The following is a 57,193-nucleotide window of genomic DNA, read 5'->3' as shown; positions in this document are numbered from 1 at the left end:
GAGACCTTCGGCACCGCCAAGATCGACCCCGAGAAGATCGAGAAGGCGATCGACCAGGTCTTCGACCTGCGCCCGGCCGCCATCATCCGCGACCTCGACCTGCTCCGCCCGATCTACGCCCAGACGGCGGCGTACGGCCACTTCGGCCGCGAGCTGCCCGACTTCACCTGGGAGCGCACCGACCGCGTCGACGTCCTGCGCGCGGCCGCGGGCCTGTAGGCGCCGCACTTCTTCTCGCCGGGGCCCGGCTTCCCTTCGGGAGCCGGGCTTCGGCGTGCGCGGCCCGCCTCGGCGAGTCCGCCGGCCGGCCGCTGCCCGGCGGACGCGGGCCGGTGTTGTCAGTGGCGTGCGGTAGAAATGCAAGCGTGAGCAGCGAGAACGGAGTGGGGGACGGCGGGGCGGAAGGCGCGCCGCCGGAGCAGCTCGCGCTCATCCGGGAGAGTGTGCGCAAGGCGAAGGCGCCGCGTGCCAAGCCGCGGACCTGGCGGGGGGCCGCGCTCGCCGAGGACCTGCCCGTCGCCCGGGTACTGGTCGACAAGGGTGTGCTGCACCTCGACCGGTACTTCGACTATGCGGTGCCCGCGGAGCTGGACGAGCAGGCGCAGCCCGGAGTGCGGGTACGGGTGCGGTTCGGGGCGGGGCGCGGCCGGGTGCGCGACGGGCGCCGGGAGGGCGGCGGTCTCATCGACGGCTTCCTGATCGAGCGGCGGTCCGAGTCCGACTACTCCGGACCGCTGGCCGCACTGGCCCAGGTCGTCTCGCCGGAGCCCGTGCTGAGCGAGGAGCTGCTCGGGCTCGCACGGGCCGTCGCCGACCGGTATGCGGGCAGCCTCGCCGACGTCCTCCAGCTCGCCGTGCCCCCGCGCAACGCGCGTGCCGAGCAGCGGCCGTCCCCCACGCCGCTGCCGCCACCGCGGGCGCCCGACACCGGGTCCTGGACGCGGTACGAGCACGGGGGCGCCTTCCTCGACGCGCTCGCCACCGGGGCGGCCCCCCGGGCCGTGTGGAACGCCCTGCCCGGCCCGCTGTGGAGCGAGGAACTCGCCCGGGCCGTCGCCGCCACCCTCGCCTCGGGACGCGGCGCCCTCGTCGTCGTACCCGACGGGCGGGCCGCCGCGCGGGTCGACGACGCGCTCACCGCGCTGCTCGGGGAGGGCCGGCACGCGCTGCTCACCGCCGACGCCGGACCCGAGAAGCGGTACGGGCAGTGGCTCGCCGTGCGGCGGGGGTCCGTACGGGCCGTCGTCGGGACGCGTGCGGCCATGTTCGCTCCCGTGCGGGACCTGGGGCTCGTCGCCATCTGGGACGACGGCGACGACAGCCACAGCGAGCAGCACGCCCCGCAGCCGCACGCGCGGGACGTACTGCTGCTGCGCGCCGCGCTGGACAGGTGCGCCTTCCTGCTGGGCGGGTTCGGCTGCACCGTGGAGGCGGCCCAGCTGGTCGAGAGCGGCTGGGCCCGGCCGCTGGTCCCCGGGCGGGAGCAGGTGCGGCGGGCCGCGCCCCTGGTGCGGACCGTCGGGGACGAGGACCTCGCGCGCGACGAGGCCGCCCGCGCCGCCCGGCTGCCCACGCTCGCCTGGCAGGTGGCCCGCGAGGGGCTGCGGCACGGACCGGTACTGGTGCAGGTGCCCCGGCGCGGCTACGCGCCCCGTATGGCCTGCGCCCAGTGCCGGGCACCCGCGCGGTGCCGGCACTGTTCCGGGCCGCTCGAAGGGCAGGACGGGGGTGTCCTGAGGTGCGGCTGGTGCGGGCGCGAGGAGAGCGCCTGGCACTGCCCGGAGTGCGGCGGCTTCCGGCTCCGCGCCCAGGTCGTGGGCGCGCGGCGGACCGCCGAGGAGCTGGGGCGGGCCTTTCCCGCCGTACCGGTGCGCACCTCGGGGCGGGAACACGTGCTGGACACCGTGCCGGGCACGCCCGCGCTGGTCGTGAGCACCCCGGGGGCCGAACCGGTCGCCGAGGGCGGCTACGCGGCGGCCCTGCTGCTGGACGGCTGGGCCATGCTCGTACGGCCCGACCTGCGGGCCGGTGAGGACGCACTGCGCCGGTGGATCGCGGCGGGAGCACTCGTACGGCCGCAGGAGCAAGGGGGGACGGTGGCCGTCGTGGCCGAGCCGACTCTGCGGCCCGTGCAGGCGCTCGTGCGGTGGGACCCCGTCGGGCACGCGGTGCGGGAGCTGTCCGAGCGGGCCGAGCTGGGCTTCCCGCCGGTCTCGCGGATGGCAGCCGTGTCCGGCACCCCCGCGGCCGTCGCCGAGTTCCTCGCGGCGGTCGAACTGCCGTCGGACGCCGAGGTGTTGGGGCCGGTGCCGGTGCCGCCCACGCTGCCCGGCCGGCCGCGCAGGCCCGGTGCGGCGCCGCCGGGGGAGCACTGGGAGCGGGCACTCGTACGCGTACCGCCGGGCAGCGGGGCCGCGTTGGCCGCCGCACTGAAGACCGCGCAGGCCGCTCGCATGGCGCGGGGGAGCGAGGAGGCGGTGCGGGTGCGCATCGATCCGCCGGACATCGGCTGACGGGGACTTTCCGTGCCGGGGGTGCGTGGTGATGCGAGTGCGTTGTGGTGCCGGGCGTGGTCCGACGGGGCGCTCCGCCGGTGTCGCCGGGTGTCCGTTCCGCCGGTGCCGGTGGGTGTCCCTTCCGCCGGCGTGACCAGGTGCGCGCTCCGTCGGCGTGACCAGGCGTCGTCACCCTGCCGTGGCACGGGACGTTCTGCCCTCCCGGAGGGCTCCGGCGAGCCTCCCGGAAGGGCGGGGTCAGGAGCCGTCAGCCGTTGCGCGGACCCGGGAAGGCCGTCGGCCGGGCGTCGTCGCGCAGGGCGGGGCTGCCCGCGGTCGGCTGGGTGGGCATGGAGCGGGCCGCGGGGACCGTCGGCACCGTGGGCAGGCCGGTGTTCACGTTGATCGTGCGGCCACCCGACGGCTCCGCCGTCAGCTCCGGCTCGGCGGCCGTCTGGGCCGCGGCACGGCGGGCGCCGTAACGGCGGTGCACCGCCTGCTTGGTGACTCCGAGCGCCGAGCCCACCGCGTCCCACGAGAAGCCGAGCGAACGGTCGAAGTCCACGGCGGCCGTGACCAGGGTTTCGACGCTGTCCCGGAGTTCCTGGGCGAGGCGCACCGTCGGGGCGGGGGCGCGTCCGTAGACGACGAAGCCCGTGGACGGGCCGGAGCGGCGCGGGCGGTAGACGTTGCCCAACTGGGCGGTGAGCGTGCGCAGCGCGTCCACCTGCCGGCGGACCCGCTCGATGTCCCGCACCAGCAAGTGCAGGCTGGCCCGGGCCTGGGCGTCGTGGATTGCGTGGTCGGCCATGAACAAGCCTCTCGAACCGGCGTTGAAAGGAATTGGGCCGCGAAGCGGCCCGATGTGGTCAACTCTTTCTTGACCAACGCGTTTGCGCTCCGCTGGTCACGGGCTGGGGGCGTACAGGCATATGCGTACGCCGCCGTCCGCCTCGCGCGCCGCCCGCCGGTGTGGAGCCGGGGCCGGGCCGGGGGCGGGACGAGGGGAGCGGACGGGGGAGGGATGGTGGGCCCGGGACGAATGAACCGACAGCGGTGTTGGCCGTCCGCGGCTTTCCGGTCGTGGTCATAGACTGGTGCGCTGCCCGTCCAACCCCCGCCCGAGAGGCCCGATCCCGCCCATGAAGCTTGTCTTCGCCGGTACCCCCGAGGTCGCCGTTCCCGCCCTGGACGCTCTGATCGCCTCCGGGCGGCACGAGGTGGCCGCCGTCGTCACGCGGCCCGACGCACCGGCCGGGCGCGGACGCAGGCTGGTCGCGTCACCCGTGGCCGAGCGGGCGGAGGAGGCCGGGATCGAGGTGCTGAAGCCGGTCAGGCCGCGGGACCCCGAGTTCCTGGAGCGGCTCAAGGAGATCGCGCCCGACTGCTGCCCCGTCGTCGCCTACGGCGCTCTGCTGCCCAGGGCGGCTCTCGACATCCCCGCCCACGGCTGGGTCAACCTGCACTTCTCCCTGCTGCCCGCCTGGCGCGGGGCCGCGCCGGTGCAGCACTCCATCATGGCGGGCGACGAGATCACCGGTGCCACCACCTTCCTCATCGAGGAGGGACTCGACTCCGGGCCCGTGTACGGCACCGTGACCGAGGAGATCCGGCCCACCGACACCAGCGGTGACCTGCTCACCCGGCTCGCCTTCGCCGGTGCCGGGCTGCTCGCCGCGACCATGGACGGCATCGAGGACGGCGCCCTGAAGGCCGTGCCGCAGCCGTCCGAGGGCATCACCCTCGCGCCGAAGATCACCGTCGAGGACGCCCAGGTGCACTGGCCGGCGCCCGCGCTGCGGGTCGACCGGGTCGTGCGCGGTTGCACTCCGGCGCCCGGCGCCTGGACCGTGTTCCGGGGGGAGCGGCTCAAGCTCATCCAGGTCGCGCCCGTGCCCGAGCGGACCGACCTCGCACCGGGACAGCTCGCGGTGGGCAAGAACAGCGTGCACGTGGGCACCGGCTCCTACGCCGTCGAGCTGGTCTGGGTGCAGGCCCAGGGCAAGAAGCCGATGCGCGCGGCCGACTGGGCGCGGGGCGTCCGTATCGCGGAGAGCGAGACACTCGGCGGCTGAGTCCGCGGCCCGGACAGTGCGACGCCCGCCCCCGTTCGGCGGGGCACCCGGACCCCGTACGGCGGGACCCCGTCCGGCCGGACACCCCGACCCCGTACGCCCGGACCCCGTACGGCCGGACACCCGGACCCCGCACGGCGGGACCCCGTACGGCGGGACCCCGAACGGCGGGGCGGCCGCACAACGGCCCGGTGTGGTGGACGAGCCCCGGTCGACCAGGGCCACGGACTGCCGACGTAGGCTGGAAACCGCAGCCCCTTCTTCACATCCGGAGCACCTTTTTCGTGAGCGAGCAGTCCCGGCGGCCCCGTAAGCCCGCCAAGCCCTACCGCCGTCCGCAGAAGGACCCCGTGCGCTTCCTCGCCTTCGAGGCCCTGCGCGCGGTCGACGAGCGGGACGCGTACGCCAACCTCGTGCTGCCCCCGTTGCTCAGGAAGGCGCGCGAGAAGGGCGACTTCGACGCGCGGGACGCCGCCCTCGCCACCGAGCTGGTGTACGGCACGCTGCGCCGGCAGGGGACGTACGACGCCGTCATCGCCGCCTGTGTCGACCGGCCGCTGCGTGAGGTCGACCCGCCGGTGCTCGATGTGCTGAGCCTGGGTGTGCACCAGCTGCTCGGGACGCGGATCCCCACGCATGCCGCCGTGTCCGCCTCCGTCGAACTGGCGCGGGTGGTGCTCGGGGACGGACGGGCCAAGTTCGTCAACGCCGTGCTGCGCAAGGTCGCGCAGGACGACCTCCGGGGATGGACCGAGAAGGTCGCGCCGCCCTATGACGACGACCCCGAGGAACACCTCGCCGTCGTGCACTCGCACCCCCGCTGGGTCGTCTCCGCGCTCTGGGACTCCCTCGGTGGCGGGCGCGCCGGTATGGAGGACCTGCTGGAGGCCGACAACGAGCGGCCCGAGGTGACGCTCGTCGCGCGGCCGGGCCGGGCCACCGCCGAGGAACTGCTGCGCGAGGAGTCCGCCGTCCCGGGGCGCTGGTCGCCGTACGCCGTGCGGCTCGCCGAGGGTGGAGAGCCGGGCGCGGTCGATGCCGTGCGCGAGGGGCGCGCCGGAGTGCAGGACGAGGGCAGCCAGCTGGTCGCCCTCGCGCTGGCGAACGCCCCGATCGACGGGCCCGACGAGAAGTGGCTCGACGGGTGCGCCGGGCCCGGCGGCAAGGCCGCGCTGCTGGCCGCCCTCGCCGCCGAGCGCGGGGCCGCGCTGCTCGCCTCGGAGAAGCAGCCGCACCGGGCCGGCCTGGTGGCCAGGGCACTGGCCGGGAACCCCGGGCCGTACCAGGTCATCGCGGCCGACGGGACCCGGCCGCCGTGGCGGTCCGGCGCCTTCGACCGCGTGCTGATGGACGTGCCGTGCACCGGGCTCGGCGCGCTGCGCCGGCGCCCCGAGGCCCGCTGGCGGCGGCGCCCCGAGGACCTGGACAACTTCGCCCCGCTCCAGCGTTCCCTGCTGCGCACCGCGCTCGACTCCGTGCGGGTGGGCGGGGTCGTCGGCTATGCCACCTGCTCGCCGCACCTCGCCGAGACCCGGGCGGTCGTCGCCGATGTGCTCAAGCAGCACCCGGACGCCGAGCTGATCGACGCCCGCCCGCTGCTGCCCGGCCTCCCCGCGCTCGGCGAGGGCCCGGACGTGCAGCTGTGGCCGCATCTGCACGGCACCGACGCGATGTACCTCGCGCTGATCCGCCGGACCGGCTGACCGCACCGCACCACCCGCTGAGCGTCGCAGGTGCGAGTCGGGTACGCCGGGTGTTGTCCACAGGCAGCCGCATACTGTCGTACAAGTGGAATGAACGGTCTCGCCTGTGGACCGGTGCGAACATCAGTGCCCCGGACATGGCAGGCTTGGGGCATGGCCGCGCAGATCAACCCCAGCATCCTGTCCGCCGACTTCGCCCGCCTCGCGGAGGAGGCCAAGGCGGTCCAAGGCGCCGACTGGCTCCATGTCGACGTGATGGACAACCATTTCGTCCCGAACCTCACCCTCGGCGTGCCGGTCGTGGAGTCCCTGGCCCGTGCGACGGACACCCCGCTGGACTGCCATCTGATGATCGAGGACCCCGACCGCTGGGCTCCCCGGTACGTGGAGGCGGGGGCCTCGTCCGTCACCTTCCATGTGGAGGCCGCGGCCGCCCCCGTGCGGCTCGCCCGGGAGATCCGCGCCAAGGGCGCCCGTGCCTCGATGGCGCTCAAGCCGGCGACCCCGATCGAGCCGTACGAGGACCTGCTGCCGGAACTCGACATGTTGCTGGTCATGACGGTCGAGCCGGGCTTCGGCGGCCAGGCGTTCCTCGACATCATGCTGCCGAAGATCCGCCGCACCCGGGAGCTGATCAGCAAGCACGGTCTGCAGCTGTGGTTGCAGGTCGACGGCGGTGTCTCGGCCTCGACGATCGAGCAGTGCGCGGACGCGGGAGCGGACGTGTTCGTCGCCGGCTCGGCCGTCTACGGGGCGAAGGACCCGGCAGAGGCGGTCCGTGCATTGCGCAGCCAGGCGGAGGCGGCCACCGCCAAGGCGTCGTGGGCATGCGACCACTGAGCCACAGATACATGAACGGTTAAGGGAACGGCGCCCATCAGGGCGGATCAGTTGCGCCGAATCTGCAAGGATGAACGGCGAATCCAGAGTGTGAACAGCAGTGAGGAGATCGCCGTGTCGGGTATGTCGGCGGGCCGGTCAGCCATGCGGATGGGACCCGCTGAGCTGGTGCAGGCGGCGGCCATGGCCCGCCGCTTCTACCTCGAGGGCAAGTCCAAGATCCAGATCGCGGAGGAGTTCGGCGTCAGCCGCTTCAAGGTGGCCCGGGTCCTGGAAACGGCCCTCGAACGGGATCTCGTACGCATCGAGATCCGCGTGCCGGCCGAGCTGGACGCCGAGCGCTCGGACGCGCTCCGCGCCCGCTACGGCCTGAGGCACGCCGTCGTGGTCGAGTCCCCGGCCGAGGCCGAGGAGACCCCCGATCCCGAGAACCTCGGCGAGGTCGCCGCCGACCTGCTCGGCGAACTCGTCAACGAGGGGGACGTGCTCGGGCTGGCCTGGGGCCGGTCCACCATCCACATGGCGGCGGCGCTCGACCGGCTGCCGCCGTGCACGGTGGTGCAGCTGACGGGCGTGTACGACGCCGGGACCGCCGAGCGCGGCTCCGTGGAGGCCGTGCGCCGTGCCGCCCAGGTGTCGGGGGGCGACGCGCACCCCATCTACGCGCCGATGCTGCTGCCGGACGCGGCGACCGCGGTGGCACTGCGCAACCAGACCGGGATCGCCCGGGCCTTCGAGTACTTCGACAAGGTCACGGTCGCCTGCGTCTCCATCGGCTCCTGGGAGCCGGGCATCTCGACGGTGCACGACATGCTCAGCGACGAGGAGCGCGCGCACTACGCCTCGCTCGGTGTCGCCGCCGAGATGTCCGCGCACCTCTTCGACGCCGAGGGGCGCCGGATCGGGCGCGACCTGGGGGAGCGGTGCATCACGGTCAAGACCGACCAGCTGCGCCGTATCCCGGAGGTCGTGGCGATCGCCGGCGGCCAGCGCAAGGCGGCCGCGATCGACGCGGTGCTGCGCTCGGGGCTGGTCACGAGCCTGGTGACCGACACCTCGGCCGCGGACTCTCTGATGACGGCGGGGCCGACGCCGAAGCCCGCGCTGAGCCGCGCGGACCCGGACGGTTCCTGACAGGCCCAGGTCCACAGGCCCAGGTCCAGGCCGATCTCCAGGTCGGGCTCCGTCCGGCGGGTCGTGGCGTCGTCGCGACGGGACGGCCGTGGCAGCATCGTCCGCATGCTGCTGCGGTCCGTCCCTCGTGCGTTCGCGGGACTGCTGGTCTGTCTCGCGGTCCTGCTGACCGGATGCTCGTCCCCCCACCCGGGCACCACCACCGCCTCGGGCACGTCCACCCCGGCGTGGGCGAAGGGCATGAGCACCGTCGAGGAGTCCCGGCTCCCCGCCGAGGCCCGCGGGACGCTCGCCCTCATCGACAGGGGCGGTCCCTACCCCTACACCAGGGACGGGGTCGTCTTCGGGAACTTCGAGGGGCATCTGCCCAGGCACCAGCGCGGCTACTACCACGAGTACACCGTGCGGACCCCCGGCTCCCGCGACCGAGGGGCCCGGCGCATCGTCACCGGACGGGGCGGGGAGATCTACTACACCGATGATCACTACAACTCGTTCCGGGCGGTACTGAGATGAGCCAAGACCTGGCGGCCCGCTTCGTGGTCGCGCTGGACCTCGACGGCGTCGAGGACAAGGCGGACCTGATGGACCGCGTCGCCCGGGCCCTCGCGCTGCCCGGCTGGTTCGGCCGCAACTGGGACGCGCTGGCCGATTCGCTGTCCGACCACACCGTCTGGCCCGAGGGCGCCGTCGAGCAGGGACTGCTGATCGTCGTCCGGGGCTGGCAGGCGTACGCGGAGGCGCGCCCCGAGGAGTGGCGCACCGCGCAGGACGTGTTCACCGAGGCGGTGGGCCGCACTCCGTCCCTCACCGTCGCGCTCGCCCTTGGAGGATCCTCCTAGGTGATCGGCGAGCACCCTGGATGTTCTGTCGGGGCCCGGCACCGGCCATGCCATGGGAGGATGAAGTACGTGCTCTTTCCCCCTGGCACACCTGTCCGGGGGTCACCTCTGATCGACTGGGATGTGCAGCACGTGCGTTTCCTCAATGACATCCAGCCCGCGTACGACCTGACGTACGACGACGTGTTCATGGTGCCGAGCCGCTCCGCGGTCGGCTCGCGTCAGGGCGTGGACCTCAGCTCGCCGGACGGCACGGGCACCACCATCCCGCTCGTCGTCGCCAACATGACCGCCATCGCCGGCCGCCGCATGGCCGAGACGGTGGCCCGCCGCGGTGGTCTGGTGGTCATCCCGCAGGACATCCCGATCGACGTGGTCACCGATGTCGTCTCCTGGGTGAAGAGCCGCCATCTGGTCCTGGACACCCCGATCGTGCTGGCCCCGCACCAGACCGTCGCCGACGCCCTGGCGCTGCTGCCCAAGCGCGCCCACAACGCCGGCGTGGTCGTGGACGAGAACCGACGGCCGATCGGTGTCGTCACCGACGCGGACCTGACCGGCGTCGACCGCTTCACCCAGCTCGAAGTGGTCATGTCCAAGGACCTGCTGCTCCTCGACGCGGACATCGACCCGCGCGAGGCCTTCAACCGTCTGGACGCCGCCAACCGCCGCTACGCCCCGGCCGTGGACGCCGACGGCAGGCTCGCCGGCATCCTCACCCGCAAGGGCGCCCTCCGGGCCACGCTGTACACCCCCGCCGTCGACGCGCAGGGCAGGCTGCGCATCGCCGCGGCCGTCGGCATCAACGGCGATGTGGCGGGCAAGGCCAAGCAGCTCCTCGACGCGGGCGTGGACACGCTCGTCATCGACACCGCGCACGGCCACCAGGAGTCGATGATCAGCGCCATCCAGGTGGTGCGCGCCCTTGACCCGCAGGTGCCGATCGCCGCGGGCAACATCGTCTCCGCCGAGGGCGTCAAGGACCTCATCGACGCCGGCGCGGACATCATCAAGGTCGGTGTGGGCCCCGGTGCCATGTGCACGACCCGCATGATGACCGGCGTGGGCCGGCCGCAGTTCTCCGCCGTGCTGGAGTGCGCCGCCGAGGCGAAGAAGTACGGCAAGCACGTGTGGGCCGACGGCGGTGTCCGCCACCCGCGCGACGTGGCCATGGCCCTCGCGGCCGGCGCCTCCAACGTGATGGTCGGCTCCTGGTTCGCGGGCACCTACGAGTCCCCGGGCGACCTGCAGCACGACGCGAACGGCCGTCCGTACAAGGAGTCCTTCGGCATGGCCTCCGCGCGCGCGGTGCGCAACCGTACGTCCGAGGAGTCCGCGTACGACCGCGCTCGCAAGGCGCTGTTCGAGGAGGGCATCTCCACCTCCCGGATGTTCCTCGACCAGGCCCGCCCCGGCGTCGAGGACCTGATCGACTCGATCATCGCGGGCGTCCGCTCCTCCTGCACCTACGCCGGTGCCGGCTCCCTGGAGGAGTTCACGGAGAAGGCCATCGTCGGCATCCAGAGCGCGGCCGGCTACGCCGAGGGCAAGGCCCTGCACGCCAGCTGGAACTGAGCCGACTCCCGCCCCCACGGCCCCCGTTCTCCCCTCGCCCGGGGGAGACGGGGGCCGTCGGCATGCCAGGGCCACCGTCCGCCCTGCTCGGCCGGTACGTCCGTTCACCGCGCCGCACGCCCTTCCACACCCGACGCCGCGCGCGGCATGAGACGGACCCCGGCCGGGGCGTGCGAGGCCGCTGTGCAACGGTCGACAGTCCGTACGCAACGATTTGGCATTCCGGTGCGATGAACGCAATGATCATGCGGGGACGCGCAAGGTTGCTGCATTACGCCCGTGAAGCGGTGCCCCGTAGGGTGCTGCGCTGTACGTGGTGTGGCGGGGACTCCGCTCGGCGGGTTCCTGCCCTGGGCAGAGCGTCGCCGGTCCCCGCCCGCAATCACCGGCAGCGATAAGGAGCCAGCGCGTGCTCGATCAAGGCGCACCCCCGCAGAACCAGACAACGGCCGCCCCCGCGTCCCCGGGCGTCGCCGCGCGCCTCATGCGTCGCAAGCCCGTGGAACGCCTGGTCGCGGAGGGCGGCCAGGGCGAGGGAGGGCAGCTTCGCCGCTCTCTCGGGCTGTGGCAGCTGACCATGATCAGCATCGGGGCCACCCTCGGCACCGGCATCTTCGTCGTCCTCGGCGAGGCCGTCCCCAAGGCGGGCCCGGCCGTCACCCTATCCTTCGTGATCGCCGGTCTCACCGCGCTCTTCTCGGCCCTGTCCTACGCCGAGCTGGCCGGCACCATCCCGGTCGCCGGGTCCTCGTACTCGTACGCATACGCAACGATGGGCGAGCTGATCGCCTGGGTCTGCGGCTGGTGTCTGCTGCTGGAGTACGGCGTCTCGGTCGCCGCCGTGGCCGTCGGCTGGGGTGAGTACCTGAACGAGCTGCTGGACGGCACCATCGGCGTGACGATCCCGAACGCCCTGGCCAACCCGCCCGGCGTCGACGGCGGTGTCTTCAACCTGCCCGCCCTGATCGTCGTCGTCCTCGCGATGGTGTTCCTGATCGGCGGCGCCAAGGAGTCCGCGCGCGCCAACACCGTCATGGTGTGCGTCAAGATCGCCGCGCTGGTGCTGTTCTGCACCATCGGCTTCATGGGCTTCAAGTCCGGCAACTACGCGCACTTCATGCCGTTCGGCATGGCGGGCGTCAGCGCGGCCGGTGCCACGCTGTTCTTCTCCTACATCGGCTTCGACGCCGCGTCCACCGCCGGTGAGGAGGCCAAGAACGCCCAGCGCGACCTGCCCCGCGCGATCATGCTGTCGCTGGTCATCGTGACGGCCCTGTACGTGCTGGTCGCCGCCGTCGCGGTCGGCGCCAAGCCGTGGCGGCAGTTCAACGACTCCGAGGCCGCCCTCGCCCAGATCATGAAGGACGTCACCGGGCAGAGCTTCTGGGGCACCCTGCTGGCCTTCTGCGCCGTCATCGCCATCGCCAGCGTCGTCCTGACCGTGCTCTACGGCCAGACCCGCATCCTCTTCGCGATGTCCCGCGACGGCCTGGTGCCCAAGGTCTTCGCCAAGGTCCACCCGAAGACAGGCGCGCCGCGCGCCAACACGATCATCGTGTCCCTGTTCTGCGGTGTCCTCGCCGCCGCGATCCCGCTGGGCCAGCTGGCGGACGCCACCAGCATCGGCACGCTGTTCGCCTTCGCTCTGGTCAACGTGGCCGTCGTGGTGCTGCGCCGGACCCGCCCGGACATGAAGCGCACCTTCCGCGTCCCGCTGTCGCCGGTGCTGCCCGCGCTGGGCTTCGCCTTCTGCGTATGGATGATGGGCAGCCTGTCCACCGTCACCTGGATCGTGTTCGGTGTCTGGATGGCCGTCGGGCTCGTGTTCTACTTCGTGTACGGCTACCGCCGTTCCCGTCTCGCGACCGCCGAGGACGTCGCGGTGACGGCAGAGAAGTGACCGGACCGAAGAAGTGAACCACCCCCTGTGCTGAACGATCTCGACGAACGCATCGTGCACGCCCTCGCCGAGGACGCCCGCCGCTCCTACGCGGACATCGGGCAGCTGGTCGGCCTGTCCGCGCCCGCCGTGAAGCGGCGCGTGGACCGGCTGCGCGCCACCGGAGCCATCACCGGGTTCACCGTCCGGGTGGACCCGGCGGCGCTCGGCTGGGAGACCGAGGGATTCATCGAGATCTACTGCCGGCGCAACACCTCGCCGGAGACCATCCAGCGGGGCCTGGAGCGCTACCAGGAGGTCGTGGCCGCATCGACCGTCACCGGCGACGCGGACGCGGTCGCCCAGGTCTTCGCCTCCGACATGCGCCACTTCGAGCGAGTGCTGGAGCGCATCGCCGGCGAGCCGTTCGTGGAACGCACCAAGTCGGTCCTGGTCCTCTCGCCACTGCTGCGGCGCTTCTCGTCGGGCGCGCCCGGATAGCCCTTCAGCCCGCCCGGCGGCCGATCGAAGCCGGCCCGTCCGGCGGCCGATCGACGCCGGCATGCGGCGCGGGACCGTCGCCGGTGAACACAGCCCGGGTAAGAGCGCGCATCCGTGCTCCGACCCGGGCTTTCCGGTCTCCTGACCGGTAGCACCGGCAGGTACCCATGGGCTGGTCCCTCGGCCGTCCGGCCACCGTCCGCGCGCGGATCGTGGCGCTCGTGCTCGGCCGCGCTGAACCGGCTCCAGGGGCCGTACCGCAGGCGCTCGGGCAAGCAGCGCCGTAGCGGCCGGGCCGTGGGCCCATGCGGCAGGCGATCCGCTCACCGACCGGCGGTACGACAGCATGACCGCGACGATCGTTCCTTTCCGCAGGTCAAGCACGTGCGCCGAGCGATCACCGCTCTTCTGGGACCGGGCGTTTCGCGCATCGCCGCGCGGGCAGCACCCCGTCCTCGCCACCCGGCGGGAACCCCCGTGTGACCTGCGCCCCGGGCAGAACGGGCACCGCCCGCCCCCGCGCGCAACGAATCGCCGTAGGACGTCGGCCGCACGCAACGATCCGCGCACCGGCGCGCAACGGCTCCTGCTTGTCCGGCCGAGCGCGCCGACCGTACCTTTTTCATGGCCTCCGAAAACCCCCGTTCCGGTGAGGATCACGCATGCGCACCGCCCTGCTCCAGAGCTCCGGCCGCCCCGGCTCCGTCGCCGAGAACCTCAAGGTCCTCGACGAGGCCGCGGGCCGTGCCGCCGCCGCGGGCGCCGCGCTGCTGGCGGCACCGGAGATGTACCTCACCGGGTACGCGATCGGCGACGGCATCGCCCGCCTCGCCGAGCCCGCCGACGGTGACTCCGCCGACGCGATCGCCGAGATCGCCACCCGGCACGGGCTGGCCCTCGTCTACGGCTACCCGGAGCGGGACGGCGAGACCGTCTACAACTCCGCCCAGCTGATCTCCGCCGACGGCACCCGTCTCGCGAACTACCGCAAGACCCACCTCTTCGGCTGCGCCGAGCGCGACCACTTCACCCCCGGTGAGCAGTCGCTCGTCCAGGCCCGGCTGGGCGGCCTGACCGTCGGCATCATGATCTGCTACGACGTCGAGTTCCCGGAGAACGCCCGCGCCCACGCCCTGGCCGGCACCGACCTGCTCGTCGTGCCGACGGCGAACATGCACCCGTTCCAGTTCGTCGCCGAGTCCATGGTGCCGGTGCGTGCCTGGGAGAACCAGATGTACGTCGCGTACGTCAACCGGGTCGGCCCGGAGGGCGAGTTCGAGTTCTTCGGACTCTCCGCTCTGGCCGGGCCCGACGGGATCGCCCGCAGCCGCGCCGGCCGCGGCGAGGAGCTGATCGTCGCCGACGTCGACCCCGCCTTCCTCACCGCCTCCCGTGCGGCCAACCCGTACCTGAAGGACCGCCGCCCCGGTCTGTACGGGTCTCTCGTCTGAACCCCCCCGAGCCTTCCCCCGAACCACCCCCGCGCAAGGAGTCCGTACCCCATGACGTCCACGGTGCCCAACGCCGTCGAGCACACCGACGAGCAGCAGCCGCCGATCACCATGTTCGGCCCGGACTTCCCCTACGCCTACGACGACTTCCTCGCCCACCCGGCGGGCCTCGGCCAGATCCCCGCGACCGAGCACGGCACCGAGGTCGCGGTCATCGGCGGCGGCCTGTCCGGCATCGTGGCCGCCTACGAGCTGATGAAGATGGGCCTCAAGCCCGTCGTCTACGAGGCCGACCAGATCGGCGGCCGGCTGCGCACGGTCGGCTTCGAGGGCTGCGACGAGTCGCTGACCGCCGAGATGGGCGCGATGCGCTTCCCACCGTCCTCCACCGCCCTCCAGCACTACATCGACCTGGTCGGACTCGAGACGCGTCCCTTCCCGAACCCGCTGGCCGAGGCGACCCCGTCGACCGTCGTGGACCTCAAGGGCGAGTCGCACTACGCCGAGACGATCGGCGACCTGCCCCAGGTGTACCGGGACGTCGCCGAGGCCTGGAACAAGTGCCTCGAAGAGGGCGCCGACTTCTCCGACATGAACCGCGCCATGCGCGAGCGGGACGTGCCGCGCATCCGCGAGATCTGGGCGCAGCTCGTCGAGAAGCTCGACAACCAGACCTTCTACGGCTTCCTCTGCGACTCCGAGGCCTTCAAGTCCTTCCGGCACCGCGAGATCTTCGGCCAGGTCGGCTTCGGCACCGGCGGCTGGGACACCGACTTCCCGAACTCCATTCTGGAGATCCTGCGCGTCGTCTACACCGAGGCCGACGACCACCACCGCGGCATCGTCGGCGGCTCCCAGCAGTTGCCGCTGCGCCTGTGGGAGCGCGAGCCGGAGAAGATCGTCCACTGGCCGTACGGCACCTCGCTGAAGTCCCTGCACGTCGACGGCGAGCCCCGCCCGGCCGTCACCCGGCTGCACCGCACCGCGGGCAACCAGATCACCGTGACGGACGCGAACGGCGACATCCGCACCTACCAGGCGGCCATCTTCACCGCCCAGTCCTGGATGCTGCTGTCCAAGATCGCCTGCGACGACTCGCTCTTCCCGATCGACCACTGGACGGCGATCGAGCGCACCCACTACATGGAGTCCTCCAAGCTGTTCGTGCCCGTGGACCGGCCCTTCTGGCTGGACAAGGACGAGGAGACCGGCCGGGACGTCATGTCGATGACGCTCACCGATCGCATGACCCGCGGCACCTATCTGCTGGACGACGGCCCGGACAAGCCCGCCGTGATCTGCCTGTCGTACACCTGGTGCGACGACAGCCTGAAGTGGCTGCCGCTGTCCGCGAACGAGCGGATGGAGGTCATGCTGAAGTCGCTCGGCGAGATCTACCCCAAGGTCGACATCCGGAAGCACATCATCGGCAACCCGGTGACCGTCTCCTGGGAGAACGAGCCCTACTTCATGGGCGCCTTCAAGGCCAACCTGCCCGGCCACTACCGCTACCAGCGGCGCCTGTTCACGCACTTCATGCAGGACCGGCTGCCGGAGGACAAGCGGGGCATCTTCCTCGCCGGCGACGACATCTCCTGGACGGCGGGCTGGGCCGAGGGCGCGATCCAGACCGCGCTGAACGCGGTCTGGGGCGTCATGCACCACTTCGGCGGCGAGACCGACACGACGAACCCGGGCCCGGGCGACGTCTACGACGAGATCGCGCCGGTGGAGCTTCCCGAGGACTGACCGGGAGCAAGGACCAAGGCGTGGGCGGCCGGCCTCAGACTCCGGCCGCCCGCGCCTTTTCAAACACCTCGGACGCGATGTCCTTCAACTCCTCCGCGTCCCGCGCGATGCTCTGGAGGTCGACCATGATCTCGTCGAAGCCGATCTGCGCGTGCGCGATCAGGTCCTCGACGGTCTGGTCCACACTCGCCTGGAAGAGCCGCCGCCCGACGCCCGCGTCCGCCCTGGGCAGGCGGTAGCTGTTCACCCGCAGGACCGTCCGGATCGGTTCCGTGCGGCCCCGCTCCTCCGCCAGTTCCCGCAACTGGCGCCAGTGGGCCTCGATCAGCTCCGGTTTCCCGATGTTCACCGGCAGCCAGCCGTCGGCGTGGTCCACGAGCCGCCGCCAGGCCCGCCTGTTGCCCGCGGCGAGCATGATCGGGATCGGCCGGGCCGGCTTGGGCCCGACGACCGCGGGGGCGATCTTGCTGATCGGCCCGTCGTGGACGACCGGATCCGGCCCCCAGACCTTCCGGCACACCTCGATGACCTCGTCGAGCACCGCGCCGCGCTCCTCGAAGGGCCGGACGCCCGAGGCCGCGTACTCATCCAGGGACCAGCCCGTGCCGAAGCCCGCGATCACCCGGCCGCCGCTCGCCGCGTCCAGCGAGCCCAGGGCCTTGGCGAGCTGGAACGGCACGTGCAGCGGTGCCACCAGGACACTGGTGCCCAGCCGGACCCGCTCCGTGGCCGCCGCCGCCAGCGTGAGGGTGACCAGCGGGTCCGCCGTGTTCCGGTACTCACCGGGCCAGGCCATCCCCTCGATGCCGTACAGGCCCTGCGTGGCCGGCTCGGGGAAGAGGGCCCGCTCGAAGACCCACAGGCTGTCGTAGCCGATCTGTTCGGCCGTGCGTGCCACGTCGGGCACGTCCTTGCCGAGGGCGTACTGCTGCATCTGGGGAAGACTGAGCCCGAGCCTGGTCGCCATGCCGTTGCTCCTCTGTGATCGGATACGCGGCATCAACGTCTTGCGATCGTCTGCGGGTTCCGGAAGCCGTGCGGGGCGGCGGGATCAGGCCAGGTCAGTCGGCCAGCGGGGTCAGCAGCATCCGGCCGGCGAAGCCCACCGCCGCGTCCAGCCGCTCCGTGAACTCCTCGGCGACGTCCCCGAACCGGCGCAGCGTCCACAGCGCCCGGGCCGCCGCCCAGGTCGCGTCCCGGGCCCGCTCCAGGCTCCAGGAGCCCAGCAGGTGGGTGAGCGGATCGGCGATCTGGAGCAGATCGGGGCCCGGCATCAGATCCTCGCGGATGCGCTCCTCCAGCGAGACGAGGAGGTCGCCCACGCGGTCGAACTCGTCCTCCAGGTCGGCCGGTTCGCAGTCGAGCGTACGACAGGCGTCCACCACCGCGAGCGCCAGATCGTGTCCGATGTGCGCGTTGATGCCCGCCAGCGCGAACTGCAGCGGCCGTACTCCGGGATGGCGGCGCAGCTGGAACAGCGGCCGCCAGCAGGCGGGCGGACGGCGGTCCGCGGCCGCCGCGTCGACCGCCGTCAGATACCGCTCGGCGAACCGCACATCCAGCGCGACCGCGGCCCGCGGGTCGGTGAACCCCCCGCTGTCCAGGCGCCGGTCGACCTCCTCGGTGACGGCGAGGTAGACGCGGTTGAACACGGCGACCCCGTCCCGCTCGGGCAGGGCAGCGTCGAGCGCGCGCATCCGGGAGACGACCGCGTCGACGGGAGTGGTGAAGTGTTCCAACCGCGCCATGGGGGAAGGGTCCCAGCCCAAGGCCGGCCGGCGTGCCGACCGGCCCGGCGCTTCGCCGGAACGGGGGAACGCGCGGCGGTCGCGAGGAGGGGAGCGAACCCGAAGGCGCGGGTGTACTTCGACGCCGGCCACTCCGGCTGGAAGCCGCCCGACCGGCAGGCGGCCCTGCTCACAGAGGCGGGCGCCGCCTCCTTCGACGGCAGCTTCAGCGATGTCTCCCACTTCCGCACCGCGACGGACGAGATGGCCTACGACCGTCAGGTCCTCGACGCCCTCGGGGGCCCGGCGAGCCTCGGCGCGGTGATCGACACCAGCCGCGACGGCAACGGCGCCCCGCCGGACGGCCGGTGGTGCGACCCGGCCGTCCGGAGGATCGGGCGATCGCCGACGCTGACCACCGGTGAGGCCCGCGTCGACGCCTACCTGGGGGTGAAGCCGCCGGGAGAGTCCGACGGCTGCGAGGGCCCGGCCGGGATGTTCACCCCGTCGTACGCCTACGACTTGGCGCGCGGGGTCTCCTCGTCGTAGGCGGACGTGCCCTCGTCCAGCAGGGGCTCCTGCTCCTTCAGGTGCACCGGGGCGAAGGCGCGCAGCGCGTGGTAGCCGGTGATGACGACCAGCGTGCCGAGCGCGATGCCGCTGAGCGAGAAGGTGTCGGTGAACTTCATGGTGACGTTGCCGACGCCGACGATGATGCCCGCGGCGGCAGGCACCAGGTTCAGCGGGTTGCGCAGGTCCACCTCGGCGTTGAGCCAGATCTGGGCGCCGAGCAGGCCGATCATGCCGTAGAGGATGACGGTGATGCCGCCGAGGACACCGCCCGGTATCGCGGCCACGACCGCGCCGAACTTCGGACAGATGCCGAAGAGCAGGGCGAAGCCGGCGGCGGCCCAGTAGGCGGCGGTGGAGTAGACGCGGGTCGCGGCCATCACGCCGATGTTCTCGGAGTACGTGGTGTTCGGCGGGCCGCCGACGGCAGTCGACAGCACGGAGGCGACGCCGTCCGCCGAGATGGCCGTACCGAGTTGGTCGTCCAGCGGGGCGCCGGTCATCTCGCCGACCGCCTTGACGTGGCCCGCGTTCTCCGCGACCAGGGCGATGACGACCGGCAGTGCGACCAGGACCGCCGACCACTGGAAGGACGGCCCGTGGAAGGAGGGCAGGCCGATCCAGTCGGCCTTCGACACGCCGGAGAGGTCGAGGCGCCAGTAGTCGGTGACCTTGCCGCTCGGGCTCAGGGAGTGGATCTTGCCGAAGATCCGGTCGGAGGCCCAGGAGACGCCGTACCCGAAGACCAGGCCCAGGAAGATCGCGATACGCGACCAGAAGCCGCGCAGGCAGACCACGGCCAGACCCGTGAACAGCATGACCAGCAGCGCCGTCCACTGGTCCTGCGGCCAGTAGGTGGACGCGGTCACCGGGGCGAGGTTGAAGCCGATCAGCATGACCACCGCGCCGGTGACGATCGGCGGCATCGCGGCATGGATGATCCGCGCACCGAAGCGCTGCACCGCGAGTCCCGCCAGGAACAGCACGGCACCGACGACCAGCACCGCGCCGGTCACGGTCGCGCTCGTACCCCCCTGCGCGCGGATGACGGCGGCCACGCCGACGAACGACAGGGAGCAGCCCAGGTAGCTCGGCACCCGGCCGCGGGTGGCGAGCAGGAAGATCACGGTCGCCACGCCCGACATCATGATCGCCAGGTTGGGGTCCAGGCCCATGAGCACGGGCGCCACGAAGGAGGCGCCGAACATTGCGACCACGTGCTGGGCGCCCAGGCCCACGGTACGGGGCCAGGAGAGCCGTTCGTCGGGGCGTACCACCGCTCCGGGCGCGGGCGTGCGCCCGTCACCGTGCAGCTGCCAGCGCACGCCGAGGTCCATGGTGGGGTTTCGCTTTCTCTGTACGTGAAGACGGTCCGGACCATTGTCAGCGATATCTGGCGGCTCTACGCTCACATGGCCCAGCATGTGAACTACGTTCGCGTATGTGACCAAGTCGATCGGGGTGCCTGATGAGTGGAAGATTCCGTGCGGCCGTGCTGCCGGCCGCGGTGGTGATTGTGGGAGCCGTGCTCGTTCCCTCCGCCCACGCGGTAACCGGAGCCCCCCGGACGGCCGTCCTCGACGGGGCCCGCCTCCAGCAGACCCGGGCCCGTCTGGACCGCGACCCCCGACTGCGGCGCGTACTCGGCGACTTGACCACTCGCGCCGACGCCTGGCTGGATCAGGGCCCCTGGACGGTCGCCGACAAGCCGAAGCCCGCACCCGGCGGCGACGTCCACGACTACCTGAGCCAGGCCCCCTACTGGTGGCCCACGACCACCCCCACCACCGACAACCCCTGGGGCTGCCCGTACGTCCAGCGCGACGGCCGGCGCAACCCGGAGGTCGACAGCGGGACGGACCGCCAGGACGCCGAGAAGGTCTTCGACTCCGCCTACGACCTCTCGCTCGCCTGGTACTACACGGGCAGGCGGAGCTACGCCGAGAAGGCCGGGCAGATCCTGCGCACCTGGTTCCTGGAACCGGCCACCCGGATGAACCCGAACCTGGACCACGCCCAGTTCATCCCCTGCAGGTACGACGGCCGGGCCATCGGCATCATCGACTTCTCGCAGTCGTACACCAGCGTCCTGGACGCCCAGGCGATCCTCGCCACCGGCGCACCCGGCTGGACCGCCAAGGACCGCACCGCCATGGGCAAATGGAACACCGACTTCCTCGGCTGGCTGAGGAACAGCGACTTCGGCAGGCAGGAGGGCGCCGCCGCCAACAACCACGGCACCTTCTACGACCTGCAGCTGGCCGCCCTCGCCTACGCCACCGGCGACACCGCTCTCGCCCGGCGGACCGTGCTGGACGCGCGCGGCAAGCGGATCGACCCGCAGATCGCGGCCGACGGCAGTCAGCCGCAGGAGCTGGCCCGCACCCGCAGCTGGCACTACTCGACCTTCGACCTGGTCGCCTACACCCGGCTCGCGGCCATCGGCCGGCATGTGGGCGTGAACCTGTGGGCGTATCGGGGGCCGGACGGGCAGAGCGTGTCCAAGGCGGTCGAGTATCTGCTGCCGGCCGCGACCGGCGCCGCCGCCTGGCCGCACCCGGAGCTGGAGTTCCACCGCTACGCGGCGAGTGACGTCGTGCACGCGGCCGCGGACGCCGGGGACGCCGCGGCGCGGGCGGCCGTGCCGAAGCTCCAGGCGCTGCCCGGGGGAGACCTGTGGGCGCTGCGGCCCGCGGCCGAGCAGCTGGACTCGATAGCGGGCTGACCAGCTGCCTTGTCGGCCGAGGCTGCTGAGCGGTCGCTTAGTATGGGGTGTGCCCGGGGGGTGTGCCCGCCCCGTTGCCCATCGTTCAGGAGCCCGTCCCGTGACCGCCGAAGCCCCGATCGCCCCTGCCGTCACCCACGGCCGGCTGATCCCCGTCACCGTCCACTTCGACGACCTCGACGCGCTCGGGCTCCTCCACAACGCCCGCTACCCGCTGATGGTCGAGCGCGCCTGGACCGAGCTGTGGAGCGAGCACGGTGTCCGCTTCGACGGCGACTGGGCGGCGGCCGGCGACGCCTGCAACGCCGTCAAGGAACTGCGCATCACCTACCAGGCGCCGGTGACCCGGCCCGGCGCCTACGCCGTCCACCTGTGGCTGGAGCGGCTGGGCACCACCGGCCTGACCTACGGCTTCCGCTTCTGCTCGGCCGACGGGACGCGGACCTACGCCCAGGGCACCCGGGTACTGGTCCGGCTGGACGCGACGACCCTGCGCCCCGCGCCCTGGACCGACGGCTTCAGGGCCGCGGGCCGGGAACTGCTGCGGCCCGCGGACTGATCTCCTTGCGGCCACCGCGTTCGGCGGTGCGCAGCACGCCCGCGAACACCGCGAGCCCGAACGCCAGCGCCGTCACCACGCAGAAGGACACCGTCAGGCTGGTCGCCTGCGCCACCCCGCCGATCAGACTCGGCGCGATCAGCCCCGAGGTGTAGGTGATGGTCGCCACGCCCGCGATGGCCTGGCTCGGATTCGGCCCGGCGTGCCCGGCCGCCGCGAAGCACAGCGGTACCACCACGGCGATGCCGAGGCCCATCAGTGCGAACCCGCCCATCGCCACGGCCGGGTGCCCGGCGAGGACGACCAGCAGCCCGCCCAGCACGGCCAGGACTCCACCGGCCCGGACCGTGCGGACCGCGCCGAAGCGGTTGACCACCGCGTCCCCGGCGATACGGGCCACGGCCATCGTCAGCATGAAGCCGGTCGTCGAGGCCGCCGCCAGGCCGGCCGAGCTGTCCAGCCGGTCCCGCAGGAACACGGCCGACCAGTCCAGGCTCGCGCCCTCCGCGAAGACCGCGCAGAAGCCGACGGTGCCGATCAGCAGCGCGGAGCGGGGCGGGAGGGCGAAGCGCGGGGGCGGCTCCTCGTCCTCGGCGGGCTGGACATCGAGCACCCAGGTGCAGGCCAGCAGTCCCAGGAGGGTGAGGGTGACCGCGGCGAGCGCGTGGTGCAGGCGGGCGTCCGAGCCGAGGTGCGCGGCGAGCGTGCCCGCCGCCGAGCCGATGAGCGCGCCCGCACTCCACATGCCGTGCAGGCCCGACATGATCGACTTCTCGAGCCGCCGTTCGATCTCGACGCCCAGCGCGTTCATCGCGACGTCCGCCATGCCGGAGGTGGCGCCGTAGGTGAACATCGCCAGGCACAGGGTGTACAGGTTCGGCGCGAGGGACGGCAGGACCAGCGACAGGGTCCACAGCGCGAGCAGCCCCCGCAGGGCCGTACGACTGCCGAAACGGTGACTGATCCGGCCCGCCAGCGGCATCGCGCAGGAGGCGCCGAACGCCGTGAAGGCCAGCGCGAACCCCAACTGGCCCGCGCTCAGCGAGGCGTGGTCCTGGATCCACGGCACGCGGGTCGCGAAGGAGCCGGTCACGGCGCCGTGCACGGCGAACACGGCCGCCACGGCGTACCGGGCGCGCCTCACCTCGTCGCGGGCACCGCCCACGTCACTCATGTTCCCGCCCCTTCCCGGGAGATTCCCGGACACGACCCCCGCTGCATGCGCGTAAACTATCAGGGACCCTGCCTGATAGATAGGCGGTTTTTCCGGCCCAGCGCCCTGGGTCGGTGCCCTCGTTGGCCTCTCGGCCCACGGCCGGCGCGGTCGCAGCGATCTGGGAGGATTCCCGTCATGCCCGCATCACCCAGCACCGCCCGGGCCATCAACGACCGGCTGGCCCTGCGGCTGTTGCAGCAGGAAGGCCCGCTCACGGCAGGCCAGTTGAAGCAGCTGACGGGACTGTCCCGGCCGACGGTCGCCGACCTCGTCGAACGGCTGACGTCCTCCGGACTGATCACGGTGGTCGGCGAGTCCGGCGAACAGCGCCGGGGTCCGAACGCCCGGCTGTACGGCATCGTCGCCGGCCGCGCCCACCTCGCCGCCCTCGACGTCCGTACCGAAGGCCTCTTCGTGCTCGTCTCCGACCTGGTCGGCCGGGTGCTCGCCGAGGCGTCGGTGCCGATCGGCGGTGACGCGGGGACCGGGCCGGCCGTGGATCGGGCGGTGGCCGCGGTGGAGCGGACCGCGAAGGAGGCCGGGGCGGACCGGCTGCACACCGTCGGTATCGGTGCCCCCGGCCTCGTCGACCCGGCCACCGGCGACCTGCGGGACTCCGCCGGACTGCCCGCCTGGCACCGCAGCCTGGCCGCCGCCCTGCAGGAACGGCTGCCCGGGGCCCGGGTCACCGTGGAGAACGAGACCAACCTGGCCGCCCTGGCCGAACAGCGCGAGGGTGCCGCCCGGGACCGGAACACCTTCGTCCTGCTCTGGCTCGGCCACGGCGTCGGCGCCGCGGTCGTCCTCGACGGCAGACTCCGTCGCGGCGCCTCGGGCGGCACGGGCGAGATCGGCTTCCTGCCGGTCCCGGGAACCGGCGCACTGCCCTCGGCGAGAGACTGCGACGGCGGCTTCCACTCGCTGGCCGGGGCGGCGGCGGTCTGTGCACTGGCCCGGGAGTTCGGGCTACCGGTCGACAGGATGACCGACGGGCCGGGCGCCGCGACGGTGGTACGGGATGCGGTGGCCGCGGTGGTCGGGGATCCCGAGCGGCTCGGCGGGACAGCGGGCAGCGGTGCGGGGGGTGTGAACGGCTCGCGGCGCCTGGACGCGGTCGCCGGTGCGGGCCGGCCCGCCGCCGGGTCCCCCGAGCCGGCGACCGCCGACGCGACCCTCGCCGCCCGCTTCGTCGACGCCCTCGCCGACCGGATCGCCGTCGGTGTCGCTTCCGTAGTCGCCGTCCTGGATCCGGGGTGCGTGGTGCTGGGCGGGGAGGTGGGGCAGGCCGGGGGAGCGGTGCTCGCGCGGTTGGTCGAGGAGCGGCTGCGTGGTATGTCCCCGCTGCCCACCGAGGTGCGGGCCGGCAGCCTCGGCGGTACCGCCGTACTGCGCGGAGCCTTGCTGACGGCCCGGGAGCGGGCACAGGACGAACTCTTCGCCCCGCCGGAGAGCCGGGCCGCGGCTCGTTGTCGGCCGAAGGCGGGACATCAGGGGCATTCGGAGTCGTAGCGCGTGCGCCTCCGGGCGTGGTGTGCCGCCCGGGGCGCCTCAGTCCCGCCCGCCCCCGAACCGCTGCTCCAGGTACTCCTCGAAGGTCACCTTTCCGACCGCCTGCCCGGCAGCCAGATGGCCGCCCGCCCGGAAGGCGCGGTAGGTCCTCCCGAACAGCGGCACGCCGACCACCGCGCGGCGCCGGCCCGTCGCCCGGAGATAGGCGCGGGCCAGCGAGTCGAACGACCGTACTTCCGGGCCGCCCATGTCCGGCACCCGCCCCGCCGGTGCCGCGAGGGCCAACTCGGCCAGCCGGTCGGCGACCTCGGCCACCTCCACCGGCTGGTCCGGCACTCCCGCCGGGAGCAGCACGACCGGCGGCTTGGCCAGCGCCTGGAACAGCGTCACCAGCAGGTCGTGGAACTGCGTCGCCCGCAGCACGGTCCAGCCGAGCCCCGACTCCTCGATCCGCCGCTCCACCGCGAGCTTGCTCTTGTAGTAGCCCAACGGCACCCCGTCGACGCCGACGATGGAGATGTACACGAGGTGGCCCACCCCGGCCCGCCGGGCCGCCGCGATCAGATGGTCCGCCGCCTGCTCGTCCCCGCCCCGCGGACTGCTCGCGCAGTGCACGACCGTGTCCACGCCCTCGAGGGCCGCCCCGAGACCTGGCCCGCCCACGCGCAGGTCGACGGCGTACGGCTGTGTGTGCCGGCTGAGCACCCGCACCTCGTGCCCGTCCGACCGCAGCCGCTCCGTGACGTGTCGGCCGAGCGTGCCGGTCCCGCCGGTCACCAGGATCGTGGTCATGCTGTTCTCCGTTCCGCGGGGCAGTGGGGCGCCCCGGCCGGAACGCCCTTCGTCAGCTGAGACCGGACAGCCCCCCGGAAATGTGACAGCCCTGCCAGACGTCTTTCACGGCCGGGCGAGCTGCCGTCGTACGAAGTCCAGCTTCTCCGGGTTCACCACGCACCGCAGGTCTGCGATCAACCCGTCCCGCAGCTCGAAGGCGACGACCCCCAGCAGCGTGTCGCCCGCCCACCCGGCCAGCGCGCTCGCCCCGTTCACCTCCGCGACCGTGAAGTCCAGGCCCGCCGTGAACCGCCGCGCGCCGCCCACCAGGAAGCGCACCACCTTGTCCCGGCCCTCGATCGGCCGCAGGGCCGCCGAGACCTTGCCGCCGCCGTCGCCCCACCAGGTCACGTCGGCCGCCAGCAGCTTCTCGAGACCGGCCAGGTCGCCCTCCCTGGCGGCTGTGATGAACGACGTGACCAGTTCCTCCCGCCGCTCCGGGGCCGGGTCGAACCGCCCCTGGCGCACGGCCACCCGAGCCGCCGCCCGCCGGTACAGCTGACGGCAGTTGGCCTCGCTCAGCTCCAGCACGTCCGCGATCTCCCGGTGGCCGTAGCCGAACGCCTCGCGCAGCACGAACACCGCCCGCTCGGCCGGCGTCAGCCGCTCCAGCAGAACCAGCATCGCCAGGGACACCTGGTCCCGCCGCTCGGCCGACTCCAGCGGTCCGAGCGTGCCGTCGGAGGTGACCACCGGCTCCGGCAGCCAGGTCCCGACGTACTGCTCGCGCCGCGCCCGGGCCGAGGTCAGCCGGGTCAGACAGAGATTGGTGACGGTCCTGGCGAGCCAGGCACCCAGGTGTTCGATGTCCGCCCGGTGGGCGCCGCTGAACCGCAGATACGCGTCCTGTACCGCGTCCTCGGCCTCCTGCGCGGAGCCGAGCAGGCGATAGGCCAGGCCGTACAGCCGGGAACGGTGGGACTCGAACTCGTCAGCGGGCGGCGGCGTCATGCCGCTCACCCTGTCAGAGGGTCGGCGACGTGGGGCACAGCCCCCTGGAGGCCCGGCGGCGGGCAAGGGCCGTCGTCACCGCCGCCGGGCCCGCCCGCACCCTAAAAGGACTAGACCAGCATGGTCAATGGGTCCGGACCAAGGTCAACGCTCGTCCCGAGGAAGGCAGTTGACGGGCGCCGCTTCGAGGCGCGAGCCCAGCGACACGCAGTGTGAGCGAGCCCACACCCTTCCCCTGTCGGGGCGAGCGCAGGGCGTGGCACACTGGCCCTGTACCAGAAGCAGCGCACTCCGGGGTCGGTGAAAGTCCGAACCGGCGGTTACAGTCCGCGACCCGGTCGCTTCCAGCGGCCGGTTGACCAGGTGAAATTCCTGGACCGACGGTTAAAGTCCGGATGGGAGGCAGTGCGCGGCGGGCGGGCATACACCTATGCGCGCCGCCGAGTCTGGACTCGTCCGTACGCGGACAGATCCCTCTCGGCGTCGTCCTCGGTGTGCTCACCCGTACATTCTGTCGTCATCGACAGGCCCCGGAGTCCGTGCCCGAAGAGGCAGGAGGACCCGGGAAGTGTTCACCGGAATCGTCGAAGAGCTGGGTGAGGTCACCGCCGTCGAGAATCTCGGCGACGCCTCCCGCTTCCGGCTCCGCGGCCCCGTCGTGACCGAGGGTGCGCAGCACGGCGACTCCATCGCCGTGAACGGGGTCTGTCTCACCGTGGTCGACCACGAGGGCGACGAGTTCACCGCCGACGTCATGGCCGAGACGCTGAACCGCTCCAGCCTGGGCGCGCTCGCCGTCGGCTCCCGCGTCAACCTGGAGCGCCCCACCGCCGTGGGCGCGCGCCTCGGCGGGCACATCGTGCAGGGTCACGTCGACGGCACCGGACAGGTGCTGGAGCGCAAGCCGTCCGAGAACTGGGAGATCGTCAGGATCTCGCTCCCCGCGGACCTCGCCCGCTACGTCGTGGAGAAGGGCTCCATCACGGTCGACGGCATCAGCCTCACCGTCGTCGAGGCCGGCCCGGACCACTTCACCGTCAGCCTCATCCCGACCACCCTCGCCCTGACCACGCTCGGCCACAAGCAGCCCGGCGACCCGGTCAACCTCGAGGTCGACGTCATCGCCAAGTACGTGGAGCGGCTGCTCGCGGCCGGTCAGGGGGCCGGCCGGTGAACTGGCTGAACTCCGAGGCGTTCACCCTCTTCGGCCAGCACATCATCTGGTCGGACATGGCCGGCAACATCCTGGGCCTGATCACCCTCGCCCTCGGCTGGCGCCGCTCCCTGTGGACCTGGCCCGTGCAGTTCCTGTCCGGCCTCGTCCTCTTCGCCGCCTTCTACGGCCACCTGACCGGCAGCGCCGGCAAGCAGGCCGTCGTCATGGCCGTCGCGCTGTACGGCTGGTGGCAGTGGCAGCGCGACAAGGACCGCTCCGCGGACGGCCACATCGTTCCCCGCTTCGCCACCTGGCGCGAGCGCGCGGCGATGCTCGGCGCGGCCGCCGCCGGCACGGTCGCGGTGGCCCTGCTCTTCAAGGCCTACCCGACCCTCTCCTGGGACCCCTGGCCCGACGCCTACATCTTCGTCGGCACCATCGTCGCCATGTACGCCCAGGCCAAGGGCATGGTCGAGTTCTGGTTCGCCTGGCTGCTCGTCGACCTCGTCGGCGTGCCCCTCAACTTCGCCAACGGCTATGCCTTCTCCGGTTTCGTCTACGTCATCTACGGCGCACTCGTCCTGTGGGGCATGCGCGACTGGTGGCTGCGCTCCCGCAGGGGCCCGCAGCCCGTCCTGGAAGGAGCGCCGGCATGACATCGGCACCGCCGCTGTACGACACGGACGACATCGAGAACTTCGGGCTCGACCCCGTTGAGCAGGCCATCGCCGACATCGCCGCCGGCCGCCCGGTCGTGGTCGTCGACGATGAGGACCGGGAGAACGAGGGCGACCTCGTCATCGCCGCCGAGAAGGCGACCCCCGAGATCGTCGCGTTCATGATGAGCGAGTGCCGGGGCCTGATCTGCGCTCCCATGGAGGGCGAGGAGCTGGACCGGCTCCGGCTGCCGCAGATGGTCGACGACAACACCGAGTCGATGAAAACCGCGTTCACCGTCTCGGTGGACGCCTCGGCCGCTCACGGCGTGAGCACCGGCATCTCGGCCGCCGACCGCGCCACCACGCTCCAGCTCCTGGCCGGCGGCGTGGCCGAGCACACCGACTTCGTGCGCCCCGGCCACATCTTCCCGCTGCGCGCCAAGCCCGGCGGCGTCCTGGTCCGCAACGGCCACACCGAGGCCGCCGTCGACCTGGCCCGGCTCGCGGGCCTCCGCCCGGCCGGCGCCATCGTGGAGATCGCGGGCGAGGACGGCCGCATGCTCCGGCTGCCCGAGCTGGTCCCGTTCGCCCGCAAGCACGGCCTGACGATCATCTCCATCGAGGACCTGATCGCCTATCGCCGCGGCAGCGAGCCCACCGTCCGCCGCGAGGCCGAGACCCGCCTCCCCACCGCCCACGGCACCTTCACCGCCTACGGCTACCGGTCCACCGTCGACGGCGTCGAGCACGTCGCCCTCGTCCACGGCGAGATCGGCGACGGCGCGGACGTCCTGGTCCGAGTCCACTCCGAATGCCTCACCGGCGATGTCTTCGGATCCCTGCGCTGCGACTGCGGGCCCCAGCTGGACACCGCGCTGAAGCGCATCCAGGAGGAAGGCCGGGGCGTCGTCGTCTACCTGCGCGGACACGAGGGGCGCGGTATCGGCCTGCTGTCCAAACTGCGCGCCTACGAGCTGCAGGAGCAGGGCCGCGACACCCTCGACGCCAACCTCGAACTCGGTCTGCCCGCCGACGCCCGCGACTACGGCGCCGGGGCCCGCATCCTCGCCGACCTCGGCGTCCGCAGCGTGCGGCTCATGACCAACAATCCCGACAAGACCGACGCGCTGCTGCGTCACGGCCTGCAGAACACCGGCCGCGTGCCGATGCCGGTCCAGGCCGGTGAGCACAACCTCCGGTACCTGCGCGCCAAGCGGGACCGGATGGGGCACGACCTGCCCTGGCTGGAGACGCCCGCCGTGGCGTCCTCCGCGGCCGCGTCGGCGGCCACCTGTGGCAACCAGTAAGCAAGTAGCACTTAGGAGAGACGTGAGCGGCAAGGGTGCACCGGAACTGTCCGTACGCAACGCGAGCGACCTCAGGGTCGCCGTCATCGCGGCACAGTGGCACGAGAAGGTGATGGACGGTCTGGTGAACGGCGCGCTGCGCGCCCTGCACGACCTGGGGATCGACGAGCCGACCCTGATCCGGGTCCCCGGCAGCTTCGAACTGCCGGTCGCCGCCAAGGTGCTGGCCGGTCGCGGCTACGACGCGGTGGTCGCCCTCGGCGTCGTCATCCGCGGCGGTACGCCCCACTTCGACTACGTGTGCCAGGGCGTGACCGCGGGCCTCACCCAGGTCTCCGTCGAGACCGGCGTCCCCGTCGGCTTCGGCGTGCTCACCTGCGACACCGAGGAGCAGGCCCTGGACCGGGCCGGTATCGAGGGCTCCAACGAGGACAAGGGGCACGAGGCGGTCACGGCCGCGGTGGCGACGGCGACCACACTCCGCTCAGTATCTGAACCCTGGCACTGAGGCACCGCCCGAACCGCGTAGGGTGGGACCACCATGTCCAAGAAGACGTTCGAGCAGCTCTTCACCGAGCTGCAGCACAAGGCCGCCCACGGCGATCCCGCCACCTCCCGTACCGCAGAGCTGGTCGGCAAGGGGGTCCATGCCATCGGCAAGAAGGTCGTCGAAGAGGCCGCCGAGGTCTGGATGGCCGCCGAGTACGAGGGCAGGGAAGCGGCCGCCGAGGAGATCTCGCAGCTGCTGTACCACGTCCAGGTGATGATGGTCGCCCGCGGGATCTCCCTGGACGACGTCTACGCCCACCTGTAAATCCCACCAGCTCACATTCACCCTCTCCACGCGAAGGAAGCCGACCTCATGCTGCGCATCGCCGTCCCCAACAAGGGTTCACTGTCCGGCCCTGCGGCGGAGATGTTGCATGAGGCCGGCTACCAGCAGCGCCGCGAGTCCAAGGAGCTGCGGATCGTCGACCCGGAGAACGAGGTCGAGTTCTTCTACCTCCGCCCCCGCGACATCGCGATCTACGTCTCCTCCGGCCGCCTCGACATCGGCATCACCGGCCGTGACCTGCTGATCGACTCCGGCGCCGACGCCGAGGAGATCCTGCCGCTGGGCTTCGCCCGCTCCACCTTCCGCTTCGCCGCCAAGCCGGGCACCGCCAACGGCATCGAGGACCTGAAGGGCAGGACGGTCGCCACCTCGTACGAGGGGATCGTCGCGGGGCACCTCGCCGACAGCGGCGTCGACGCCTCCGTCGTCCACCTCGACGGTGCCGTGGAGACCGCGATCGAGCTGGGCGTCGCCGAGGTCATCGCGGACGTCGTCGAGACCGGCACCAGCCTGCGCAACGCGGGCCTGGAGGTGTTCGGCGAGCCGATCATGAAGTCCGAGGCGATCGTCGTCCGCCGCAGGGGTGCCGACGCCGAGGAACCCAAGGTCCAGCAGTTCCTGCGCCGCCTCCAGGGCGTCCTGGTCGCGCGGACCTACGTGATGATGGACTACGACTGCCGGGTCGAGCAGCTGGAGAAGGCCGTCGCCCTTACGCCCGGCCTGGAGTCGCCGACCGTCTCGCCGCTGCACAACGAGGGCTGGGTCGCGGTCCGCGCCATGGTCCCCGCCAAGGAGGCGCAGCGGATCATGGACGACCTCTACTCCATCGGCGCCCGCGCCATCCTGACCACGGCCATCCACGCCTGCCGCCTGTAAGGGGGTCCGCACCGAGATGTCCGACGTCCCCACGCTCCCCGTCACCTTCCGTCCGGGCCACACCCGGGCCATCCTGCTCTCCGCCGGTGTCGTGATCCTCCTGGTGATCTCCGGGATCGCGATGCTGCTGCGGCTCGGCCCGGGGGAGCGGCTGACCTTCGTCGTCACGGGAGTGCTCATCTTCTGGGTGCTGGCCCAGCTGGCCCGTGTGAAGGTCGTGGCCGACGAGTCCGGCGTCACCGTCGTCAACATCGCGAGCAAGCGGCGCCTGGACTGGGCGGAGATCGTCCAGGTGAACCTCCGTCCGGGCGATCCCTGGGTGTTCCTCAACCTCAGCGACGGCACCAGCCTGCCCGCCCTCGGCATCCAGCCGGGCATCGCCAGGCAGCGCGCCATCGCCGACGCACAGGCCCTGCGGGCGCTCGCCGAAGCCCGCTCTGCCGCCCGGAAGGCACAAGATCAGGGCTGACTCGGGGGTGCCCACCCTGCCCGTGCGGCCCGTGTCTTGATTAATCTGGTGGTGGAGGCCTTTTCGCTGCGCCTCCACCCCTGCGTGCCACCCGGTGCACAGGGGTTCCTGCTACCCGAGGAGTGACTCCCTCCAGCGATGGACGGATCGTCCTGTAGTACCTGCGCCGCCCCGACCCGACACAACGGGGAGGCGGTGGCATCGTGACCATCCCCCTGCTGCTCCTCGGAGCGGCGTTCCTGCTCATTCTGGCCAACGGCTTCTTCGTGGCGGCCGAGTTCGGCCTGGTGACGGTCGAGCGTCCGGAGGCCGAGAAGGCCGCCGCCGACGGCGACAAACGCGCCCGTACGGTCGTGGAGTCGCTGAAGGAGCTGTCCTTCCAGCTCTCCGGCACCCAGCTCGGCATCACCATTACCTCCCTGGTCGTCGGCATGCTCGCCGAACCGGCCCTGGCCGAGCTGCTGCACGGCCCGTTCGCCGCGCTCGGCATCCCCGAGGGCGCCGTGTCCGGTGTCGCCGTGGTCGTCGGCATGCTGCTGGCCTCCGCGATCCAGATGGTGATCGGCGAACTCGTCCCCAAGAACTGGGCGGTGTCCAAGCCCCTGCAGGTCGCGCGGTTCGTCGCGGGCCCCCAGCACCGCTTCGCCCGTCTGTTCCGGCCGGTGATCGCCGCGCTCAACACGGTCGCCAACCGGCTGGTCCGCGCGCTCGGCGTGGAACCCACCGAGGAACTGGCCTCCGCCCGCACCCCGGGCGAACTGGTGTCCTTGGCCCGGCACTCAGCGCGGGCCGGTGCCCTGGAGCAGGACACGGCCGACCTCTTCGTCCGCACCCTGTCCCTGGGCGAGCTGACCGCGCAGCACGTCATGACCCCTCGGGTGAGGGTCAGCGCACTGCAGGACACGGCCACCGCCGAGGACATCGTCAACCTCACCCGGGCCACCGGCCTGTCCCGCTTCCCCGTCTACCGGGAGAAGATCGACGAGATCGTCGGCATGGCCCACCTCAAGGACGCGCTGGCGGTCCCGGTGCACGACCGGCTGCGCACGCCGGTCGCCCGTATCGCCCGCAGGGCACTCCTCGTCCCCGAGACCCTGCCCGTCCAGCCGCTTCTCGCCCGGCTGCGCAGCGAGCAGCCGATCGCCGTCGTCGTCGACGAGTACGGCGGCACGGCCGGCGTGGTGACCCTCGAGGACATCGTCGAGGAACTGGTCGGCGAGGTCCGTGACGAGCACGATGCCAAGGACGTGCCCGAGCTGGCGGCCGCCCCGCCCGAGGACGGCAGGCCGGCCTGGGATGTCGACGGCAGCTGCCGCGTCGACATCCTCCAGCGCATAGGCCTCGACGTGCCGGAGGGGCCGTACGAGACCGTCGCCGGCCTGGTCGCCGACCTGCTCGGCCGTATCCCCGCCCCCGGCGACCGGGCCGAACTGCCGGCTGGCGGCTCTCGGTCCGGCAGGTCGGCCACTACCGCGCCGAACGGGTCCGCCTGGTTCGGACGGTCCCCGCGGTGAACGTCATGGAGGCGGCCCGATGAGCGTCCTCCAACTGGTCTTCGCCGCGCTGCTCGTGCTCGCCAACGGCTTCTTCGTCGGCGCCGAGTTCGCGCTCGTCTCCGTCCGCCGCAGCCAGATCGAACCGCTCGGCACGGCCCGGGCACGCCAGGTGCTGTACGGCCTCGAACGGCTCCCCCAGATGATGGCCGCCGCCCAGTTCGGCATCACCGTCTGCTCCCTGACCCTCGGCGCGGTCGCCGAACCGACGGTGGCACAGCTCCTTGAACCGGTGTTCGAGGGGATCCATCTCCCGGACGGCGTGATCCATCCCCTCGGCTATGTCATCGCCCTCGCCGCGGTGGTCTTCTTCCACCTGGTCATCGGCGAGATGGTGCCGAAGAACCTCGCCATGGCGGCGCCCGAGAAGGCGGCACTCTGGCTCAGCCCGGGCCTGGTCTGGTTCGCCCGGCTGTGCAGACCGATCACCGTGTCCCTCGGCGCCTGCGCCCAGGGCATCCTCCGGCTCTTCCGCGTCGAGCCCAAGGACGAGGTCGAGGCCGTCGTCACCAGCGAGCAGCTGAACCGCCTGCTGGAGGACTCGGGCCAGGCGGGTCTGCTCGACCCCGAGGAGCAGGAGCGGCTGGAGGACGCCCTGGAGCTGGGCTCCCGTCCGGTGACGGACGTCCTGCTGCGCCGGGAGTCACTGGTGACGGTGACCCCGTCGGTCACACCGGGCGAGATCGTGGATCTGACCGCCCGCACGGGCTACTCCCGCTTCCCGGTCGCGGCGGCGGAGAAGGGGCCCTTCATGGGGTACGTCCACGTGAAGGACGTCCTCGACCTGGAGGAGTCCGACCGCGCGGTTCCTCAGCACGTCTGGCGCCCCATGACCACCCTGCGCGCCGAGCTGCCGCTGGACGACGCGCTCACGGTGATGCGCCGAGCGGCCACCCACCTGGCCCAGGTGGCGGACGCGAGCGGCCGGGTGCTGGGCCTGGTCGCCCTGGAGGACGCACTGGAGCTCCTGGTGGGCGAGGTGCGGGATCCGGCGCACCGGGAAACGGCCGACGTGAAGCTGACGGAACCGAGGTCGAGTGGGGAGCCGGAGGAGGTACTGGCCTCCTAGACCGTCGTCGCCCGCGGGCGCGCGGGGACTGGTCGCGCGGTCCCCCGCGCCCCTGGGAGCCGCGGCGGCCGTACCCGCGTCGCACCGCGGCCGCACCTACAGGGCCGACGGATCCTGCGGCCCCCGTCCCGACAGCACCTCTCCGTACGCCTGCATCAGGTCCGGCAACCGCAGCGTCGCCAGATCCGACCGTGACAGCGCCCCGGCGTACGTCGACAACCGCAGATCCCGGTACGCACAGCTCTTCTCGTACAGCGTCCGCAGGAACCGCCCGTTCCCCAGCTCGTCGATCCACCCCTGATCCACCACGTGCCCGGCGATCGACCGCAGCTCCTCCAACGCCTCCTCGTCCCACAGGTCCCCGTTCTCAGAGGCCAGCACCTTGCCGATCTCGGTGAGCTCCTGCGGCCGGTAGGAAGGGAAGTCGACACGGGTCGTGAAGCGGGAGGACAGCCCGGGATTCGCCGCCAGCAGCCGGTCCATGCCCTCCGGATAGCCGGCCAGGATCACCACCAGGTGGTCCCGGTTGTCCTCGGCCCGCTTGAGCAGCACCTGCAGCGCCTCGTCGCCGTACGCGTCCCCCTTGCCGTATCCGGAGTTGGACAGCGAGTACGCCTCGTCCACGAACAGCACCCCGCCGATCGCGGAGTCGATCAGCTCATTGGCCTTCACGGCCGTCTGCCCGAGGTACTCGCCGACCAGATCGGCCCGCTGGGCCTCCACCAGGTGATCCCCACCGAGCAGGCCCAGTGCGTAGAACACCCGTCCGAGAATCCGCGCGACCGTGGTCTTCCCGGTCCCCGACGGACCGGAGAAGACGAAGTGCCGTTTCGGTGGCTGCACCGGCAGCCCCTGCCCGGTCCGCAGCCGGGCCATGTTCAGCTGCGCGGACAACGCCTTGACCTGGCGCTTGACCGGCTCGAGCCCCACCATGCGCTCCAGCTCGGCGAGCGCCTCCTCGAGCAGGGCCGGATCGGTCGGTCCGGCGGGGATCGGGGACGAGGACACCCCTGTCTTCACGCGCACCACCGGGTCGCTCACCGACGGCAGGGGTCCGGTCGGCAGATCCGGTTCCGGCAGCCGCAGATCGCGGCCTTCCATGCCGAAGAGCGGATCGAACCCGTCCGGCCCGTCCACGGTGTCCTGCCCGATGCCGGTCAGCGTGATCGCGGCGAGGCCGGCCGCGTCGTCGTACCCGTCGCCCTCGGCGATCGCGGCGAGCCGCGCCGAGGTGTCCATGAAGGCCGCGTCGACCCGGTGCACCGCCCGGTACAGCGGGAGCGCGGCGGCCGAGCGGCCGGTGCCCTCGTGGGCGCGGGCCAGCCAGTACCGCAGCTCCTTGCGCTGCGGCTGCTCGCTGCGGCAACGCATCAGTGCCGCCGAGAGAAGGGGCTCGGCCTGCCCGTACATCTCCAGCCGCACCCGGGCCATGCCGCCGAACAGGCCCGCCTCGATACCGAGCAGGGGATCGTCCAGCAGCGGATCGGTGTGCCGGACGAGCTGGTCCCAGTCCTTGACCAGGTAGGCGCGGCAGGCGTGCAGGAAGCGGACCTGCGGATCGGTGTCGACCGGGGGCAGACCGGCGAGCGCCCGGTCCAGCTCGGGCACGTGCCGGCCGTCCAGCCAGTGCGAGGCGTGCGCCAGCAGCAGATCGCGCGGGCTCTCCAGCACCGGCTGCACCCACCAGCCCAGCCAGTACCAGGAGTTGAGGGCCCTGCGGTGCCGGGCGCGCTGTTCACCGAAGCGCTCGCGGTGCCGGAACATCCTCAGCAGCGCGGTCGTCGTGTCGACCCGCAGCGCGTGCAGCCCGAGCCAGGCGTCCGCCATGCCCGGGTCCGTCCGCACCGCGGTGCGGAACTCCTCCTCGGCCTGCGGGTAGGCGCCCATCGTGTAGGCGTCCACACCTCGCAGCCAGGCCAGGTCGGCCGGGGCCTCGGGGCCCTGCGTGCCGAAGTCCATCACGTCCCCCCACAGACCGTGCCCCGTGGTTCACCACCGGGCGGTCGCCCGACGGCCGCCGCAGTCGAACCGCCGTGCCGCGGACCGGAGTTACCGGTGCGCGAGGCAGCCGCTCGAAGGTCGCACCGAGGGCATCGTACCCGCGGCCGGACCACCTGCCGAAGGGTGCCGCACAGGCCGTTTGACGAGGTGGAAGCAGATGGGGCGCACACGATTTCGTGACCCAGGGTGAGCGGATCGGTGCGGGGGGCGCCCAGGAAACGGGCCGCGGGCAGAACGAAGCCCCCGGTCACGGGGGAACAACCGGGGGCTTCGCGTCGATGGGCGGCTCCGAATGGCCGCACATTGAGAACGTAAGTCCTGTCCGGGCCCCGGGTCAAGCGCCGTTGAGGCACTCGGAGAAGTTCGCCCGCAAGGCTCTTCACGGCTTCATCACATCGCTGTGGGCCCCTCACTTTGGGTAGTGATCTGGTCCGGTCCAGGGGATGACCCAGGCCCCGGAAGTACCTCGTACCCCTCCGGTGTCTGCAGCACCAGCAGGTCGGCATGGGGGCGCGAAGGGTCGGCGGCGAAGTGCGTGCGCTCCGCCTCGACCCAGCCGTCCCAGAACTCCCCTTGCTCCGCCCCGTCCCGCGACCGGCCCCGCCCCCAGGACTCCTCCGGGGGCAGCTCCATCCACAGCAGCCCCGCCAGATGCGGCCGCAGCGCACGGCGGCCGGCGCCGACGCCCTCGATCAGCACCACGGGCGCGGGCGGCAGCGTGCGGGGCGCGCCGAACGTGCGAGCGCGCCAGTCGTAGGGGGTGTAGTACGCGCTCTCGCCACGGGCCAGCGGCGCGATCACCTGGTCCATCAGCCGGCCGGTCCACGCGAAGAGCTGCTCGTGGCTGGCGATGTCGTCGAGGTGGAGCACCGGCGCCCCGCCCAGCGCGGCGGCGAGCCGCCAGGCGAAGGTGGATTTGCCGGAGCCGGCGTGCCCGTCGACGCCGATCAGCCGGACCGGCCCCACGGAGGGGGGAAGCCCGCGCAGCCGGGCGGCGAGGTCGTGAATGGTGATTCCCGAGGTGTGGTGCGGTGTGGCGGGTTATCCGGAAACAGTCTAGTGCCGGTCCGTGGTGACCGGACCGACCGCACTCCGCCCCTGCCGTCGGGCCGGAAGACGTCACGATTTGAACCATTGGCCGGCAGCCAGTCAATCGCGCCGATAAACATTCCGAATCCCCTGACCGATATGTCGAATTCGGCGTTCCGGGTGTGCCCGCCGCTGAGTAAGGTGCCTCGTGCGCAACTGTGATGCGGCGAACGGGGACGGGCGGGTGGACATGGCCACGGAGTTATTCGAGGGGCACTATGTGTGGCATCCGGCGGCCGACGACCGAGTCTTGGCAAGCGTTTGCGTCGATGTGCGCGCCGGACGTTATCGATACGCGTCCGAGGCGCTCGCCGAGACGCGTTCCGACTTCGCCCTGCGCGCCCACCGCTCGCTGGTGCTCGCCTCCGAGGCGGCCGGTACCGACCTGGTGGAGCGCTGGCTGGACGAGGAGCCGACACCCGAGGCGGCCCTGATGTGGGCCCGGGTCGCGGTGCAGCGCGCGCTGCGGGCCGCCGACGCGCGGGACGAGCGCGCCGAGACGCTGGAGCGGATAGCGCTGACCGCCTGCGACCGCGCCGCCGCCCTGGCTCCCGGTGACCCCACTCCCTGGGTCGCCAAGCTGGCCATGGCCCGGTTGCACCGGCTGCGCGACCCGGCCCCGCAAGGGCTGCTCACCGCCCCACCGGGGCCCTGGCGGCTGTTCGCGCACGTCCTGTCCCTGGACCCGTGGCACCGCGAGGCGCACCACCGCTTTCTGTCCTGCTTCTTCACGCGCTACGGCGGCTCGGTCAACGCCGCCTGGGACGTGGCCGCCTTCCTCAGCCAGCGGGCGCCGGCCGACTCCGCGCTCCGGCTGCTGCCCCTGGTGGCCCTGGTGGAGAGCTACAACCCGACCCAGTTGCTCGCCGACCGGGTCTGGGAGCAGCCCCAGTGGCGCTCCACCGCACTGGCGATCTACCACAACTGGCTTCCGGCGATGGCCGGTTACCGCTTCACCCCGGTGCTCGACCTGGCCTACCTCGCGCACGCGCTGGTCATGGCCCAGCGCGAGTTCGAGGCCCGGGCGGTGTTCACGGCGATGGGCCCGTACGCCTCGCGCATGCCCTGGAGTGCCTTCGGCGACCCCGTCGAGCAGCTCAACCGGGCCCGGCGTGCCTGCGGACTGCCCGTCCCCGGACCCGTCTGACCCGCTCGTCCCCCCTTTTCCCATCGAGAGAAAGGCCGATCAGTGTCGGAACGGACATCGACGCCGCGCGCGAAGAGACGCGCGGGCGAAGACGCGGTCGTGCTCGACGACGACGCGACCCTGCACGCGATGGGTTATCCGCGGAAACTCACCCGACGGTTCAAGGCGTTCGACAATTTCGCGATCTCCTTCACCATCATCAATATCCTCTCGGGTATTTTCTCGTCCTTCGGATTCGGTATGAGTGCGGGCGGCCCTCGCGTTCTCGTATTCGGCTGGATCGGCGTCTCCATCATGGTGCTGCTCATCGGCGCGGCCATGGCGGAAGTCGCCTCGGCCTATCCGACGAGCGGTGCCCTGTATTTCTCGGCCGGTAAACTCGCCAAGCGGCACAAGGGCGCCTGGTCCTGGTTCACGGGCTGGCTCAATTTCGTGGGCCAGATCGGCGGCACCGCGGCCACCGGCTACGCGGCCGCCACCTTCATCCAGGCGTTCGTGCAGCTGCAGTGGCCCTCCTACCAGCCGACCGCGCACCAGACGGTGTTGATCACGGCCCTGATCATCGTGCTGCAGGGACTCGCCAACACCTACACCGTCCAGCTCGTCGCCGTACTGAACCGCATTTCCGTCTGGTGGCTGTTGGTCGGACTCGTCGTGATCGTGGGCGCACTCATAGTGATGCCCGATCATCATCAGCCGGCGTCCTTCGTGACGCATTTCGAGAACAACACCGGGTTCACGAGCGGACTTTACGGCGGCATGCTCGGCCTGCTGGTCACCAGTTGGACCTTCACCGGGTTCGACGGCAGCTTCCACATGTCCGAGGAAACGGTCGGCGCCACACTCAACGCCCCGAAGGGGATCACTCGCGCCATCGGCTATTCGGCGATCACCGGCCTGATCCTGATGCTGGCACTGGTCTACAGCATTGGCGACTACGCCAAGGTGGCCGGAGCGGGGACGCCGCCCGTCCAGATTCTCATCGACGGCCTCGGACTCGGCACCGCCAAGGTCATGCTCCTCATCGTCATCGGGGCGATGCTCTTCTGCGGCCTGGCCAACCTCACCAGCAACACCCGGCAGATCTTCGCCTTCTCCCGGGACGGTGCCATGCCCGGCTCCCGCTTGTGGCACTCGGTCTCGCTGCGCACCCGTACCCCCGTGAAGGCGGTATGGCTCGCGGTGGGCTGCTCGCTGGCCCTCGTCGTCCCCGGCTGGTGGTCGCACACGGCGTTCACGGCCATCGTCAGCGTCAACGTCGTCGGGCTCTTCCTCGCCTACGCCGTACCGATCTTCCTGCGGCTCCGGCTCGGTGACGCGTTCCAGCCCGGGCCCTGGCACCTGGGCCGCTGGGGCCGGCCGGTCGGCTGGCTCGCGGTGGTCTGGATCCTGCTCAGCAGCGTCCTGTTCATGCTGCCGCAGGCCTCGCCGATCACCGTCGACTCCTTCAACTACGCGCCGATCGCGCTCGCCGCCGTCCTGCTCGTGGCCACGGTGTGGTGGTTCGCCACCGCCCGCCGCCGCTTCCAGGGCCCGGTCAGCTACGGCCGGCCCGACGAGGTCGCCGCGATGGACCTCATCTGACCCGCCCGGCGACACGCTCGTCCCCCCGGCCCCGGCGCACGCCCCCCGCGCCGGGGCCTTGGCGCACCCCGCGGAAACCCCTTTCATTGGCCAAGACCAATATTCATGGCGCGGCATGCGCGGAAGTGCTGGCAGGGGTATGCCGCCTGATCCATAGTTGGCGCACAACCGTGCACCGGATCAGCCCCGACTCGGACACCTGGGGGTATTCGCGCCCATGAGCAGAGCCGAACAGCCGTCCCGCAGAACCGTCCTGGCCGTCGCCGTCGCCGCGGCGGTGACCGCCACGGCGGCCCCCACCGCCGCCGCAGCGCCGGGAACCGCCGCCCGCACCGGCGCCCCGGCCCAGGCGCCGGACCGCCCGATCGACTACCACGCCTGGACCACCCACCGTGAGTGGCGTTCCGGCACCGCCCAGGGCACCCGGGCCGTCTCCGGTCACCGCCCCGGCCTCGTGATCGGCGCGCCCGCCGGCCGCAGCGACTACACCGACCCGCACACCGGCACCACCGCCACCTGGGAGTACGCCACCTGGACCTCCCCGGTCCACCGGCTCACCGTCCCCGCCACCGAGGTCATCGCCTCCTGGAACGCGCACACCCCCGATGGCACCTGGCTCCAGGTGGAGCTGCGGGGCACGTACTCCGACGGCACCGACACGCCCTGGTACGTGATGGGCCGCTGGGCGGCCGGCGACCAGGACATCAAGCGGACTTCGGTGGACGACCAGACCGACGGCAAGAGCACCATCTGGACCGACACCTTCTCCATCGACGACGCGGGCACCGGCCTGCGCCTGACGTCGTACCGCCTGCGCCTCACCCTGTACCGCAAGCCCGGCACGCACCTCACCCCGACCGTCTGGCGGCTCGGCGCGATGGGCTCCGACATCCCGGACCGCTTCACCGTCCCCGCCTCCACTCCCGGTCTCGCCCAGGAACTGGCCGTCCCGCGCTACTCGCAGGAGATCCACAAGGGCCAGTACCCGCAGTACGACAACGGTGGCGAGGCCTGGTGCAGCCCCACCTCCTCGCAGATGATCATCGAGTACTGGGGCGGCCGGCTCACAGCCGAGCAACTTTCCTGGGTGGACCCCAGCTATGCCGACCCGCAGGTCGACCACGCCGCCCGCTTCACCTACGACCACCAGTACCAGGGCTGCGGCAACTGGCCCTTCAATGCGGCCTACGCGGCCACCTACCCGGGCCTCCAGGGTGTGGTCACCCGGCTCACCTCCCTCACCGACCTGGAGACGCTGGTCGCGGCCGGTATCCCGGCCATAACGTCCCAGTCCTTCCTGAAGACCGAGTTGACCGGCGCCGGGTACGGCACCTCCGGCCATCTGATGACGGTCATCGGCTTCACCGCGGACGGCGACGTGATCGCGAACGACCCGGCCTCGCCGAACGACGAGGCGGTACGGCGGGTCTATCTGCGCCGGGAGTTCGAGAACATCTGGCTGCGGACCAAGCGGTACAACGCCTCCGGCAAGGTCGTCTCCGGCACCGGCGGGGTCTGCTACCTGTACTTCCCAGCCCACCCGAGCCCGCGCCAGTGCAAGGCGCTCGCCTCGGTGGGCGTGCGCTGAACCGGCCTGTGTGAGCAACGTCTCCGCCGCAAACGCCGTCGCGGGTGGCAAGGTGGACAAACGGTGGGGAAATTCCACTCCACACGTCCGACCTCTGTGAGAAACCATGACCGCACACCCGGCCACCGCCACCCGCGTCCGCACCGGCGGCCCCCAGGAAGACGGCCCGAACATCCTCGAGCACGTCATGGGCTGGGTGCTCGTCGTGGTGACCGCGATGCTCGTGACCCAGCTCGGCCTGCTCTGATCCGACCTCACGCGCGAGGCATGTTCTGACATACTGCGGAGGTCCCACCGACCTCCCAGACCAGGGTCGAAATTGAATATGCCTCAGCAGCGTGCCGCCGCCCGCCCCCCAGCTCTCGACCCCGCTGGAGCAGGGGACGCGCCGCTCCGGGCGCGCGGCACCGAGCGCTCGGTGGCGCGTCGCGCCGAACTCATCGCCATCGGGCGGAAGCTGTTCGCCGACACCTCCTACGACGCGCTGTCCATGGACGACATCGCCCGCCAGGCGCATGTCGCCAAGGGGCTGATCTACTACTACTTCCGGTCCAAGCGCGGCTATTACCTGGCGATCGTCCAGGACTCCGTCGCCGACCTGGTCTCCTCCGCCGGAAACGGCCTCGAGCTGGCCGCCCGGGACCGCGTCCACCGCACCATCGACGGCTATCTGCGCTACGCCGAGCACCACCAGGCCGCCTACCGCACCATCGTCAGCGGCGGAGTCGGCTTCGACACCGAGGTGCACGCCATCCGGGACGGCGTACGCGCGGCGATCATCGCCACCATCGCCGAAGGTGCCTACGGCCGCGGCGACATCGCCCCGCTCGCCCGCATGGGCCTGCTCTCCTGGGTGTGCAGCGTCGAGGGCGCCACCCTGGACTGGATCGCCCGCCCCGAGCTGTCCCGCGACACCCTGTGCGAGTTGCTGGTGAAGACGCTCGGCGGAGCCCTGCGCGCCATCGAGGAGCTGGACCCGGGCTACCCGGCCCCGCCCCCGGCCCGCCGCGGCGACTGACACGCACAAGGGAGCGAAGGGCCCGTGGCCCTCCGCTCCCGAGTAGCCCGTGGTGCCCGTGGTGGGGTCAGTTGATGGCCTTGATCAGCTCACCGCTCGCGGTGTCGCCGCTCAGCTCCCAGAAGAAGGTGCCGCCCAGACCCTGCTGGTTCTTGTACGTCATCTTCGTGGCGACGGTCGCCGGGGTGTCGTAACTCCACCAGTCGTTCCCGCACTTGGCGTAGGCCGTGCCGCCCACCGTCCCGGTCACCGGGCACTTGGTCTTGAGCACCTTGTAGTCGTCGATGCCCTGCTCGTAGGTGCCCGCCGCCGGCCCGGTCGCCGTGCCGCCGGGAGCCGCCTGCGTGACACCGGTCCAGCCGCGCCCGTAGAAGCCGATTCCCAGCAGCAGCTTCGAGGCCGGGATGCCGAGGCCCTTGAGCTTCGCGACGGTCGCCGAGGTGTGGTAGTTCGCCTTGGGGATGCCCGAGTAGGAGTTCAGCGGGGAGTGCGGGGCGGTCGGGCCCGCGGCGTCCCAGGCGCCGAAGTAGTCGTACGTCATCGGGTTGTACCAGTCGACGTACTGGGCGGCGCCCGCGTAGTCCGCCGCGTCGATCTTGCCGCCGCCGGTGGCGTCCGCGGTGATCGCGGCCGTGACCAGGTTGCCGGAGCCGAACTTCGAGCGCAGGGCGCCCATGAGGTTCCTGAAGGCCTCCCGTCCGCTGGTGTCACAGGTGTTGCCGCAGGCGTTCGGATACTCCCAGTCGATGTCGATGCCGTCGAAGACGCCCGCCCACTTGGAGTTCTTCACCAGGTCGTAGCAGGACTGGGCGAAGGCCGCCGGGTTCTTCGCGGCCTCCCCGAAGCCACTGGACCAGGTCCAGCCGCCGAAGGACCACAGGACCTTCAGGCCCGGGTGCTTCTTCTTCAGCTTCAGCAACTGGTTGAAGTTGCCGCGCAGCGGCTGGTCCCAGGTGTCGGCGACGCCGTCGACCGACTCGGCGGCCGTGTAGGCGCGGTCGGTGGCCGCGTAGGAGTCGCCCATCGCGCACTTGCCGCCGGTGACGTTGCCGAAGGCGTAGTTGATGTGGGTCAGCCTGGCCGCCGAGCCCGAGGTCTCGACGTTCTTGACGTAGTACTTGCGGTCGTAGGTGCCCCATTCGGTGAAGTAGCCGACGACCTTGGAACCGGCCTGGACCCGCTCGGCGGCGGGAGCGGCCGTGGTCGCGGTCGCGGTGCCCGCGCCGGCCAGCAGCCCGGCACCGAGGACGGCGGAACACGCGGCGGAGACGAGCGCCCGGCACCAGGCGCGGGAGCGGCGGGGAGTGTGCATCGGGTGGGCTCCTCGTGGGGGAGAGGGGAACGCGCGCCGATTGGCATGAACGCGGTAAAGCGTTGGTCATGCAGAGTAGGAGGACTAGACCAGTAGGTCAATGGTTCGGACCAATTCCGGAGGCTGAAGGAGGGCGGACCGGATTCCTGAAGTAAGCGGTCGTTAACTGGTGACGGAAGGCCCTCGATCGGGCATACTCACAGCGCACAGCCGCTGGTCAGCAGCTTCCGAGACCCGGGAGCCGGCCCCTACGGCCGACCGGAACGATCAGGCGGAGCCGCCCCCACCCACGGGCCGGTCCGCCGGTGCCCGAACAGGGAGGAGACCGACGCCATGCCCGACCGCGACCCGCAGCCGGTGGAGCGTCAGCTGCCGACGGAGGAGGCGCGGGATCTGCTCGCGCTCGCCCGGGAGATCGCCCAGCGCGAGATCGCGCCGAAGGCCGCCGAGGAGGAGGACGCGGGACGCTTCCCGCGCGAGGTCTTCACCCTGCTCTCCGAAGCCGGCCTGCTCGGCCTGCCGTACGACTCGGAGTACGGCGGCGGCGACCAGCCCTACGAGGTGTACCTGCAGGTCCTGGAGGAGCTGGCCGCGGCACGGCTCACCGTGGGCCTCGGCGTCAGCGTGCACACGCTCGCCTCCTACGCGCTCGCCGCCCACGGCACCAAGCAGCAGCAGGTCGAGCACCTGCCCGCGATGCTCGGCGGCGGCCTGCTCGGGGCGTACTGCCTCTCCGAGCCCTCCTCGGGTTCGGACGCGGCCTCCCTGCGCACCAAGGCCGTCCGGGACGGTGACGAGTGGGTGATCACCGGCACCAAGGCCTGGATCACGCACGGCGGCATCGCCGACTTCTACACCGTGATGGCCCGCACCGGCGAGGACGGCCCGCGTGGGATCACCGCCTTCCTGGTGCCGGGCGACGCGCCGGGCCTCAGTGGTGCGGCGCCCGAGAAGAAGATGGGCATGAAGGGCTCGCCCACCGCCCAGGTCCACCTGGACGGCGTAAGGGTCCCCGCTGACCGGCGCATCGGCGAGGAGGGCCAGGGCTTCGCCATCGCCCTGTCCGCCCTCGACTCAGGACGGCTCGGCATCGCGGCCTGCGCCGTCGGCCTCGCCCAGGCCGCGCTGGACCAGGCGGTCGCCTACGCCACCCAGCGCCGGCAGTTCGGCCGGCCCATCGCCGACTTCCAGGGGCTGCGGTTCATGATCGCCGACATGGCGACCCAGATCGAGGCCGGCCGCGCGTTGTACCTCGCGGCGGCCCGGCTGCGCGACGCCGGCAGGCCGTTCGCGAAGCAGGCGGCCATGGCCAAGCTGCACTGCACCGACACGGCCATGAAGGTCACGACGGACGCCGTGCAGATACTCGGGGGCTACGGCTACACCGCCGACTTCCCGGCCGAGCGCTACATGCGCGAGGCCAAGGTCCTGCAGATCGTCGAGGGCACCAACCAGATCCAGCGGATGGTCATCGCCCGTCATGTGGCGGGACCCGAAGGTCGCTGAACTGGCCCGCGCGGACGGTCGGGGCCGCCAGCCTGACCCACTCCGGGTCGTGGCGGCCCGGCAGCGTGCGGCCCCGGTCCGCCCAGACGCGCATCAGGTCGCGGTAGATGGGCGGATCCTGCGGTGCGGGCGGCGGCGGAAGCGATTCTGCGGGGCGGGGGACGAAGATGCGGCGCTGACGCCCGGTGGCCGAGTACAAGGGGGTCATGCCGGGAGAACGCGGCGCGGGCCGGACAGGTTACCCCTCGGCCGAATCGTGCGTGCGTTCCCGGACGGCGTCCGGTTCCCCGTCCGGCCTCCTCCACGGCCGCCGCTTCGTCCCCTGCCGGCAGGCGTACTTCGGGGAGGTCGCGGCCTCGCGGATCCGGACACACCGAACCTGCACCATGACGGTCTGCGCGCCATGGTGCAGGGCGGCTGCCGGGGTGGAGCCGGGCCTGCTCCGAAGCGGCTCAGGCGGCCTGGCGGCGCGGCGACGGTACGCGCACCGGGCGCGAGCCCGGGCCGCCGACGTGCGAGAAGGGCTGCGTCCGCCAGTCCAGACCCTGGGGAAGCGTCAGCAGCAGGGCGGTGTCCTGCTCCTGCGGCGTGAAGGACTCGTCCGCGGGGCGGGCGTCGGCCGCCGCACGGCCCGTGCCCGCACAGACCGTGAGCCCGAACGGGTTCCACGGCGAGGCGCACAGCGCGTGCTCCGGCAGGACCTCCTCGTCCGCCAGCAGCGCGATCGGCTGCGCGCAGTCCGGGCAGATCACCCGGTACATCTCGAAGGTGTCGTAGGCGTCCAGTTCCTCGTCGAGGGCGTCGGGTTCGACGCCCTCCGGCTCGGGCTCTACGACCGGCTGCTGCCGCTTGGACGCGGATCGACCAGGGCGCTTGACACTCTGCATGGGTTTCTCCCCCTAAGGCTGGGCCGTGAAGGCGCTGCGGCCTCGACCACAGCAAGCACTTCCCGTCCGGTCTCGGCGGTAATCACGAGAACATCACGGACCCGGTTCAAGGTGTGTGGTATTCATCACATGGCCTTGCGTGGGTGCCCGCCGGGAGACCGGTTCGGTGCTTTTTGTATCGAACCGGCTATGACCTGCGCTCTCGGCTATCCGCGGAGATCAAGCGCCCTGTAGGTTTTGGCGCCATGGAGGAGCTGGACCGTCAGATCGTGCAGCTGCTCGTCAAGGACGGGCGGATGAGCTACACAGACCTGGGCAAGGCCACGGGCCTGTCCACGTCGGCCGTGCACCAGCGGGTGCGCCGGCTCGAACAGCGTGGCGTCATCCGCGGCTACGCCGCGGTGGTCGACCCCGAGGCCGTGGGCCTGCCGCTCACCGCGTTCATCTCGGTGAAACCGTTCGACCCCAGCGCACCCGACGACATCGCGGACCGGCTCGCCGGCGTCCCCGAGATCGAGGCCTGCCACAGCGTCGCCGGCGACGAGAACTACATCCTCAAGGTACGTGTGGCCACCCCGCACGAACTGGAGGAGCTGCTGGCCCGCGTGCGTTCCCTCGCCGGGGTCTCCACACGGACGACGGTGGCCCTCTCGACGCCGTACGAGGCACGCCCGCCGAAGATCTGAGCCCGGGCCGTCCCGCGGCTCCGGACGCGCCGCCCCGGTGCCCGGTGTGCCCCGCGCACGCGAGAGACTGTCCGCCATGAGTGAGCAGTCCGCCGAGCCCAAGACCGTCCTGCTGCGTCGCGGGGAGGTGCACAGCCCCGCCGACCCCTTCGCCACCGCGATGGTGGTGGAGCGCGGCCAGGTCGCCTGGGTCGGCTCCGAGGGTGCCGCCGACGCCTTCGCCGACGGGGTGGACGAGGTGGTCGACCTCGACGGTGCCCTGGTCACCCCGGCTTTCACCGACGCCCATGTGCACACCACCGCCACGGGTCTGGCCCTGACCGGCCTCGACCTGTCCGGCGCCCCGTCCCTGGAGGCGGCCCTCGCCCTGGTCCGCGAGTTCGCCGCGGCCCGCCCCGGCGACCGGGTCCTGCTCGGCCACGGCTGGGACGCCGCCCGCTGGCCCGGCGGCCGCCCGCCCACGAGGGCCGAACTGGACGAGGCCACCGGTGGCCGTCCGCTGTACCTCTCCCGCATCGACGTGCACTCGGCGGTCGTCACCACCGCCCTGCTCGACCTGCTCCCCGGGGACGTGCCGCGCGAGGACGCCCCGCTCACCCGGGACGCCCACCACATCGTGCGTGAGGCCGCCCTCGCCGCCATCACCCCCGCCCAGCGCGCCGAGGCCCAGCGCACCGCCCTCGCGCACGCGGCCTCTCTCGGTATCGGCTCGGTGCACGAGTGCGGCGGCCCGCAGATCTCCTCCGAAGAGGACTTCACCGGTCTGCTGAAGCTCGCGGCCGAGATCCCCGGCCCCCGCGTGGTCGGCTACTGGGCCGAGCAGAACGTCGGGAAGGCGCGCGAGCTCGGTGCCGCGGGGGCCGCGGGCGACCTCTTCGCCGACGGCGCCCTCGGCTCGCACACCGCCTGCCTGCACGAGCCGTACGCCGACGCCGGCCACACCGGCACCGCCTACCTGGACGCCGACGCGGTCGCCGCCCATGTCGTCGCCTGCACCGAGGCGGGCCTGCAGGCCGGCTTCCACGCCATCGGCGACGCCGCCGTGACCGCCGTCGTCGAGGGGGTCCGCGCCGCCGCCGAGAAGGCCGGCCTCGCCCGCGTCCGCGCCGCCCGGCACCGCGTCGAGCACGCCGAGATGCTCACCCCGGAGACCGTCGCCGGCTTTGCCGAGCTGGGCCTGATCGCCTCCGTCCAGCCCGCCTTCGACGCCCTGTGGGGCGGCGAGGACGGCATGTACGCCCAGCGCCTGGGCGCCGAGCGGGCCCGCGGCCTCAACCCCTTCGCGGCTCTGCTGCGGGCGGGTGTGCCGCTCGCCTTCGGCTCCGACAGCCCGGTCACCCCGCTCGACCCCTGGGGCACGGTCCGGGCCGCCGCCTTCCATCACACGCCCGAACACCGGGTCTCCGTCCGCGCCGCCTTCACCGCGCACACGCGCGGCGGCTGGCGGGCCGTCGGACGGGACGACGCGGGGGTCCTGGTTCCCGGTGCACCCGCCGACTACGCGGTCTGGCGCACCGACGAGCTGATCGTCCAGGCCCCCGACGACCGGGTGGCGCGCTGGTCGACCGACCCGCGCTCCGGGACCCCCGGCCTGCCCGATCTCACCCCGGGCCACGACCTGCCGGTCTGCCTGCGCACCGTCGTGGGCGGGCGGACGGTGTTCGTACGGCCGGGCGAGTGATCTCCCGGGGTGGCGCGGCGGCGATCGCGCCGGGCCGCCCCGTCGCCCGACCTGCGCATCCTTTCGGCTCACCGCTGAGGACGCTGTGTTCATCCAGGTCAGGAGGCTGTTGACAGTCGGCGGCCGGGGGCCGGTAGGTTCGGCCGGGTCCACCACCGGACGCCTGACCGGAGAGTTCCACGCAACTCGTCGCAGCGCCGCTGGGTCAGCGGACGGTGTGCAGCACCGGGGCACCGTCGCTGGGAGCCAGGCTCAGCGCCCGCGCCGACGTGGATCGTTCCGGCCGGATGGGGGTCCCTCCCTGCTCGAGCGAAGCCGAGAGCTTGGGGGAAAGGTGTGACCCGGGTGGGGCCCGGGCGCTCAGTAGACAACGGCTTTCGGTCGATCCGCAGCCAGCGGGTCCCAGGTCGGCCCGAAGGGCGCCGGGGCCCCCATCCGTCGCGGAACGCAGGTACCGAAAAGGGTGTTCTTACCCCACCCTTGTGGAATCGACACCACCATACGAAGGAGTCGGCACGTCATCCCAGGCCGCGGCCACTATGGTGGATCCCTGCGTACAACATGAAGGGGCAGCAGTGAACGACGGCGACGGGACCCTCGCGGCCAAGGCCCAGGGCAGGCAGTTCGGTCCGCTCGGCACGGCCTTGGTGATCATCCCGACCTACAACGAGGCGGAGAACATCAGGTCCATCGTCGGCCGGGTGCGCGTGGCCGTCCCCGAGGCGCACGTACTCATCGCGGACGACAACAGCCCGGACGGCACCGGCAAGCTCGCCGACGAACTGGCCGCCGGGGACGACCACGTCCAAGTGCTGCACCGCAAGGGCAAGGAGGGCCTCGGCGCCGCCTACCTCGCGGGCTTCCGCTGGGGCCTGGAGCGCGGCTACGGCGTGCTGATCGAGATGGACGCCGACGGCTCCCACCAGCCCGAGGAACTGCCCCGCCTGCTCACCGCCCTCAAGGGCGCCGACCTGGTGCTCGGCTCCCGCTGGGTGCCCGGCGGCCGGGTGGTGAACTGGCCCAGGTCCCGCGAGTTCATCTCCCGCGGCGGCAGCCTCTACTCCCGCCTCGCCCTGGACCTGCCGCTGCGCGACATCACCGGCGGCTACCGCGCCTTCCGCCGGGAGACCCTGGAGGGCCTGGGGCTGGAGGAGGTCGCCTCGCAGGGCTACTGCTTCCAGGTCGACCTGGCCCGCCGCGCGGTCAAGGCCGGCTACCACGTGGTCGAGGTCCCGATCACCTTCGTCGAGCGGGAACTCGGCGACTCCAAGATGAGCAAGGACATCCTCGTCGAGGCGCTGTGGCGGGTCACCGCGTGGGGCGTGAGCGACCGCGTCGGCAAGATCACCGGCAAGGGCAAGCAGGCCTAGCGCCCACCGCCCGCTCCGGCTGATCGGCCCCTTATCCCGCGCTGAGCCGCCCCCAGGCACACTGGGAGCATGACGACTGGCGCTCCGACCTCTCCGTATGCCGCCCGGCCCCGGCGCTCCCGGCTGCGGCGGTATGTGCCCCTGGGTGTCGCCGCCTGGCTGGTGCTGGAGATCTGGCTGCTGTCCCTGGTCGCGGGCGCGGCGGGCGGTCTCGCGGTGTTCCTGCTCCTGGTCGGCGGCGTCGTGGCCGGCTCCGTGGTCATCAAGCGGGCGGGGCGCCGCGCGTTCCAGAGCCTCAACGAGGCGCTGCAGCGGGGTGGCTCGCCCGAGCGCGGGGGCGGCAACGGCCTGATGATGCTCGGCGGGCTGCTGCTGATGATCCCCGGCCTGGTCTCCGACGTGGCCGGCCTGCTCCTGCTGCTCCCGCCGGTCCAGAAGGCCGTGAGCCGCTACGCCGAGAACGCCGTGGGCAAGAGGCTCCGCACGGCCGCCCCGGGCGGTCTGGGCGACGCCTTCCAGCAGACCCGCATCCACCGCCCCGACGGCAAGGTGGTGCAGGGGGAGGTCATCCGGGAGGACCGCCCCGAGCCGGGAGAGCGGCGGCCGCCGCTGACGCGCTGAGCGCGGCACGGTCCGGTACACACGAAACCGCGGGCGCCGTACGTGAAACTCACGTACGGCGCCCGCGGTGTACTCGTATGCGTTGTTATGCGGACTTGCGGCTGTCCCGAGGGTGAACAGCGATGTTCATCGCCCCCGAGCGCAGAACCGCCAGGCGCTCCTCGAGGACCTCTTCGAGCTCCTCACGGGTGCGCCGCTCCATCAGCATGTCCCAATGGGTACGCGCGGGCTTGGCCTTCTTCTCTTCAGGGCCGTCGCCGTCCACGAGGAGTGCCTGGGCCCCGCAGACCTTGCACTCCCACTCCGGCGGGATCTCCGCCTCGACCGAGAAGGGCATCTCGAACCGATGCCCCTTCTCGCATGCGTACTCCACGGCCTGGCGCGGAGCCAGGTCGATACCGCGGTCCGTCTCGTAGCTGGTCACTACGAGGCGCGTACCGCGAAGAGCTCGCTCACTCATGAATCGTGCCTCCCGGGCTTGTCGCCCACAGGACAGGTGTCGCTGTCGTCGTCATCCGGTCAACGTCCGGTCGGCGGTAAAGATTCCCGTTCCGGGCCATGCGTCGCCGTCGTAGCCGCCCCTTGTTCTACCCACAGGCGCCCGGTTTGTCACATCTGCTAGCAGATGTCACCCAGCGTCTCGGCATCTTTGACGCGCAGTAACGGTACGCCTGGCAGGCCAAACGCGTACACTACCGCCCTTTCGTGTTGAACGCTAAATCGAGCTAGATCTTTTCCGGAACGGGGTTGCCTGCCTCGCCGATCGCCCGCCGTACCGGTACCCGGGCGAGCAGGACGAAACCGATGACGAAGAAGGCCACCAACGAGATGATCGCGGCACGGTAGCTTCCGCTCAACTGGTAGGTCACGCCGAACAGCAGCGGCCCGAGCCAGCTCATCCCGCGATCGCTCATCTCGTACGCCGAGAAGTACTCGGCCTCCTTGCCCGGCGGCACCAGGTGGGAGAACAGCGACCTGGACAGCGCCTGACTGCCGCCGAGGACCAGTCCGATCCCGCAGGCCAGCACGAAGAACCACACCGGGGCCTGCGCGGGCAGGAAGTACCCGGCCGCGAGCGTCACCGTCCAGGCCACCAGCGAACCCAGGATCGTCCGCTTGGCCCCGTACGTCCGGGCCAGCCGGCCCATCGCCAGCGCACCGGCCACGGCGAGCACCTGCACCAGCAGCACCGCGCCGATGAGCGTCGACTGCCCGAGCCCCAGCTCCTCGGAGCCGTAGATCGAGGCCTGCGAGATCACCGTCTGGATGCCGTCGTTGTAGACGAGGTACGCCAGCAGGAAAGCCAGCGTCAGCGGATGCCGGCGCATGTCCCGGACCGTCGCGGCGAGCTGTCGGGCGCCGGGCGCCGTGGCGCGCTCCACGCGCGTGTGCCGGTCGCGCAGCGTGCGCAGCGGTACGAGGGTGAAGGCGCCCCACCACAGGCCCGCCGAGGCCAGGCAGACGCGGACCGCGGCGGTCTCGGACAGGCCGAAGGAGTCGTGCCCCGAGTACAGGATCAGGTTGGCCACGAGGACCAGGGAGCCCGCCGCGTAGCCGAAGGCCCAGCCCCGGGAGGACACCGCGTCGCGCTGCTCGGGCGGGGCGATCTGCGGCAGGTAGGAGTTGTAGAGCATCATCCCGACGGACTGCGCCGCGTTGGCCACGACGAGCAGCGCCCCGCCGAGCAGGTACCGGTCGCCGTCGAGGAGGAACATGCCGGTGGTCGCGGCCGCCCCGGTGTACGCCGCCGCCGCGAGCAACGGCTTCTTGCGGCCCGTACGGTCGGCCGCGCTGCCCACGAGCGGCATCACGACGACGGCCAGGATCACCGACAGGGACACCGAGTAGGCGAAGAAGGAGCCCGCCCGGACCGGGACGCCCAGCGGGTGCACATAGCCGTCGGCGTCCGCGGCGTTCTCGGCGACCGAGGTGAGGTACGGGCCGAGGAACACCGTGAGGACGCTTGTCGAATAGACCGAGCACGCCCAGTCGTAGAAATACCAGCCGCGCTGTTCGCGTTCGAGGCCGGCGGTCTCGTCCGCGGCCTGTGTGCGCACGGTGTCGGTGCCCACCCGTGCCTCGCTTCCCCGCCGAAGTGCCGTGCGAAGGCGCGGTCCGGGGGCCGGGCGGTCAGACCCAGACGCCGCGGTCCTCCATGACCTTGCGCAACATGTCGATGTGATCGGTCATGATGCCATCAACCCCCAGGTCGAGGAGCCGGTGCATCCGCTCCGGTTCGTTGATCGTCCACACGTGCACCTGCAGCCCGCGCGCGTGGGCGGCACGCACGAAGCGGCTGTCGACCACCGGGACTCCCGACTGGGCCTCGGGCACCTGCGCCGCGACGGCCGACCGGCGCACCGCGGCCGGCAGCCCCCAGGAGCGCAGCCGCAGGTTGAGCACCCCGCGCGTGCCGAAGGAGGTGGCCAGGCGCGGCCCCGCCAGCCGCTGGGCCCGCAGCACGCGCGCCTCGGAGAAGGAGCCCGCGCAGACCCGGTCCCAGGCGTTCATGCGCTCGATCAGCTCGAGCAGGGGGCGCAGGGCGGGCTCCGTCTTGACGTCGACGTTCCACCGGACATCGGGGAAGGTCTCCAGCAGCTCCTCGAACAGCGGCACCGGTTCGCGGCCGCCCACGCGCGCGTGCCGTACGTCCTCCCACGGCAGGTCGGCGATCCGGCCCGCGCCGTCGGTGACCCGGTCCAGGGTCGCGTCGTGGAAGGCGACGAGACGGCCGTCCGCCGTGGCGTGCACGTCGGTCTCGAGGTACCGGTAGCCCAACTCGACCGCGCGCCGGAACTGCGCCACGGTGTTCTCCAGCCCGCCGGCGGCCCCGCCCCGGTGGGCGAAGGCGATGGGGCCCGGGTGGTCGAGGTACGGGTGGCGCACGGGTGGCGTCGTGAGGGTCACGGACGCAGTATGGCTCGCTCCGGTGTCCCGGTGGCAACGACCGTGCTGCCGGCCGATGCCGCCGGGACGGCGAACACCCGCAGGAACAGCTGGGCCAGCGGGCCGATGGCCACGGCGTACAGCACAGTGCCCACCCCGATGGTGCCGCCGAGTACGAACCCGGTGACCACCACCCCCACCTCGACCACCGTCCGCATCAGCCGGACGGAGCGGCCGGTGCGCCGGTGCAGGCCCGTCATCAGCCCGTCGCGCGGGCCCGGCCCGAGGCTCGCGGCGATGTACAGGCCGGTCGCCACGCCGTTCAGCACGATCCCGGCGAGCAGGAGCGGGATCCGTACGGCGAGGGAGCGGACGTCCGGGACGAGCGCGAGCGTGCCGTCCATGGCGAGGCCTACGACGAAGACGTTGGAGACCGTGCCGAGCCCGGGGCGCTGGCGCAACGGGATCCACAGCAGCAGTACCGCCGCCCCCACGACGATCGACACCACGCCGATGGTCAGTCCGGTGAGTTCCGCGAGCCCCTGGTGCAGCACGTTCCAGGGCTCCAGCCCCAGCCCCGCCGCCACGAGCAGCGCCGAACTCGCGCCGTACAGCGCGAGTCCGGCGTACAGCTGGATCAATCGTCGTCCGAGGCGGACCCGAGCGGACACGACATACCCCCCTGGGTGGTGGCGGTGGCCTGACGCATGACACTCTGTGGCTTGGGGTGGATCGCCATCCATGGCCAATTCGGGGAAGGTGGACTGATCTTCATGACGCAGTGGACCTCGGCGGTGGGAGCCGCGCAGCTCGCCCGGCTCCTCACCTCCCAGCAGGATCGGCCCGCCGGCCCCGGCACCCGCCGCCCGCCCGCCTACCGCGCCCTCGCCGACGGCATCCGGCTGCTGGTGCTCGAAGGCCGCGTCCCGGTGGCCGCCCGCCTCCCGGCCGAGCGGGAACTCGCCCTGGCCCTCTCCGTGAGCCGCACCACCGTCGCGGCCGCCTACGAGGCGCTGCGCAGCGAGGGCTTCCTGGAGTCCCGGCGCGGCGCGGGCAGCTGGACGGCCGTCCCCGCGGGCAACCCGCTGCCCGCCCGTGGCCTGGAACCCCTTCCCCCCGAAGCCCTGGGCTCGGTGATCGACCTGGGCTGTGCCTCGCTCCCGGCCCCCGAGCCATGGCTCACCCGCGCCGTGCAGGGCGCCCTGGAAGAGCTGCCTCCGTACGCCCACACGCACGGCGACTACCCGGCCGGCCTGCCCGCGCTGCGCTCGATGATCGCGGAACGCTACACGGCGCGTGGGATTCCCACGATGCCGGAGCAGATCATGGTGACGACCGGCGCGATGGGCGCCATCGACGCGATCTGCCACCTCTTCGCGGGCCGCGGCGAGCGCGTCGCCGTGGAATCCCCGTCCTACGCCAACATCCTGCAGTTGATGCGGGAGGCGGGCGCCCGGCTCGTTCCCGTCGCGATGGCCGAGGGACTCTCGGGCTGGGACCTGGACCGCTGGCGCCAGGTCCTGCGCGAGGCCGCGCCCCGCATGGCCTATGTCGTCGCCGACTTCCACAACCCCACCGGCGCGCTCGCCGACGAGGACCAGCGGCGCCGGCTGGTGGACGCGGCCCGCTCGGCCGGCACGGTCCTCGTGGCCGACGAGACGATGAGCGAGCTGTGGCTCGACGAGGACTTCGGGGAGGGCGGCATGCCCCGCCCCGTGTGCGGCTTCGATCCGGCCGGCTCCACGGTGATCACGGTCGGCTCGGCCAGCAAGGCGTTCTGGGCGGGCATGCGGATCGGCTGGGTGCGCGCGGCACCGGACGTCATCCGCAGCCTGGTCGCTGCGCGCGCGTACGCCGACCTGGGCACCCCCGTCCTGGAACAGCTCGCCGTCAACTGGCTCTTCAGCACCGGGGGCTGGGAGCAGGCCGTCGACCTGCGCCGCGACCAGGCCCGGGAGAACCGGGACGCCCTGGTGGCCGCGATCCGCCGGCAGCTGCCCGACTGGGAGTTCGAGGTCCCGCGGGGCGGCCTGACCCTCTGGGTCCGCGCCGGCGGCCTCTCCGGCTCCCGCCTCGCGGAAGCGGGCGAGCGGGTCGGCGTCCGCGTCCCCTCCGGCCCCCGCTTCGGTGTCGACGGCGCCTTCGAGGGCTACGTCCGCCTTCCGTTCACGGTCGGGGGAGCGGTGGCCGAGGAGGCGGCGGCCCGGCTGGCCGCCGCGGCCCGGCTGGTGGAGAAGGGAATGACGGGCGGTACGGAGTCTCCGCGCACGTTCGTGGCCTAGACGCGGGTAAGGGCGGCCGACCGAGGACGGGCGTCACTCGCCACCCAGCAATGCAGGGGACTGCGCGACCGGCCCCTACCGGCCCGCAGCCGACGACGTACCGGCCGGCCCTCACCCGAACACGCAGACCGGCTGCCTGACAAGCGCGGGCCAGCCGATGGCTCGGGCAGAGGAGGCCTGGCTAGCTCTCTGCCGCCACAGCCTCCGCGGCCACCGGTGCCGGCCGGACCTCCGGCTTCGTCAGATCCGTCGGCTCGGTCGGGGGCGTCGGTTCCGCGTCCGCCGGAGTGGTCCGGGGCGGCAGCAACGCCAGCACCGCCTGCCGGTCGGCATCGCTCGTCGCGTCGTCGTACGGATCCGGTGTACGCGGCACCTGAAGCCGGTGCACCGGACCCGACCCCAGCCGGGCGTACCCCCGCCCCGGCGGCACATGCGCCGGCGGCGTCGTGTGCGGCGGCACCCCGAGCACCGCCTCCACCTGCCGCGGCGCCGCGGTCCCCAGTACGACACGCGCGCGCGTATGCTGCTGGACCGCTTCGCTGAGCACCTCCGCGCTGTCGAACTGCTCGGCCACGACCACGGTCACGTTCGCCGCGCGGCCGTGCCGCAACGGCACCTGGAGCAGCGCCTGCGGGTCCTTGCGGCCGTCCGCGGCCGCGAGGTGGGCGAAGACGCTGGGGCGGTCCAGCAGGATCCACAGCGGACGCCGGGTGTCCTCCGGCGGCGGATCGCCGGCCTGCCGCGCCAGGTTGATCGCGATGAGCCGCCGCTCGGTCTCCTGAGCGGCCCACTCCAGGCTGGCCAGCGCCCCGATGAGGGAGCACTCCACGGCCAGTACGCCGTCCCGGCCGGTCAGGCACGCGTACTCGCCGGTGCCGCCACCGTCGACGATCAGGACGTCGCCGTACCGCAGGGCCTGGAGAGCGATGGAACGCAGCAGGGTCGAGGTGCCGCTGCCGGGATGCCCCATGGTCAGCAGGTGCGGTTCGGTGGAGCGGATACCGGTGCGCCAGACGACCGGCGGGATGTCGACCTGTTCCTCTCCGTAGGAGAGCGGAAGGGTGCGCTGGACCTCGCTCGGGTCGGTGAAGCCGAGGACGGTCTCCCCGGGCGCGGTGACGAAGTGCTGGGCGGCGACGTCGGCGGGCAGCGGGGAGAGGACGGTGAGGGTGAGCTGGTTGCCCTCCTCGTCCCACGCGAAGTGGTACTCGCGGCCCCGGCCGGCTTTCGCGGTGAGCAACTGCTCGACCCGCGCACGGGACCCGGGCTCGCCGTC

At 72.0% G+C, this 57,193-nt stretch carries 51 protein-coding genes, 2 pseudogenes and 1 riboswitch (2 of these 54 only partly in view); of the genes and pseudogenes, 37 read left to right on the top strand and 16 right to left on the bottom strand.

What is annotated here, in order from left to right; genetic code table 11:
• Both metK and AC07C1_RS21065 read left to right on the top strand, forming a co-directional pair.
• Positions 1-219: the 3' end of a methionine adenosyltransferase gene (gene metK / locus AC07C1_RS21070; protein ID WP_478941052.1), read on the top strand. Its footprint begins 990 nt before the window's first position; the window shows 219 of its 1,209 coding nt (coding positions 991-1,209); the start codon falls outside the window, past its left edge; the stop codon is at positions 217-219.
• A gap of 146 nt (positions 220-365) precedes the next feature.
• On the top strand, positions 366-2,513 hold the full coding sequence (locus tag AC07C1_RS21065; protein WP_478941050.1) for a primosomal protein N': 2,148 nt from the start codon (positions 366-368) through the stop codon (positions 2,511-2,513).
• 250 nt (positions 2,514-2,763) lie between these two features.
• Here AC07C1_RS21065 and AC07C1_RS21060 read toward each other — a convergent pair whose 3' ends face one another.
• The gene (locus AC07C1_RS21060) at positions 2,764-3,306 is read right to left on the bottom strand and encodes a hypothetical protein (protein ID WP_478941048.1); all 543 of its coding nucleotides are present in this window, start codon (positions 3,304-3,306) and stop codon (positions 2,764-2,766) included.
• A 331-nt stretch (positions 3,307-3,637) separates the two neighbouring features.
• On the opposite strand from AC07C1_RS21060, the gene fmt reads away from it, so the two are divergent.
• The 11 genes from fmt (at position 3,638) to AC07C1_RS21005 (ending at position 16,244) form a co-directional block, all read left to right on the top strand.
• On the top strand, positions 3,638-4,570 hold the full coding sequence (fmt, locus tag AC07C1_RS21055; RefSeq protein WP_478941046.1) for a methionyl-tRNA formyltransferase: 933 nt from the start codon (positions 3,638-3,640) through the stop codon (positions 4,568-4,570).
• Positions 4,571-4,854: 284 nt separating this feature from the next.
• A complete protein-coding gene (locus tag AC07C1_RS21050) occupies positions 4,855-6,273 on the top strand; it encodes an RsmB/NOP family class I SAM-dependent RNA methyltransferase (RefSeq protein ID WP_478941044.1) in 1,419 nt (472 codons plus the stop codon).
• Positions 6,274-6,426: 153 nt separating this feature from the next.
• Complete coding sequence (gene rpe, locus AC07C1_RS21045) at positions 6,427-7,113, top strand: ribulose-phosphate 3-epimerase (protein ID WP_478941042.1); 687 nt, start codon at positions 6,427-6,429, stop codon at positions 7,111-7,113.
• Positions 7,114-7,203: 90 nt separating this feature from the next.
• The gene (locus AC07C1_RS21040; RefSeq protein ID WP_478941040.1) at positions 7,204-8,247 is read left to right on the top strand and encodes a sugar-binding transcriptional regulator; all 1,044 of its coding nucleotides are present in this window, start codon (positions 7,204-7,206) and stop codon (positions 8,245-8,247) included.
• Positions 8,248-8,352: 105 nt separating this feature from the next.
• Positions 8,353-8,763 (top strand): guanyl-specific ribonuclease, encoded by a 411-nt coding sequence (locus AC07C1_RS21035; RefSeq protein ID WP_478941039.1) that lies wholly within the window; start codon positions 8,353-8,355, stop codon positions 8,761-8,763.
• Entirely contained in the window at positions 8,760-9,089 is a 330-nt protein-coding gene (locus AC07C1_RS21030) for a barstar family protein (RefSeq protein WP_478941037.1), read from the top strand. Before AC07C1_RS21035 ends, AC07C1_RS21030 begins: the two co-directional genes overlap by 4 nt.
• Before the next feature lie 132 nt (positions 9,090-9,221).
• The gene (locus AC07C1_RS21025) at positions 9,222-10,664 is read left to right on the top strand and encodes a GuaB1 family IMP dehydrogenase-related protein (protein ID WP_478941035.1); all 1,443 of its coding nucleotides are present in this window, start codon (positions 9,222-9,224) and stop codon (positions 10,662-10,664) included.
• A gap of 409 nt (positions 10,665-11,073) precedes the next feature.
• Positions 11,074-12,564, top strand: a complete 1,491-nt coding sequence (locus AC07C1_RS21020) for an amino acid permease (RefSeq protein WP_478941033.1) — start codon at positions 11,074-11,076, stop codon at positions 12,562-12,564.
• Between the two features lie 27 nt (positions 12,565-12,591).
• Positions 12,592-13,044: an Lrp/AsnC family transcriptional regulator gene (locus AC07C1_RS21015; RefSeq protein ID WP_478941031.1), complete on the top strand. Its 453-nt coding sequence runs from the start codon at positions 12,592-12,594 to the stop codon at positions 13,042-13,044.
• A gap of 662 nt (positions 13,045-13,706) precedes the next feature.
• Positions 13,707-14,495, top strand: a complete 789-nt coding sequence (locus tag AC07C1_RS21010) for a carbon-nitrogen hydrolase family protein (RefSeq protein ID WP_478941029.1) — start codon at positions 13,707-13,709, stop codon at positions 14,493-14,495.
• A gap of 51 nt (positions 14,496-14,546) precedes the next feature.
• Positions 14,547-16,244: a flavin monoamine oxidase family protein gene (locus AC07C1_RS21005; RefSeq protein WP_478941028.1), complete on the top strand. Its 1,698-nt coding sequence runs from the start codon at positions 14,547-14,549 to the stop codon at positions 16,242-16,244.
• Between the two features lie 34 nt (positions 16,245-16,278).
• Here AC07C1_RS21005 and AC07C1_RS21000 read toward each other — a convergent pair whose 3' ends face one another.
• Both AC07C1_RS21000 and AC07C1_RS20995 read right to left on the bottom strand, forming a co-directional pair.
• Positions 16,279-17,211, bottom strand: a complete 933-nt coding sequence (locus AC07C1_RS21000) for an LLM class F420-dependent oxidoreductase (RefSeq protein WP_478941026.1) — start codon at positions 17,209-17,211, stop codon at positions 16,279-16,281.
• 94 nt (positions 17,212-17,305) lie between these two features.
• On the bottom strand, positions 17,306-17,992 hold the full coding sequence (locus AC07C1_RS20995; RefSeq protein ID WP_478941024.1) for a DUF5995 family protein: 687 nt from the start codon (positions 17,990-17,992) through the stop codon (positions 17,306-17,308).
• On the opposite strand from AC07C1_RS20995, the pseudogene AC07C1_RS20990 reads away from it, so the two are divergent.
• Positions 17,963-18,520 (top strand): annotated as a pseudogene (locus tag AC07C1_RS20990) (glycoside hydrolase family 6 protein); the annotation flags it as partial. The gene AC07C1_RS20995 and the pseudogene AC07C1_RS20990 sit on opposite strands and share 30 nt — an antisense overlap.
• Here AC07C1_RS20990 and AC07C1_RS20985 read toward each other — a convergent pair.
• Positions 18,487-19,878, bottom strand: a complete 1,392-nt coding sequence (locus AC07C1_RS20985; RefSeq protein ID WP_478941022.1) for a uracil-xanthine permease family protein — start codon at positions 19,876-19,878, stop codon at positions 18,487-18,489. The pseudogene AC07C1_RS20990 and the gene AC07C1_RS20985 sit on opposite strands and share 34 nt — an antisense overlap.
• 131 nt (positions 19,879-20,009) lie before the next feature.
• Here AC07C1_RS20985 and AC07C1_RS20980 point away from each other — a divergent pair, with 131 nt between their 5' ends.
• Together AC07C1_RS20980 and AC07C1_RS20975 are read left to right on the top strand one after the other, a co-directional pair.
• Positions 20,010-21,266, top strand: coding sequence for an alginate lyase family protein (locus AC07C1_RS20980; RefSeq protein ID WP_478941020.1), 1,257 nt, complete (start codon positions 20,010-20,012; stop codon positions 21,264-21,266).
• Between the two features lie 100 nt (positions 21,267-21,366).
• A complete protein-coding gene (locus AC07C1_RS20975) occupies positions 21,367-21,825 on the top strand; it encodes an acyl-CoA thioesterase (protein ID WP_478941018.1) in 459 nt (152 codons plus the stop codon).
• Here AC07C1_RS20975 and AC07C1_RS20970 read toward each other — a convergent pair.
• Positions 21,785-22,999, bottom strand: coding sequence for an MFS transporter (locus tag AC07C1_RS20970; protein ID WP_478941017.1), 1,215 nt, complete (start codon positions 22,997-22,999; stop codon positions 21,785-21,787). The genes AC07C1_RS20975 and AC07C1_RS20970 overlap by 41 nt on opposite strands.
• Positions 23,000-23,176: 177 nt before the next feature.
• Between AC07C1_RS20970 and AC07C1_RS20965 the strand changes: the two genes are divergently transcribed.
• A complete protein-coding gene (locus AC07C1_RS20965; protein WP_478941015.1) occupies positions 23,177-24,550 on the top strand; it encodes an ROK family transcriptional regulator in 1,374 nt (457 codons plus the stop codon).
• A gap of 39 nt (positions 24,551-24,589) precedes the next feature.
• Here the strand turns inward: AC07C1_RS20965 and AC07C1_RS20960 are convergent, their stop codons facing one another.
• Both AC07C1_RS20960 and AC07C1_RS20955 read right to left on the bottom strand, forming a co-directional pair.
• Positions 24,590-25,342, bottom strand: coding sequence for an SDR family oxidoreductase (locus tag AC07C1_RS20960; RefSeq protein WP_478941013.1), 753 nt, complete (start codon positions 25,340-25,342; stop codon positions 24,590-24,592).
• A 105-nt stretch (positions 25,343-25,447) separates the two neighbouring features.
• Positions 25,448-26,335, bottom strand: coding sequence for an RNA polymerase sigma-70 factor (locus AC07C1_RS20955; RefSeq protein WP_478941011.1), 888 nt, complete (start codon positions 26,333-26,335; stop codon positions 25,448-25,450).
• Between the two features lie 282 nt (positions 26,336-26,617).
• Positions 26,618-26,748, top strand: a riboswitch (FMN riboswitch).
• A gap of 155 nt (positions 26,749-26,903) precedes the next feature.
• On the opposite strand from AC07C1_RS20955, the gene AC07C1_RS20950 reads away from it, so the two are divergent.
• The 9 genes and pseudogenes from AC07C1_RS20950 to AC07C1_RS20910 all read left to right on the top strand — a co-directional run bounded on the left by AC07C1_RS20950 (position 26,904) and on the right by AC07C1_RS20910 (position 34,259).
• The gene (locus AC07C1_RS20950; protein WP_478941009.1) at positions 26,904-27,509 is read left to right on the top strand and encodes a riboflavin synthase; all 606 of its coding nucleotides are present in this window, start codon (positions 26,904-26,906) and stop codon (positions 27,507-27,509) included.
• Positions 27,506-28,147, top strand: a complete 642-nt coding sequence (locus AC07C1_RS20945) for a nicotinamide mononucleotide transporter family protein (protein WP_478941007.1) — start codon at positions 27,506-27,508, stop codon at positions 28,145-28,147. The genes AC07C1_RS20950 and AC07C1_RS20945 overlap by 4 nt, the downstream gene beginning before the upstream one ends.
• The gene (locus AC07C1_RS20940; RefSeq protein WP_478941006.1) at positions 28,144-29,457 is read left to right on the top strand and encodes a bifunctional 3,4-dihydroxy-2-butanone-4-phosphate synthase/GTP cyclohydrolase II; all 1,314 of its coding nucleotides are present in this window, start codon (positions 28,144-28,146) and stop codon (positions 29,455-29,457) included. The genes AC07C1_RS20945 and AC07C1_RS20940 overlap by 4 nt, the downstream gene beginning before the upstream one ends.
• 22 nt (positions 29,458-29,479) lie before the next feature.
• Entirely contained in the window at positions 29,480-29,965 is a 486-nt protein-coding gene (gene ribH, locus AC07C1_RS20935) for a 6,7-dimethyl-8-ribityllumazine synthase (protein ID WP_478941004.1), read from the top strand.
• A gap of 33 nt (positions 29,966-29,998) precedes the next feature.
• Positions 29,999-30,271 carry a phosphoribosyl-ATP diphosphatase gene (locus AC07C1_RS20930; RefSeq protein WP_478941003.1) on the top strand — a complete coding sequence of 91 codons (273 nt, stop codon included), beginning with the start codon at positions 29,999-30,001 and terminating at the stop codon, positions 30,269-30,271.
• A 48-nt stretch (positions 30,272-30,319) separates the two neighbouring features.
• On the top strand, positions 30,320-31,168 hold the full coding sequence (gene hisG / locus AC07C1_RS20925) for an ATP phosphoribosyltransferase (protein WP_478941001.1): 849 nt from the start codon (positions 30,320-30,322) through the stop codon (positions 31,166-31,168).
• A gap of 16 nt (positions 31,169-31,184) precedes the next feature.
• Entirely contained in the window at positions 31,185-31,637 is a 453-nt protein-coding gene (locus AC07C1_RS20920; RefSeq protein WP_478940999.1) for a PH domain-containing protein, read from the top strand.
• A gap of 203 nt (positions 31,638-31,840) precedes the next feature.
• Positions 31,841-33,174 (top strand): annotated as a pseudogene (locus AC07C1_RS20915) (hemolysin family protein).
• Positions 33,171-34,259, top strand: a complete 1,089-nt coding sequence (locus tag AC07C1_RS20910; protein ID WP_478940997.1) for a hemolysin family protein — start codon at positions 33,171-33,173, stop codon at positions 34,257-34,259. The pseudogene AC07C1_RS20915 and the gene AC07C1_RS20910 overlap by 4 nt, the downstream one beginning before the upstream one ends.
• A gap of 96 nt (positions 34,260-34,355) precedes the next feature.
• Here the strand turns inward: AC07C1_RS20910 and AC07C1_RS20905 are convergent, their stop codons facing one another.
• Together AC07C1_RS20905 and AC07C1_RS20900 are read right to left on the bottom strand one after the other, a co-directional pair.
• The gene (locus AC07C1_RS20905; protein WP_478940995.1) at positions 34,356-36,218 is read right to left on the bottom strand and encodes an AAA family ATPase; all 1,863 of its coding nucleotides are present in this window, start codon (positions 36,216-36,218) and stop codon (positions 34,356-34,358) included.
• A gap of 432 nt (positions 36,219-36,650) precedes the next feature.
• On the bottom strand, positions 36,651-37,268 hold the full coding sequence (locus AC07C1_RS20900) for a uridine kinase family protein (RefSeq protein WP_478941313.1): 618 nt from the start codon (positions 37,266-37,268) through the stop codon (positions 36,651-36,653).
• 271 nt (positions 37,269-37,539) lie between these two features.
• Here AC07C1_RS20900 and AC07C1_RS20895 point away from each other — a divergent pair, with 271 nt between their 5' ends.
• From AC07C1_RS20895 to AC07C1_RS20875, 5 genes are all read left to right on the top strand, one after another.
• Entirely contained in the window at positions 37,540-38,496 is a 957-nt protein-coding gene (locus AC07C1_RS20895; protein WP_478941311.1) for a hypothetical protein, read from the top strand.
• 42 nt (positions 38,497-38,538) lie between these two features.
• A complete protein-coding gene (locus AC07C1_RS20890) occupies positions 38,539-40,080 on the top strand; it encodes an amino acid permease (RefSeq protein ID WP_478940993.1) in 1,542 nt (513 codons plus the stop codon).
• A 217-nt stretch (positions 40,081-40,297) separates the two neighbouring features.
• Positions 40,298-41,668, top strand: coding sequence for a peptidase C39 family protein (locus tag AC07C1_RS20885; protein ID WP_478940991.1), 1,371 nt, complete (start codon positions 40,298-40,300; stop codon positions 41,666-41,668).
• Positions 41,669-41,774: 106 nt separating this feature from the next.
• On the top strand, positions 41,775-41,915 hold the full coding sequence (locus AC07C1_RS20880) for an SCO1431 family membrane protein (RefSeq protein ID WP_478940989.1): 141 nt from the start codon (positions 41,775-41,777) through the stop codon (positions 41,913-41,915).
• A gap of 72 nt (positions 41,916-41,987) precedes the next feature.
• Positions 41,988-42,686 (top strand): TetR/AcrR family transcriptional regulator, encoded by a 699-nt coding sequence (locus AC07C1_RS20875; RefSeq protein ID WP_478940988.1) that lies wholly within the window; start codon positions 41,988-41,990, stop codon positions 42,684-42,686.
• A gap of 67 nt (positions 42,687-42,753) precedes the next feature.
• Here AC07C1_RS20875 and AC07C1_RS20870 read toward each other — a convergent pair whose 3' ends face one another.
• The gene (locus AC07C1_RS20870) at positions 42,754-43,998 is read right to left on the bottom strand and encodes a glycoside hydrolase family 18 protein (RefSeq protein WP_478940986.1); all 1,245 of its coding nucleotides are present in this window, start codon (positions 43,996-43,998) and stop codon (positions 42,754-42,756) included.
• A gap of 333 nt (positions 43,999-44,331) precedes the next feature.
• Between AC07C1_RS20870 and AC07C1_RS20865 the strand changes: the two genes are divergently transcribed.
• A complete protein-coding gene (locus AC07C1_RS20865; protein WP_478940984.1) occupies positions 44,332-45,504 on the top strand; it encodes an acyl-CoA dehydrogenase in 1,173 nt (390 codons plus the stop codon).
• 452 nt (positions 45,505-45,956) lie between these two features.
• Here the strand turns inward: AC07C1_RS20865 and AC07C1_RS20860 are convergent, their stop codons facing one another.
• The gene (locus tag AC07C1_RS20860; protein WP_478940982.1) at positions 45,957-46,391 is read right to left on the bottom strand and encodes a hypothetical protein; all 435 of its coding nucleotides are present in this window, start codon (positions 46,389-46,391) and stop codon (positions 45,957-45,959) included.
• A gap of 245 nt (positions 46,392-46,636) precedes the next feature.
• On the opposite strand from AC07C1_RS20860, the gene AC07C1_RS20855 reads away from it, so the two are divergent.
• From AC07C1_RS20855 to fxsA, 4 genes are all read left to right on the top strand, one after another.
• Positions 46,637-47,077 (top strand): Lrp/AsnC family transcriptional regulator, encoded by a 441-nt coding sequence (locus tag AC07C1_RS20855; protein ID WP_478940981.1) that lies wholly within the window; start codon positions 46,637-46,639, stop codon positions 47,075-47,077.
• Positions 47,078-47,153: 76 nt separating this feature from the next.
• On the top strand, positions 47,154-48,758 hold the full coding sequence (locus AC07C1_RS20850) for an amidohydrolase (protein WP_478940979.1): 1,605 nt from the start codon (positions 47,154-47,156) through the stop codon (positions 48,756-48,758).
• Positions 48,759-49,333: 575 nt separating this feature from the next.
• A complete protein-coding gene (locus AC07C1_RS20845; RefSeq protein ID WP_478940977.1) occupies positions 49,334-50,128 on the top strand; it encodes a polyprenol monophosphomannose synthase in 795 nt (264 codons plus the stop codon).
• 69 nt (positions 50,129-50,197) lie between these two features.
• Positions 50,198-50,749 (top strand): FxsA family membrane protein, encoded by a 552-nt coding sequence (fxsA, locus tag AC07C1_RS20840; protein WP_478940975.1) that lies wholly within the window; start codon positions 50,198-50,200, stop codon positions 50,747-50,749.
• An 85-nt stretch (positions 50,750-50,834) separates the two neighbouring features.
• On the opposite strand, the gene AC07C1_RS20835 is transcribed toward fxsA, so the two are convergent.
• The 4 genes from AC07C1_RS20835 to yczE all read right to left on the bottom strand — a co-directional run bounded on the left by AC07C1_RS20835 (position 50,835) and on the right by yczE (position 54,306).
• Complete coding sequence (locus tag AC07C1_RS20835) at positions 50,835-51,209, bottom strand: RNA polymerase-binding protein RbpA (protein WP_003977404.1); 375 nt, start codon at positions 51,207-51,209, stop codon at positions 50,835-50,837.
• Positions 51,210-51,474: 265 nt separating this feature from the next.
• The gene (locus AC07C1_RS20830) at positions 51,475-52,821 is read right to left on the bottom strand and encodes an MFS transporter (RefSeq protein WP_478940973.1); all 1,347 of its coding nucleotides are present in this window, start codon (positions 52,819-52,821) and stop codon (positions 51,475-51,477) included.
• A 58-nt stretch (positions 52,822-52,879) separates the two neighbouring features.
• The gene (locus AC07C1_RS20825) at positions 52,880-53,656 is read right to left on the bottom strand and encodes a glycerophosphodiester phosphodiesterase family protein (protein WP_478940971.1); all 777 of its coding nucleotides are present in this window, start codon (positions 53,654-53,656) and stop codon (positions 52,880-52,882) included.
• Entirely contained in the window at positions 53,653-54,306 is a 654-nt protein-coding gene (gene yczE, locus AC07C1_RS20820; RefSeq protein WP_478940969.1) for a membrane protein YczE, read from the bottom strand. Before yczE ends, AC07C1_RS20825 begins: the two co-directional genes overlap by 4 nt.
• A gap of 102 nt (positions 54,307-54,408) precedes the next feature.
• On the opposite strand from yczE, the gene AC07C1_RS20815 reads away from it, so the two are divergent.
• Positions 54,409-55,917 (top strand): SCO1417 family PLP biosynthesis transcription factor, encoded by a 1,509-nt coding sequence (locus AC07C1_RS20815; RefSeq protein ID WP_478940967.1) that lies wholly within the window; start codon positions 54,409-54,411, stop codon positions 55,915-55,917.
• 181 nt (positions 55,918-56,098) lie between these two features.
• Here the strand turns inward: AC07C1_RS20815 and AC07C1_RS20810 are convergent, their stop codons facing one another.
• Positions 56,099-57,193: the 3' portion of a P-loop NTPase family protein gene (locus tag AC07C1_RS20810; protein WP_478940965.1), read on the bottom strand. It continues 534 nt past the right edge of the window; the window shows 1,095 of its 1,629 coding nt (coding positions 535-1,629); the start codon falls outside the window, past its right edge; it ends in the stop codon at positions 56,099-56,101.

The sequence above is a fragment of the Streptomyces sp. NPDC045022 genome, from assembly GCF_056432605.1.
Note: the sequence above shows the minus strand (reverse complement) of the source record. Positions and strands in the feature narration are given on the sequence as shown.

Coding starts and splice junctions, on each gene's coding strand:
- AC07C1_RS21060 (WP_478941048.1), bottom strand. CDS start 3,306: ATGGCCGACCACGCAATCCACGACGCCCAGGCCCGGGCCAGCCTGCAC.
- fmt (WP_478941046.1), top strand. CDS start 3,638: ATGAAGCTTGTCTTCGCCGGTACCCCCGAGGTCGCCGTTCCCGCCCTG.
- rpe (WP_478941042.1), top strand. CDS start 6,427: ATGGCCGCGCAGATCAACCCCAGCATCCTGTCCGCCGACTTCGCCCGC.
- AC07C1_RS21035 (WP_478941039.1), top strand. CDS start 8,353: ATGCTGCTGCGGTCCGTCCCTCGTGCGTTCGCGGGACTGCTGGTCTGT.
- AC07C1_RS21030 (WP_478941037.1), top strand. CDS start 8,760: ATGAGCCAAGACCTGGCGGCCCGCTTCGTGGTCGCGCTGGACCTCGAC.
- AC07C1_RS21010 (WP_478941029.1), top strand. CDS start 13,707: ATGCGCACCGCCCTGCTCCAGAGCTCCGGCCGCCCCGGCTCCGTCGCC.
- AC07C1_RS21005 (WP_478941028.1), top strand. CDS start 14,547: ATGACGTCCACGGTGCCCAACGCCGTCGAGCACACCGACGAGCAGCAG.
- AC07C1_RS21000 (WP_478941026.1), bottom strand. CDS start 17,211: ATGGCGACCAGGCTCGGGCTCAGTCTTCCCCAGATGCAGCAGTACGCC.
- AC07C1_RS20995 (WP_478941024.1), bottom strand. CDS start 17,992: ATGGCGCGGTTGGAACACTTCACCACTCCCGTCGACGCGGTCGTCTCC.
- AC07C1_RS20985 (WP_478941022.1), bottom strand. CDS start 19,878: ATGGACCTCGGCGTGCGCTGGCAGCTGCACGGTGACGGGCGCACGCCC.
- AC07C1_RS20980 (WP_478941020.1), top strand. CDS start 20,010: ATGAGTGGAAGATTCCGTGCGGCCGTGCTGCCGGCCGCGGTGGTGATT.
- AC07C1_RS20970 (WP_478941017.1), bottom strand. CDS start 22,999: ATGAGTGACGTGGGCGGTGCCCGCGACGAGGTGAGGCGCGCCCGGTAC.
- AC07C1_RS20965 (WP_478941015.1), top strand. CDS start 23,177: ATGCCCGCATCACCCAGCACCGCCCGGGCCATCAACGACCGGCTGGCC.
- AC07C1_RS20960 (WP_478941013.1), bottom strand. CDS start 25,342: ATGACCACGATCCTGGTGACCGGCGGGACCGGCACGCTCGGCCGACAC.
- AC07C1_RS20955 (WP_478941011.1), bottom strand. CDS start 26,335: ATGACGCCGCCGCCCGCTGACGAGTTCGAGTCCCACCGTTCCCGGCTG.
- AC07C1_RS20940 (WP_478941006.1), top strand. CDS start 28,144: ATGACATCGGCACCGCCGCTGTACGACACGGACGACATCGAGAACTTC.
- AC07C1_RS20930 (WP_478941003.1), top strand. CDS start 29,999: ATGTCCAAGAAGACGTTCGAGCAGCTCTTCACCGAGCTGCAGCACAAG.
- hisG (WP_478941001.1), top strand. CDS start 30,320: ATGCTGCGCATCGCCGTCCCCAACAAGGGTTCACTGTCCGGCCCTGCG.
- AC07C1_RS20920 (WP_478940999.1), top strand. CDS start 31,185: ATGTCCGACGTCCCCACGCTCCCCGTCACCTTCCGTCCGGGCCACACC.
- AC07C1_RS20910 (WP_478940997.1), top strand. CDS start 33,171: ATGAGCGTCCTCCAACTGGTCTTCGCCGCGCTGCTCGTGCTCGCCAAC.
- AC07C1_RS20905 (WP_478940995.1), bottom strand. CDS start 36,218: ATGGACTTCGGCACGCAGGGCCCCGAGGCCCCGGCCGACCTGGCCTGG.
- AC07C1_RS20895 (WP_478941311.1), top strand. CDS start 37,540: ATGGCCACGGAGTTATTCGAGGGGCACTATGTGTGGCATCCGGCGGCC.
- AC07C1_RS20885 (WP_478940991.1), top strand. CDS start 40,298: ATGAGCAGAGCCGAACAGCCGTCCCGCAGAACCGTCCTGGCCGTCGCC.
- AC07C1_RS20880 (WP_478940989.1), top strand. CDS start 41,775: ATGACCGCACACCCGGCCACCGCCACCCGCGTCCGCACCGGCGGCCCC.
- AC07C1_RS20870 (WP_478940986.1), bottom strand. CDS start 43,998: ATGCACACTCCCCGCCGCTCCCGCGCCTGGTGCCGGGCGCTCGTCTCC.
- AC07C1_RS20865 (WP_478940984.1), top strand. CDS start 44,332: ATGCCCGACCGCGACCCGCAGCCGGTGGAGCGTCAGCTGCCGACGGAG.
- AC07C1_RS20860 (WP_478940982.1), bottom strand. CDS start 46,391: ATGCAGAGTGTCAAGCGCCCTGGTCGATCCGCGTCCAAGCGGCAGCAG.
- AC07C1_RS20855 (WP_478940981.1), top strand. CDS start 46,637: ATGGAGGAGCTGGACCGTCAGATCGTGCAGCTGCTCGTCAAGGACGGG.
- AC07C1_RS20850 (WP_478940979.1), top strand. CDS start 47,154: ATGAGTGAGCAGTCCGCCGAGCCCAAGACCGTCCTGCTGCGTCGCGGG.
- fxsA (WP_478940975.1), top strand. CDS start 50,198: ATGACGACTGGCGCTCCGACCTCTCCGTATGCCGCCCGGCCCCGGCGC.
- AC07C1_RS20835 (WP_003977404.1), bottom strand. CDS start 51,209: ATGAGTGAGCGAGCTCTTCGCGGTACGCGCCTCGTAGTGACCAGCTAC.
- AC07C1_RS20815 (WP_478940967.1), top strand. CDS start 54,409: ATGACGCAGTGGACCTCGGCGGTGGGAGCCGCGCAGCTCGCCCGGCTC.